The organism is Streptomyces sp. NPDC037389, assembly GCF_040636475.1.
Lineage (GTDB): Bacteria > Actinomycetota > Actinomycetes > Streptomycetales > Streptomycetaceae > Streptomyces > Streptomyces hesseae.
Window position 1 is genome coordinate 414,809 of the sequence record NZ_JBEZUS010000004.1, and the last position, 57,671, is coordinate 472,479.

Genomic DNA, 57,671 nt, shown 5'->3' on the forward strand with positions numbered 1-57,671 from the left:
GACCGGGTCGGGACGGTCGCCCTCGTACGCCTTGAGCAGCTGGGGGAGCGCCTGGCCGGCGTCGGCCAGGAACAGCCGGAGGTGGTCGATGAGTTCGCCTCCCCAGGCCTGCGGGTCGTCGCCCGCCGGCAGCGTGGACGTGTAGATCCTGGGCTCGGCGCCGGTGGCGGCGACGGTCCCGGCGAAGGAGCCGGGGACGGCGTAGGTGACGCGGTGGCCGCGGGCGGCGAGCTCGCGGATCACCTCGATGCTCGGATTGACGTGCCCGTGGGCCCCGACGCCGAACATGGCGATGAACAGCGTCCACGGCACGGCCACGGCCAAGTCCCTCGTCGTGCGCAACGCGATCGGCGGCCTCCTGGCGGCCGGCGGAGCCGCCGCGGCCGCGAGCGCCTCCAGCGAGTCCACGCTGGGCCTGGGCGCCTTCCTGCTGGTCGTCGGCGTGTTCGTGCTCACCCCGCTGCTGTCCCGGCCGCTGATCGCCGCCGTGGGCCCCGTACTGCGCGCCTTCGGCATGCCGGGCCGGCTGGCCCAGCAGAACGCGGTCCGCAACCCCCGCCGCACCGCCGCCACCGCCTCCGCGCTGATGGTCGGCCTCACCCTGATCACCGCCATCACCGTGATCGCCGGAAGCGTGCAGAAGGCCATCGACAAGATGGCCGCGGACGCCATCAAGGCCGACTACGTGGTCGTCATGGCCAATATGAACGCCCTCTCGCCCGACGTCGCCGGCAAGCTCGCCGCCCATCCCCGGGTGACGTCCAGCAGCCCCCTGCGCGAGGCCCCGGTCCGTATCGACGGCGAGGACGACTCCCTGACCGGCGTCGACGGCCGGACCGTCGGCGGGCTCGTCAAAGTCGGCTTCAGCGCCGGCTCTTTCGCCGGACTGAGCGGCGACAAGGCCGTGGTCGACGAGAAGACGGCCAAGAGCCACGGCTGGAAGAACGGTTCCTCGTTCGCCGTCGCCTACCCGGACGGCACCGACGGCCGGCTGACCGTCGCCGGCGTCTACAGGGGGAACCAGATGTTCCAGGGGATCATGGTCGACAACGCCACGGTCACCCCGCACATGCCCCAGGTCGACGACCGTCAGGTCATGGTGAAGGTCAAGGGCGGCGCCACCGCCGCGAACAAGGAGTCGTTGCGCAAGGCCCTGGGCGACAACCCCGCCATCCAGGTGCAGAGCAAGGACGACATCTCCCGCGAGATCGCCAAGGTCGTCAGCCTGATGCTGAACATCCTCTACGGCCTGCTCGCCATGGCCGTGCTCGTCGCGGTGCTCGGGGTCGTCAACACCCTCGCCATGTCGGTCGCCGAGCGTCGCCGGGAGATCGGCATGCTGCGGGCCATCGGTCTGGACCGCGGCGAGATCAAGCGGATGGTGCGGCTGGAGTCGCTGGTCATCTCGCTCTTCGGCGGAGTGCTGGGCGTCGGACTGGGCGTCTTCTTCGGCTCGGCCGCGGGCGAGCTGATCGGCGCGAGCATGGCCACCTACGAACTGGTCCTGCCCTGGGGCAGCCTGGCCGTCTTCCTGCTGCTGTCCGGTCTGGTCGGCGTGCTCGCCGCGCTGTGGCCCGCCCGCCGGGCGGCGAGCACCAACATGCTCGAAGCCATCAAGGCCGACTGAGCCGGGAGCCGGGCCGGTATACGAAGAACCGCCCCCGATCCGGTGATCCGGATCGGGGGCGGTTCCCAAGAGCGGTAGCGGTGGGATTTGAACCCACGGTGGAGTTGCCCCCACACACGCTTTCGAGGCGTGCTCCTTAGGCCGCTCGGACACGCTACCGAGAGAGAGCTTAGCGGACGGTGGGCCGTGCCCTGAAATCGGTTCCGGGGTGCGGGGGTGTGGTCCTGGTCACCGGTCGCGGAAGAAGCGGGTGAGCAGCTCGGCGCACTCGTCGGCGAGGACCCCGGAAATCACCTCGGGGCGGTGGTTGAGACGGCGGTCGCGGACCACGTCCCAGAGGGAGCCGGCCGCACCGGCCTTCTCGTCGGCGGCGCCGTAGACGACGCGGTCCACCCGGGAGAGCACGATCGCTCCCGCGCACATCGTGCAGGGCTCCAGGGTGACGACGAGCGTGCAGCCCGACAGCCGCCACTCACCGACGGCCCGCGCGGCCTCGCGGATCGCGAGGACCTCCGCGTGGCCGGTGGGGTCGCCGGTGGCCTCGCGCTCGTTGCGGCCGCGGCCGATGACGGAGCCGTCCCGGTCCAGCACGACGGCGCCCACCGGCACGTCGCCCGTGGCGGGGGCCGCCGCGGCCTCCGCCAGGGCGGCCCGCATGGGGACGAGCCAGGGGTCGCGCACCGGGTCGTGGACCGGGACGGCTGAGTCGTGGACGGCTTCGTTCATGGCACCAGTGTGAGCGCACCCGTCCGGGCGGACGTCAGCGGACGGCCTCCAGGACGTCGGTGCAGCCGAGGGCCTCGGCGATCGTGCCGAGGGCGTCCCCGTCCAGGGCCAGGAGCTCCTTCTCGCTCACCCCCAGGTCCTCCAGCAGCCTGCCGTCGCCCAGCGGGCCGCTGGGCGCGACGGAGGCTGCCGCCCCGCCGTCGCCCTCGTCGTCCTCCCCGGCCTCGGGTTCGCCGTCCTCGGTGCCGTCGAGGTCGAGGGTGTCCAGATCATCGCCCTCGTCGTCCTCGTGTCCAAGGAGCTCGTCGACGAGCATCGCCCCGTACGAGCTGCGGTTGGCGACGGCGGCGTTCGAGAGGAAGACCCGGGGGTCGTCCTCGCCGTCCACCCGGACGACGCCGAACCAGGCGTCCTCCTGCTCGATGAGCACCAGGACCGTGTCGTCGTCCTCCGAGGCCTCGCGGGCGATGTCGGCGATGTCGGACAGGGTCTCCACGTTGTCGAGTTCTGTGTCGCTCGCTACCCACCCGTCTTCGGTGCGCGCGAGCATTGCGGCGAAGTACACCGTGACTCTCCCACTGGTCATAGGCGGTGCCGGGTCGGACGGGGACCACCCCGCCCACTCGGAATCGTGGCAGAAACCTGGGCGTTGCGAGAGGTCTTCCGCGCTGCGTCGTGCAGCAGTCCGAGAGATGTCGCTCACGTGGGGCCCGTGAGGGCGCCGTACGGACGTGGCGCGGGCAGGTTCGCCGGTCACCAGCGGAAGGTGCGCATCCGCATCTGTTGACGCATCCGGGCCGCCCGGGCCCTGCGTGGCTGTACGCGGTCGCGCAGCTCCTTGGCCTCGTTCAGCTCACGGAGGAACTGGGCCCGTCGTCGTCTGCGGTCCTCGGAGCTCTCCGTCCCGTCTTCCGGGGCGGGGCCGACGGCCTCCCGGGACCGCCTGGGGTCCCTCCGCTCGCCGGGCGTCCGGCGCGCCGGGTCTATGGAGTCCGGTTTCCGGGGGTCCGTTTCCGTCGCCTCCCGGGGCGTCCGGGCAGCCGACCCGGATCCCCGCCTGTCACGGCCAGCCATGGGCAGCACCACCTCGTGCCGAGGTCCTCGCCCGGCGGCAGACCGGGCGTACGTGCCCACTTTCCCCCTAAGTGGTGGTTTGATGCCAGGGCTGCGACAGACCGTGGAAGGCCCCTCGTGGCCCCGCTGTGGCGCCCGGGCGGGCGCTCGGGCATTAAAGCTCGGTTAATGTCGATGTCATGCGGATCCACGTCGTCGACCACCCCCTGGTGGCCCACAAGCTCACCACCCTGCGCGACAAGCGCACCGATTCCCCCACCTTCCGGCGCCTCTGCGACGAGCTGGTCACCCTGCTCGCGTACGAGGCCACGCGCGACGTGCGCACCGAGCAGGTCAGCATCGAGTCCCCCGTGACGGCCACCACCGGCGTCCGGCTCTCCCACCCGCGCCCGCTGGTGGTGCCGATCCTCCGGGCCGGCCTGGGCATGCTCGACGGCATGGTCCGGCTGCTGCCGACGGCCGAGGTCGGCTTCCTCGGCATGATCCGCAATGAGGAGACCCTCAAGGCGGAGACGTACGCGACGCGGATGCCCGAGGACCTCTCCGGCCGCCAGGTCTACGTCCTGGACCCGATGCTCGCCACCGGCGGCACGCTGGTCGCCGCGATCAACGAGCTGATCGCCCGTGGCGCGGACGACGTCACCGCGATCTGCCTGCTGGCCGCGCCGGAGGGCGTCGAGGTCATGGAGCGCGAGCTCGAGGGCGCCCCGGTGACCGTCGTCACCGCCTCCGTGGACGAGCGCCTCAACGAGCACGGCTACATCGTCCCGGGCCTCGGCGACGCGGGCGACCGAATGTACGGCACGGCAGGCTGACGGACCACCGGGCCGCACGGGCCAGTCCACCTCGGCACCCCGCCGGCCAAGGGCGTCAGCACTTGGCCGGCGGGCTGGCCTTCGGGGCAGCCGGGGCGGCCGGAGCCGCCGAGGACGGCGCCTGTGAAGGCGCCGAAGGCGAAGGCGGCACCTCACCCCGCTCCAGCGCCGCCAGCCCCTTCTCGGCTTCCTCCTGCGGCGTCAGCCCTTGATAGGCCGCCCCCAGCACAAGGTCGACGTCCTGCCCCTCGCGCTGGTCGCCCTTGGCCTCCGCCCCGGCGAGCTGGGTACCCAGCACCCGGAGCGCGCCCTCCAGGGAATCCCTGGACCCCAGCAGCACTCCGGTGCCGTTCACCTTTTTGTCGTAGTCCTCCTGGGCATTGCCCACCTTGCCGATCCTGAAGCCGCGCCGTTCCAGCTCATCCGCCGTGATCTTGGCGAGCCCGCCGCGCGGCGTGGCGTTGTAGACGTTGACGGTGATGTCACCGGGCCGGGGCAGATCCCGGGGCAGCGTCCGTCCGGCGGCTCCGGCCGCTTCGGAGCCGCTCTTGCAGTCGCCGTTGCGTTTCGCCGGGGCCGCCGCCCGTGTCGTGGTGGGCTCGCCCGAGAAGACGTCGACGAGCTGGACCGTTCCCCACCCGGCCAGCCCCAGCACGACGGCCGTGGCGGTGCCGGCGAGCACGATCCTTCGGCGGTTGCGGGCGCGGCGCATATGCGGGAACCGATGGCCCGTGATGCGGTACTTACCACCCATGCCAGGAGGGGTGAGCATGCTCATGAGCGCAGCGTAGTGCCGGGCGGAGCCGCTGCCTACTAGATGATCAACGGTTTGCCCGGACCCCTACCCAAAAGGGCCAATAGCCGCCCATGCGACCGTTTTCGAAACTCACCCGACTCGAATGCGAGTGCGGAGTTCGATATGAATTTCGACGGGGTCAGTCGAGCTCGAGTACGCGCGCGTGGAGCACCTGGCGCTGCTGAAGGGCGGCCCGAACCGCCCGGTGCAGCCCGTCCTCCAGGTAGAGGTCGCCACGCCACTTCACGACGTGCGCGAAGAGGTCGCCGTAGAACGTCGAGTCCTCCGCGAGCAGCGTCTCGAGGTCGAGTTGCTGCTTGGTGGTCACCAACTGGTCCAGGCGTACCGGGCGAGGGGCGACGTCCGCCCACTGGCGGGTGCTTTCCCTGCCGTGGTCGGGGTACGGCCGCCCGTTGCCGATGCGCTTGAAGATCACACGGAAAGCCTACCGGGCGAGCGGCTCCCGGCGCAGCCATGGCGCGGGAGTGTGATGGCGACAATCAGCCGCATACCGGGAGTGATGCATGGAACTCCTGAGCGAGAATTCTTTCCCCGGGAGTCCGCATTCCGGACTCCCGGCTACGGAATCCGATCTCCCGGCCGTTCCGGGCGACCGCGATCACCGGCTGGTCACCGGCTCACTCGGCAATCTCGGTCCGCTCCCACCACTCGAAGACGCGTAGCCGGCCCTCCGCGGTGTCCTGATGCCGCGTGGTGGCCTTGAAGTGCTCGTAACCACCCTTGAACTGGACCTTCAGCTCGACCCCGGGAGGGGTGATCGGCACGACCCGCTCCGGCAGATCGTCCGGGCCGCCTTCGAGGAATGCTTTGGCGCTGCTCATGGGGACAGTCTTCCGGCGCTCGCCGCCCGACGCGCGTCGCGACGCGCCGCAGGCCCGAGGGGGCGATCTCACGCCTTCTTGACCGCTGCCTTCTTGGCGGCTCGTTTCATTTCCTGTTTGTAGGCCCGGACCTTGTCCAGGGACTCCGGCCCGGTGATGTCGGCGACCGAGCGGTACGACCCCGCCTCCCCGTAGTTCCCGGCCGCCTCCCGCCAGCCCTCCGGCGTCACCTCCAGCCGTTTGCCCAGCAGCGCCAGGAAGATCTGCGCCTTCTGCCGGCCGAACCCCGGCAGCGCCTGGAGCCGCTCCAGCAGCTCGCGCCCCGATCCCGCCCCGGTCCACACCGCGCTCGCGTCCCCGTCGTAGTGCTCGACCAGGTACCGGCACAGCTGCTGCACCCGCCCCGCCATCGACCCCGGATACCGGTGCACGGCCGGCTTCTCGGCGCACAGCGCCGCGAACGCCTCCGGGTCGTACGCCGCGATCTCGTGCGCGTCCAGATCGTCGCGCCCGAGCCGCCGGGCGATGGTGTACGGGCCGGTGAAGGCCCATTCCATGGGGATCTGCTGGTCCAGCAGCATGCCGACGAGGGCGGCGAGCGGGCTGCGCGAGAGCAGCGCGTCGGCGTCCTCCTGCTGCGCCAGCCGGAGGGGACGGCCAGGGTCACGGTCCATGGGGCGATGGTCCCCCCGTAGGGCGCGGGACGCACGCGGTGCGGCCGTCAGCCGACCCGTACCGCGAGGGCGGCGATGTCGTCGTTGAGGCCCCCGTCGCTGTAGCTGAGGAGATCGCGGTGGAGGCTGTCGAGGAGTTCGCGGGGGTGGGTGGCGTCCTGCCGCCGCATCCAGTCCGCCAGGGGGAAGAACGCGCCGTCGTGGCCGCGGGCCTCGGTGACGCCGTCCGTGTAGAGGAGCAGTTGGCCGCCGGCGGCGATGTCGAAGGTGTCGACGGTGTACCGGCCGCCGATGAGCTCCGCGAGGTTGAGCAGCGGCGAGGGGTCGCTGGGCTGGAGGGTGCGGAGCTCCCCGTGGTCGAGGAGGAGCGGCGGGGGATGGCCGCAATTGAGGACTCTGAGGCTGTCCATCTCGTGCGGGATCTCGACGAGCAGGGCGGTGGTGAAGCGCTCCACCAGGTCCTCCGGGGGGAACGCGGCGCTGTAGCGGGTGCTGCTGGCCTCCAGGCGGCGCGCGACGCCGCTCAGGTCCGGCTCGTCGTGGGCCGCCTCCCGGAAGGAGTTGACCACCGCCGCGGCCGCCCCCACCGCCGGCAGGCCCTTGCCCCGTACGTCGCCGATGAGCAGCCGGACCCCGTACGGGGTGTCGGCCGCCTCGTAGAAGTCGCCGCCGATGCGGGCCTCCGCCGCGGCCGCGAGATACAGCGAGTCGATCTGGATGCCCCCGAAGCGGCGTGGCATGGCCCCCAGGACCACCGTCTGGGCCGCGTCGGCGACGAGCCGCACCTGGAAAAGGGTCCGTTCCCGCTGGAGCCGGACGTGGCTGCCGTACGCGGCCGCCACGGTGACCGCGACGATCCCGCCCGCCGTCCACCACGTCCCCAGCCCGGGGAACACGATGCTGAGGCCGATCATGAGAAACAGGCAGACCGTGCCCAGCAGGACGGTGGGGAGCACCGGCCACATGGCGGCGGCGAGGGCGGGCGCGGCGGGCAGGAGGCGGCTGAAGGCCATGCGCCTGGGCGTGTTGTACGCCAAGGCGGCGATGACCACGGTGAGGATCACCGGGGAGAGCTGGACAGGGGACCATCCGCCGTGGGGGGAACGACGGAACAGCGGCCGACCTGGCTGGCTCATAGTCCATAGAATATCCGCACAATACGGACATAGGGCTGGGTCGAGGCAGGCTCCACCCCATCCGGGATCCGACCGTCAGTTCGAGTGCGGGGTCCAGCGGGGGCCGGAGGGGGTGTCCTCGATGGCGAGGCCGGACTGCTGGAGCCGGTCGCGGATGGCGTCGGCGGCCGCGTAGTCCTTGCGGCCCCGGGCGCCCTCGCGCTGCTCCAGGACCAGCCTGACCAGGGAGTCCACCACGCCGTGGAGATCGTCCCCGCGACGGGTGCCGGTGCCGGCCCAGTGTTCGTCCAGCGGGTCCAGGCCCAGGACGCCGAGCATGGCGCGGACCTCGGCCAGTCGGGCGACGGCGGTCTCCTTGTCGCCGGTGGTCAGGGCGGAGTTGCCCTGCCGGACGGTGGTGTGGACGATCGCGAGCGCCTGCGGCACCCCGAAATCGTCGTCCATCGCCTCCGCGAACGCCGACGGCACCTCCGTGGCGGGCTCGACGGGTCCGGCGAGCTCCACGACGCGCTGCATGAAGCCCTCGATGCGGGCGAACGCCGCCTCGGCCTCGTGCAGGGCCTCCGGGCTGTACTCGATCATCGACCGGTAGTGCGGGGTGCCCAGGTAGTAGCGCAGCACGATCGGGCGCCACTGCTTGACCATCTCCGAGACCAGCACCGAGTTGCCCAGCGACTTCGCCATCTTCTCGCCACTGATGGTGACCCAGGCGTTGTGCAGCCAGTACGCGGCGAAGTCGTCGCCGAAGGCCTTGGCCTGGGCGATCTCGTTCTCGTGGTGCGGGAAGATCAGGTCGAGGCCGCCGCCATGGATGTCGAACGCGTCGCCCAGATATTTGTGGGCCATGGCCGAGCACTCCAGGTGCCACCCGGGGCGGCCCCGCCCCCACGGCGTCTCCCAGCTCGGCTCGCCCTCCTTCTTCGCCGCCTTCCACATGGCGAAGTCGCGCGGATCCCGCTTGCCGGTCTCACCTTCGCCCGACGGCTGGAGCAGATGGTCCAGGTCCTGGTTGGAAAGCTCCAGATACCCGGGGAAGGACCGCACGTCGAAATAGACGTTGCCGTCCGCGGCATAGGCGTGACCGCGCTCGATCAGCCCGCGCATCATCTCGACCATCTCGGTGACATGCCCGGTCGCCCGTGGCTCCACCGTCGGCGGCAGGCAGCCCAGGGCGGCGTAGCCGTCGTTGAACGCGCGCTCATTGGCGTAGCCGATCGCCCACCAGGGGCATCCCTGATCGGCGGCCTTCGCCAGGATCTTGTCGTCGATGTCCGTGACGTTGCGTACGAACGTCACGTCGTAGCCGCGGTAGGCGAACCAGCGGCGCATGATGTCGAAGTTCAGGCCCGAGCGGATGTGCCCGATGTGCGGTGCGGCCTGTACGGTCGCCCCGCACAGGTAGATCGAGACGCGGCCCGGGATCAGCGGGGAGAAGTCACGGATCTGCCGGGCGCCGGTGTCGTACAGGTGGATACTCACAGTAGGTGATTCCGGGGCGAGTTGGCGGCCTCCATGCGAAGAGCCGGGTGCTCCCGTGTGTAACAGGAGCACCCGGACTAGTCTCGCCTGAAGCGGACTTGCGGGCGCGCCGGTGTTCAACCGCAGTGAAGCTCAGTCGAACACCCCGCACCTATGTGCTTACTTGCTGATGTGGCAGCCCTGGGTGCAGACGCTCGTGGTGCAGCCGGCGGCCGAGGGGCAGCCGGGGGTGCACAGCGAGATGCTGGTGATCATCGGGCCGTTGGCAGCCTGCTCGTCGTTCAGAACCTTGGCGTCGAGGTCGAAGTCAGACATCTTCGTGTCCTTTCGTGGGGTACCCGTACCGGGTCGGTGCGAACGGCCGGTCCGTTCGCCGAGACACAATCTGCCAGGGGGAATTCACGCCTCGATCACACGGCTTTCACGGGGGTGGGGTTGGCCGAAAAGGGGTCCTGAATGCACCGCAAATGGGGTGATGTTCGCCCGGTTCGTGAATGAACGTGCCACGTACACACAGTTGTCGGTCGATGTCTCGGTGTGACGTGGGCGATACCCCGTTGACCCAAGAAGCGCCGTGTGAATAGCGTGTAACGTGCATGTGACCGCCCCATTTGATCAGGTCTGGTCGATTTTGGTGCACCGGCTGCTCTAAGGGGTGTTCTGTCGCAACATAAACGGGGTTTGGGGGACGAGTGCCAGATTTGGCATCGGATTACAAAGCGCCATGGAAAGAATCTGAGACCTCCGCATCCACGGCCTTGCCGCACTTCGATCTGGATGCGCAATTAACGGTGGACATTCCGGCCCGGCTGCGGGTCAGCGTCCTGGGCCGCTACGAAGTGGACGGCCGGCCGGTCACCAGCAGCAGGGCGATGGAATTCATCACGGCGCTGGCCGTGGCGGGCGGCTCGATGAGCCGTGACGGACTGCACCATCGCATCTACGAACGGGACGTCTCCGCGTCGACGCTGCCCACCCTGGCTTACCGGGCCCGGAAGCTCGGGGTCGACGTGCGCTACGAGGCGCTGGGGCGCCGCTACGTCCTGGCCGGGCCCGTCATGGTCGACGCGCTCCTGGTGCTCGGCCTGCTCAAGGCGGGCCGGGTGAGGGGCGCGCTGACGCTGTATCACGGGCCGTGCCTTCCGGAGTGCGACAGTCCGTTCGCGGTCTCGTTGCGGCAGACGCTGGAGGACCGATTGGTCCGGTGCGTCCTCGACTCCGGCGACCAGGAGCTGATCAAGGCCGCGAGCCGGCTGATCGACCGGTGGGAGCTGGCGGAGCCGACCGCCACCGGTGACGACCCGTTCTGCGCGGTGCTGTCCGGCTCCTACCTCCGGAGCATCGGCCTGGCCTCGGTGGACCGGTGATGAGACTTTCACTGCTGATCCCCACCGTGCCCGCCACCGCCGAGCAGGCGGTGCCGTTCGCGCGCTACGTGGCCCACGACTCCCAGCTCTCCCGGCTGTGGCAGGGCCAGAGTTACGGGCTCGAGCCCGCCGCGACCTTCGCCTATCTCGCCGGCGCCGGATATCCGGTCCCGGCCGGGACCTGCGTCCTGGTCACCCCGCTGCGCCATCCGGCCCAGGCCGCGCTGGAGGCGCGCACCGTGGCGGCGGTCACCGGGCAGCCGGCCGTCATGGGATACGGGCCGGGCAGCCGGGCGACGCAGGTGGCGCGGCTCGGCGCCGCCTACGACAGGCCCGTCGACGCGGCCGCCGAGTTCATCCGCGCCACCCGGAGCTGTCTCGCGCAGCGCTGGGACCCCCCGGCCGGGGGCCCAGGCCGGGGCGGGGAACGGCCGGCGGCCTCGCCCGGGTATTTCCACCCGGGCGAGGCGCTGCCGCCGGTGCCCCATCCACGGGTGCGGCTGGGGCTGGGCGTGCTGCGGCCCGCGATGGCCCGGGTGGCGGGCGAGGTCGCCGACGCCGCGATCACCTGGCTGGCGCCGGCCGGCTACATCCGGGACACCGTGCTGCCGGCGGTGGACAAGGGCGCGGAGTCCGCGGGCCGGCCCCGCCCCTCCGTCGTCGCGGCCGTACCGGTGGCCGTGGCGCGGCGCGGGCGCAACCCCGTCGAGCTGGCCCATCTGTCCGCGGGCGGGCATCTGGTCCTGCCGCACTACGCCGACATGCTGGCGCGGGCCGGGGTGGACGTACCGGCGAACGATCCGGTCTCCGCCGCGCGGGCCCTGATCTCCGGGGGCGGATTCCTCTACGGAAGTCCGTCCGACATCGCCGCCGGGCTGGCCGGCTATGCGGCGGCCGGGGTGGACGAAGTGATTCTCAATCTGACCGGCGTGCATTCCTGGTACGGCACGGACGAAACACTGCTGGACCTCAACGACATTCTGGCCGCGACGGTCTCGGCGCATTGGTGACGGGGTACTCATTCATGGCAAGTTCTGAATATCGGGTGTCGGATCGTGTGCTGATCCGTGCCCCCATTCGCTCCACCGGTTTCTATCCGGACCGGCCCGCTGACGAAAACCCGCTCGATGGAATTCGCGCGCTCTGGGCGGACGATGTTTTCCGGGAATCCGTCCGGGTGGCCAGTTCGGTGCTGGCCGATCAGGTGGACGCGCTGCTTTCCGCCGCCGACGGCCCCGGGGGCACCGACCGGAAGGAGCCGGGCGGAGAAGGCCGAAAAGAGGCGGACAAAAAGGCCCGGTCGATTCACCGGGCCCTGCTGAAGTACGCGATCCGCATCGCCACGCGCACCACGCCGTTCGGTGTCTTCGGCGGCAGCGCGCTCGCCGGGTTCGGGGACGAGCCGCTGGTCCTGGGCCGGCCCGGCGAGCACCGCAAACACGCGCGCGTCGGATTCCCCTGGCTCAAACAGCTCACCGATCGCGCCGTCGCCGAACTCGGCGGCCGGATGCGGGTGGTGGCCAACCCGACCGTGTATCTGGCCGGGGACCGGATCGCGGTCATGGTGAACCCCCAGGCGGCGGACGGGAAGGTGCACGAGACGTCCAACGTCCGGTACACGCCCCCGGTGCGCCACGTCATGGGGATGGCGGGGCGGCCCGTGACGCTCACGGCGATCCGGGAGAGCCTCGGCGAGGCGTTCCCGGACGCCCCCGGCGACGTCCTGCTCCGCTTCGTCGGCGAGCTCGTCGAACGCGGCATCCTGATCCGGGAGTTGACCCCCTCGGCGTTCGACATAGATCCCGCCGCCCGCTGGAACCGCGCCGGCCTGGACGAGGACGGCGAGGTGGCCGGGCGGCTGCGCACCGCGCGGGAGGCCGTCGCCGGCTACCGGGCCACTCGCGTCGGTGAGGGAATCGACGAACTGAACGCCGCGTACGCGGCATTGCGCACCGATGCCAACGCCACGCAGGAGCAGCTCCAGGTCGATCTGACCCTGTCGGTGTCCGGACAGGTACCCGCCGGGGTGGCGACCGAGGTGGAGGCCGCCGTGAGTGCGATGATCCGCATGTCGCTGCTGTCGGCGCGCTTCCCGGAGCTCCAGCGCCACACCGACCGGTTCGCCGAGGCGTTCGGCCAGACCCTCGTCCCGCTGCACCGCGTGTTCGACCCCGTGCGGGGCATCGGCGCCCCGGCCGGATACCCGGGCTCGTCGCACCGGATGAGCGAGAGCTCGTACGGGGAGGACGAGGTGTTCCTCTTCGGCCGCCGGCTGCGGGCCGAGCTGATCGACCGTGCCCGCCGCACGGGGGAACACACGGTGCGGATCACCGAGGACGACCTTGCCGCGTTCCCGCCCGCCCCCGGGACGCCGCCGACGAGCTACGACGTGTTCTTCCAGCTCGACGAGGGCGAGGAGGACAAGGGGGACGTCCGCATCACCCTCTCCCCGATCGGCGTGGCCATCCCGGCGGGCAAGGCGAGCGGCAGGTTCGCGTACGGCGACCCCTCCGTCGACGCCCACGTCCGCGATCTGACCGCCGCCGAGAAAGCGGCCCACCCCGACGCGATCCTGTGCGAGCTGGACTACGTCAGCAACCGGTCGCGGGTGAACAACGTGGTCGTCGCGCCCAGCGTGTACGACTTCCAGCTCAAGGTCACGACGGGCGTGTTCGGCGGTGAATCCTCGCGCGGTGAATCCTCGCGCGGTGAATCCTCGTGCGGTGAATCCTCGCGCGGTGAATCCTCGTGCGGTGAATCCTCGTGCGGTGAATCCTCGGCTCCCGAGCAGATCGCGTTCGCGGATCTGCTGGTCGGTGCCGACGGTGGCCGGTTCCATCTGGTGCACGCGCCCACCGGGAAGCCCGTGGCCATCCGCACGGCCAACCTCGTCAACCCGGAGATCGCCACCGGGGTCATCCGGTTCCTCCAGGAGCTCGCCCTCGACGGTTCCGTCCGGCCGGCCTGGACCTGGGGCGAGATGGAACCCCTGGTGGACTTCCTGCCCGGGGTGGAGTTCGGCGGGGTGACCCTGTCGCTGCCGACGTGGCGCGTCCCGCCGCTGTCCGGGACGCCCGACGAGCAGGACGAACGGCTGCGGTGCTGGGCCGGGGAGGCGGGACTGCCGCAGTACGTGTACATCGGCATGCTGGACAACCGCCTCCTGCTGAACCTGTCCGACCGGATCCACCGTGACCTGCTGCGGCGGGAGGTCGCCGACGGGCACGAGAGCGTCACGCAGGCGCCCGTCCCCGACCGGATGGGCATCGTCCGCGACCGCGACGGTCAGCGCTACGCCAGCGAAGGGGTGTTCTCGGCCGTCGCCCGGCGCCCCGTGCCCGTACCGGCGCCCCCGCCCGCGCCGCGCTTCGACGTCACGGCCGACGCCGTGCGCACCCTGCCGCCGGGCACCGAGTGGTGGTACCTGCGCGTGTACGGGGACCGGGAGCGGCAGCAGGAGGTCCTGACCCGGCTGGCGGCGGCCTTCGCGGACGTCCCCGACCAGTGGTTCCACATCCGCTACGCGGATCCGGACGACCATCTGCGCATCCGGGTGCGTTCCGCGACGGTGCCGCTCGACCGGGTGCGCGAGGTGATCGGCGGCTGCGTCCGCGACGGTCTGGCGCATCGTTTCTCCGTCGACACCTACGTCCGGGAGCTGGAGCGGTACGGCGGCGTCGACGCGATGCCGGTGGCCGAGCGGATCTTCTGTACCGAATCCCGTTTCCTCGCCGCCCACCCGGGGCTGTGCATGGCACCGGAGGCGATGCCGGCGGCGTACCGGCTGGAGGAGGACGAGAAGCTCGACGGCACGCTGGGCCGGATCCTCCGGGACGCCGCCCATCTGATGGACCACTACCTCGCGGCCCTGGAGCTCACCGACGAGGAGACCGCCGACCTGCTGGACATCGTCGCGGGCGGCTACCGGTCCGAGTTCGCCTCGGCGGACCCGGGACTCCGCAAGGCGGTACGACCTCTGGTACGACAGCGGCCGTCCGAGGCGGCGGTCGCGGCGGGCCCGTCGCTGCGCGACGCGCTGTCGGCGGACACCCGGGCGCTGAACCGGCTGCTCGCCAAGGACGACAGGCCGTGGCGGCTGCGGGCGATGACCCTGCAAAGCCTTCTGCACATGTTCGCCAACCGGATGGGCCTTCCCCGGAACCGCGAATACCAGGCGTTGTTCCTGCTCAGCGCCCTCAGACGATCCCAGGCCCACAGGGAAGGAGCCCGGCCGTGAACGACCAAGCAACGGTGACCCTCTCACCGCCCCCCTCACCCACCCTCTCGCCGATCGGCGACACCCTTTCGCCGATCGGTGAAAGGGCCAGGAGCGCCGCCGCGGACACCGGCTGGGAGATCCTCCACCGGATGCGCGACCACACCGGCGACTGGACCGAGCTGACCGTCCCCGACCCGTTCACGGCGGAGCCCCTCAAGGCGTGGCACCCGCTCGGCACGGACCCGGGCGACCTCGGCATGGCCCTGGCCTACTCCGCCGCCGACGAGCTGCGCCCGGACGACGGCTGGGACAGGCTGGCCTTCGCGCACGCCAAGCGCCTGATCGAGGCCTACACCCACGCGGTGGACCTCGGAGTGGGGTTGTTCAACGGCACGGCGGGCGTGGCGTACGCGCTGCGCGCCCTCTCGCGCGGCGGTGAGCGCTACCGGCGCGCCCTGCACGACGTGGAAGCCACCCTGATCACCCGCGTCGACGAGCAGCTCGCCGCGCTGCCGCCCTCCGGGGGGCTGGCCAGCGACGCCTACGACGTGATCTCGGGGCTGTCCGGGGCCGCGATGTATCTGCTGGCCGCCGGGGACGCCGACGAGCGGCGGCGGGACGCCGCCGACCGGATAGTGGAGCAGTTCTGCCGCCTCGTCGTCGTGCCCCCGCCGCTGGGGCTGTGGACGCCCCCGGCCAGGATCACGGAGATCGAGCGGAACCGCTCCCCGCATCTCCACGACGGCTACCTCAACCTGGGGTTCGCCCACGGAGTCCCGGGCGTCGCCTCCGTCCTGGGCGTGGCGGCGGCGCGCGGCTCGGCCGTACCCGGGCTGACCGAGGCGGTGAGCGCCCTGGGCGAGCTGATCACGGACTGTCTGGTGGAGACCGACTACGGCCCCGACCTGCCCTATTTCAAGCTGCCCCCGGAGCGGCAGGGCGAACAGCGGGGGCTGGCGCGTTCGGCGTGGTGCTACGGGAACCTCGGCGGGGCGGTCGCGCTGGCCAACTGCGCGAGCGTGGACCCGCGTTTCCTCGACACCGCGATCCGGCTGCTGGAATCCGTCGAGCGGCGGCCGGTCGAGCTGCGGCACATCGACAACCCCTCCCTGTGCCACGGCATAGCCGGCCAGATCACCGTCCAGCGCTACATCGCCGCGGTGGCCGCCAAGCACGGCCGGCGGTGGGCGGGACCGGACGAGGAGACGCTGGAACGGCTGCTGGCCATGGCCGACCCGGCCGCCGCCTTCGGGATGCGGAACGACAACGTTCCGGGCGCGCGGACGGACTCGCCCGGCTTCCTGACCGGTTCCGGCGGCACGGCGGTGGCCCTGGTGTCCCTGGGCGCCGGACGGATCACCGGCGCGGAGTACATGCTGTGCGGAGGTGTCCCGTGTTGACCGTCACCGGTATGTCGATGTCCTACCGCAAAACCACCACTCCGGTGTTCAGCGAGGTGGACTTCACCGTTCCCGCCGGCCGTCTCGTGCCCCTGCTCGGGTCGAACGGCGCCGGCAAGACCACGCTCCTGAAGATCCTGTGCGGGCTGATCACGCCCGGCGCGGGCTCGGTGACCGTCCAGGGCGAGGACATCGTGCGCCGTCCGGTGGCCGCGCGGGCGCATCTGGGGGTCTCCCTCTACCCGGAGCGCAGCTTCTACTTCCGGCTGACCTGTACGCAGAACCTGCGGTACTACGCGTCGCTGCGCAACCTCTACGGCGCGCGGGCCAAGCAGGAGATCGCCGGGCTGCTGGAGCGGGTGGGGCTCGCGGAGTACGCCGACACGCAGTTCATGCGGCTCTCGCTGGGCCAGCGCAAACGCCTCGGGCTGGCACGGGCGTTGCTCGGGAGCCCGTCCCTGCTCCTGCTCGACGAGCCGACGGCGAACCTCGACACCGAGAACGTCGCCCGGTTCCACGGGATCATCGCGGAACACGCCGAGGGCGGTGGCTCGGTGCTGTTCTCCACGCACACCGAGGGGGATCTGGAAAAGGCCACCGATCAGTTCCTGCGGATCGCGGAGAGCCGCGTCCTGTCGCTGCCGAAACCGGAGCCGAAACCAGAGCCGGAAGCGGAGTCCGAGTCCGGGCCCGTGGCGGAACCGAAGACCCTTCAGGAGGCGCAGTGAGCGCAGTGAACACCGTGCGGCAGTTCGGGGTCCACGTACTCCAGATCTATTGGGAGCGCCGCTCGTACAGGACCGCCATCGCCCTGGGCACCGTCACGTCCTTGATCTCCTTCGTGCAGTTCCTCCTCATGGGCAAGTTCCTCCAGGACGGCAACACGTTCGCCGGAATTCAGGGATACGGCGGCAACATCATCAGTTTCCTGATGTCGGGGTCGGTGTTCACCGGCTTCGTCGCGGTCAGTCTCGGCTCGTTCAGCAACCACCTCCAGACGGAGCAGCGGACGGGGACGCTGGAATCCGTGGTGGTGATGCCGGTGCCGCTGGCGAGGGTCATGCTGTACTCCGGCGTCGTGGGGCTGATCGGCACCACGGTGGGTTCCGTGGTCATGTTCGGTGTGTTCGGGGCCGTCTTCGACATCCCGGTCTCGGTGAACCTGCTCGCCACGATCGCCGTTCTGGCGCTGCTGGTCGTCACGTTGGGCAGTTTCGGGCTGGCGGGATGCGGGGTCCTGCTCATCACCAAGCGCGGTGATCCGGTGCGTTGGGGCATCACCACGCTGACGACGCTGCTGTCGGGCGTCATGTACCCGATCTCGATCCTCCCCGGGTGGCTCCAGTCCGTGGCATGGGCGCTGCCCACCACGCAGGCGCTGGACGGGATCCGCAAGTCGCTCCTGGTGGACGCGGATCTGTCGCAGGTGGCGCCGTCGCTGCTGCACATGGCGATCTGGTCGGCGGTGATGCTGCCCATCGGGCTGGTCACCTTCTCGGTGGGCATGTCCCGTGCCAGACAGGCGGGTTCGATCGGCGAATACTGATCGCCTACGCGTGCCATGAACTGCTATGGTGCGTAGCATGTCAGCGTGGAGAGGTTCTCGGGGCCAGGGCCTGGCAGGGCACTTCGGGCCGCTTGAGCTGGCGATCCTGGATGTCATGTGGTCGTCGGGCGAGCTGGACGTGAGCGCCTGCGCCCGGCGGCTCGACGGCGGCCAGGCGTACACCACCGTCAAGACGGTGATGGAGCGCCTGGTGGTCAAGGAACTGCTGTCCCGCCGCAAGGAAGGCCGCCAGTACGTGTACTGGCCGAGCTCCTCCCGGCGCGAGGTCGAGCAGCGCGTGGCGGCCGAGCAGGTGCGCCAGGTGGTCGACGGCTTCGGGGACCTCGCCGTGGCGAACTTCGTCCGGACGGTGAGCGGTGATGCCGATCAGCTCGCGCAGGTACGCGCGCTGCTGGCCGGCATCGCCGATCCGTCCGGAACCGGTGCCGGCAAGGACGAATCAGAAGGCACGGCGGGGGTAACCGCGTGAATATGAGCTGGCTGGGATATCCACAGGTGTTGCTCGCCTGGTGGTGCCCCCTGGTCGCCGTCGGCCTGTGGCACGCGCTGCGGCGGCTGTCGGTGCGGTTACCGGCCCGGGAGCGTTTCGCCCTCGCGGTGGGGCTCGCGGTGACGCCCCTGCTGGCGACGGCCGTTCCCTATATGCCGCACAGCCCGCTGCGCGACGCGCTGCCGTGGCGGGCGCCGATGGCCTGGGGCATCAGCAACGGCATCACGGGCATCGACGGACAGCATGTGCTGCAAGCCCTGGGGGCGCAGCTGATGCTCGCCGCGTCGGTCGTGCCGCTGGCCTCGATCGCCGTGTCGTTCGTCGCCGGAGCGATCCAGGTGGCGCGCACGGGACGTACGGTCGCGTTGCTCGCGCCGCAGCAGTGCGGCGACGTATGGATCGTGCACGGCGAGGGCCGGGCCGAGCAGGGCCTGGCGAGCACGGTCGGCCTGGTACGGCCCCGGATCATCCTCGGCTCCGCGGTGGCGGACTCCCCGGACGCCTCCGCGATCATCGAGCACGAGCGCGCCCACGCGGGTGCGTACCACCCCCTGTGGATCTTCCTGGCCACCTGCGCCCTGCGGTCGTGGTGGTGGATCCCCGGCCGGAAGGCGGTCCTCGCCGAAGTGCGGCTCACCGCCGAGCTGTGGGCCGACCAGAGCGCCCGTGAGGCCGACGGCGCCGCTGCCGTGGCGAAGGCGCTGTGCGCGCAGATAGAGGCCAAGGCCCGGCCGGGCCGCCCGGACCTCTCGGCCACGGGGGCCGGCACCGGTTTCCTCGACCCCGGGATCGAACTCGCCCACCGTGCGCGGGCGCTGGCGGCGCCGCCGCGGGTGATGCCGGCGTGGCAGGCGTGGCCGGTGCGGATAGCGACGGGGGCGCTGGTGAGCGCAGTGAGCATCCTGCTGTGACAGCGATCGTGACGGCGTTTTCCTCCGAAGGCTTGAGCATGTCCGAAGACTTGAGCTTGTCGTAAAGAAACCACCTGTGTGGCGGGGCATCCCCACACCCATAAGTGCTACGCCATGTAGCAGAAGGGAGAGATCATGTACTCGGCGGCGATTCCGGAGATGCCCACCGGGGGCACCCCGGTGATCGAGACCAGGGGTCTGTCCAAGACGTTCCGGCGCTCGACAGCGGTCGACTCCGTCGACCTCACCGTGCGGCCGGGCCGGATCTACGGTCTGCTCGGCCCCAATGGAGCCGGCAAGTCCACCACCCTGAAGATGATCCTGGGCCTGTTACCCCCCAGTGCCGGGGAAGTGCGGCTGTTCGGCCAGTCGTGGAACCGGCCCGCGCTGTCCCGGGTCGGGGCGAGCATCAACGGCCCCAGCTTCTACGGCCATCTGTCCGCCCGGCAGAACCTCATGGTCCATGGCCACCTCCTCGGCGTCCCGGAGGCCGAGGTCGACCGGGTGCTGGCCTCGGTCGAGCTGAACGCCTCGGACCGGAAGAAGGCCAAGAGCTTCTCCACCGGCATGAAGGGCCGCCTCGCCCTGGCCATCGCCATGCTGGGCAACCCGGACGTCCTCATCCTGGACGAACCGCAGAACGGCCTCGACCCGGAAGGCATCGCCGCGCTGCGCACGACGCTGCGCCGCTTCACCGACACCGGCCGCACCATCGTGCTCTCCAGTCATCTGCTGGGCGAGGTCGCCTCCGTCGCCGACGACATCGGCCTCATCGCCCAGGGCCGCCTCCGCTACCAGGGCCCGCTCGCCGACCTGGCGCCCGACGGCGACCTGGAGCGCGCCTACTTCACCCTGACCGGCGCCGGGCACGGGGCAGGGGCGATGACGTCATGACCACCGCCCTGCCCCTGTCCCCCGTACCGGGCCTGCCCGCCACGCTCCGCGCGGAGTTCGCCATCTGGCGGCGCAGCGCCGTGACGTATCTGCCCCTGGGCGGGCTGGCGTTCGGGCTGGTGAACACCGCGTTGTACGTCTCGACCGGGTCCGCCCAGGCCGGGACGGGAAAGACCTGGCACGACGTCCTCGGCTACCAGAACCTGTGGGCGATGTTCGTCGGCCCCATGCTCACCGCGCTGCTGGTGGCCACCGCCACCCGCGTCGACGACACCGCCCGGGGCGGATCCACCTGGTACCGGCCCGTGAACCCGCTCTACCGGCACGTGAGCCGGTTCGGCGTCCTGGCCCTGCGGTCGCTCCTGCTCAACGTGCTGGGCGGCGCCACCCCGCTGCTGATCGTCGGGCTGATGAACTCCGCGCAACGGGTCCCGGCGGACCGCGCGGTCGAGGCCGTCGTGGTGCCCTGGCTGTCGCAACTCGGAATGCTGGCACTGCTCTTGTGGGTGGCCCGGCAGACGCCGTGGTCGGTCGTGCTCGGCGTCGGCTTCGCCTGGACGATGCTGGCCGTCGTGAACGCCGAGTCCGCGTCCTGGGCGGCCCTGCCGTTCACCTGGCTGGACCGCGGCGCGCTGCCGCTGATCGGCACCCATGCCAACGGCGTGGCCCTGGAGGCCCACTCCGCGCTCGCCGAAGCCTCCCCGTGGCCGCCCACGATCCTGGGCGCGCTGCTGGCCGTGCCGTTCCTCCTGCTGCCGCGGCTGCACCTGCCTCGTACCACTGCGCAGACCGCCAAGCACCGTACGACGCCTGCGCGGACTGCTGCCGCGGCACCGTCCGTGGCTGCCGCCCCGGACATCCGCCCGGGTACTCCCCGTGTCCTGCCGGCCGTGGCCGGCATGCTGCGCGGCACGTCGCTGACGTGGATGTGCCCGGCCGCGGTCGGCCTGATCGCCCTGTGGCTGTCCTGGCACGACCCGAACGTGAGCATCCAGCTGTTCACGCTGCTGATCCTGCCCATCGGCACGCTGGTGCTGGGCCTGGTGGCGTGGAGCGCGGTCGGCCAGGGGTGGCGGGCGGTCGCCGCCCGCTCCACCGGCGCGGCCAGGCCGGCCCTCGCGCTCACGGGCATAACGATCGGCATCGCGGTCGTGATGTCCCTGGTCATCGCCCTCGTCTATCTGGTGGCGGGCATCCCGGCCGGCCACGCCTGGCCCCTCGCGGTCACCGGCGCGGCGGTCGGCGGCATGCTCACCGCGTTCAGCCTGTGGCTGGCCATCCGTACGTCGCAGGCGGTGGCCGTGGTGGTCGGGATCATCGGGATCCTCATCGGCGTGCTGGTCGGCGGCACCACCATGCAGCAGACGCTGTGGCCGGTGATCCCCTACTCCTGGGCGAACTACCTCGATCTGCACCGCATGTCGGTCACCGTCCCCGTCAGCGTCGCGGCCATCGCTCTCCTCACCTTCGGCATCACTCACGCGGCACGAAAGGCGGCGGGAAACTCATGATCACTCGTACTCGCGGGACGAGGGTCCGCGCGCTGGGCCTGGCGGCCGCGGTGCTGACCGGCGCCGTACTCGTCACGGGCTGCTCCGAGGAGCGCGACGCCGTCCTGAAGTGGCCGGGCGCCGAGAGCAACCCGCAGGCGGTCACCGCCGACCAGTTCGGCGCCGCGTGGCCGCTCAAGCCCGACAAGGGGAAGGTGGCCTGCAACACGACGCCGTACAGCGGCTTCGCCATCACCTTCACGGCGCCCGACGGCAAGGTCTACGCCCTCAACAACGTCGCCCACGACGAGAAGGGCTACCCGAGCGTCGACGAGATCAAGGGCACGTCGGGAAAGATGTGGCGGCTCCGCTCCTTCGGCATGCAGATCTGCTCCCTGGAACGCGCCCGCAACATGCGCTCGACCCCACCGGCGACCCCGCCGCAGACGCACGCCCCGACCCAGCCCGCTACGACGAACCCCTGATCACAAACTCCTGATCACAAACCCCTGATCCACAAACCCCTGATCCACAAACCCCTGATCCACCACCCCAGGCGGTGACCCCGGAGAGAGCCCACTGATGACCGGGCACCCCCGTCTCTCCGGCCACTGCCCGTGGAAGCCCCCTCCGCCCCGCTGCACCGCGGGCGGAGGGGGCTTCCTGGCACGTGCGACCCGGTCAGTAGTCCAGCCCCGCGTACCAGTCCCCCCGCCCGCCCGGCGTCAGGTCGAGGAGGTGCCAGACGGGACTGAGGAGGTCGATGCCGCGCTCTTGGATGTCCTCCGCCAGGCGAGGGTGGGCGGAGTAGACGTGGCGGACCGTGCCGTCGGCGTCCCGGGTGAAGACGGAGACGGTGGAGTCCTGCTCACCCTCCGCGTCCTCGCTCCCGAGGTCGTACTTGAAGCCGCTGTCCCCGCAGCTCAGCAGGCGCAGCCGGGCCCAGCCCCGCTGACGGGCGTACTGCCGCAGCGTGGGCGGGTCGGCGGCCGCCGCGACGACGAAGTCGGCGTTCCGGGCGATGTGGTGGGCGACGCCGTTGTAGCCGTCGATCCACATGGTGCACATCGGGCACGGCTCGGTCTGCCGCTTGCCGTACATGAAGTGGTAGACGATCAACGGCCGGTCCGGCGCGGTGAACAGCCCGCTCAGGGCGACCTCCCGAACGGGCGCGTCGCCCGCCCCGAGATCGGCGGGGCCCTCGACGAAGACGTAGTCGTCGACCGGCGTCCCCCGGGGCAGCGCCCGCCGCCTGGCCGCGACCTCCTCGCGGTGCCGCATGAGCTCGATCTCGGCCAGACGGAGTTCTTCCCGGGCGGCGAGATACTCCGCCGACTCGCCGGACAGCCGGGTGTGCCGCAACATCGCGTCCTCCTGGGTGGAACCGTGGAAGCCCCGGGCCCCAAAATTACCGGCATGTGACGCGTGCCACATCTCTGGATCTCCGGCGGCGGGCGGAAGAATCGCGGCCGGGGAACGCCGAAGGCCCCGGCCGGTTTCCCGGTCGGGGCCTTCGGTTAGTGCCCGGTGAGGCACTGGCGGAGGATACGAGATTCGAACTCGTGAGGGGTTGCCCCCAACACGCTTTCCAAGCGTGCGCCCTAGGCCACTAGGCGAATCCTCCGCCGCAAACAATACAAGACTCCGAGGGGTGCTCGCGAACACGTGCTCTCGGGAGGGGGTGGGAGGGGGTGGGGAAGGTCGAGGGGTGGCCGAGCACCCCCGGCGATCCGCTACGCTGGGGGCAAGCCCCTCACGTGGCGCTATCTCACCCAACTCCCCCAGGGCCGGAAGGCAGCAAGGGTAAGTGGGCTCTGGCGGGTGCGTGAGGGGCCCTTGTGTTTTCCGGGGTCCGGCGGGGCCGGCGCGGGCCGGGGTGCGGGCCGGGAATCTGTGACGGAGGCCACTTGTCGGTGGGGCCCGATATCGTCGTAGGTGTGTCGTCCCTCGCGCTCTACCGCCGCTACCGCCCCGAGTCCTTCGCCGAGGTCATCGGGCAGGAGCATGTCACCACCCCGTTGCAGCAGGCCCTGCGGAACAACAGGGTCAACCACGCGTACCTGTTCAGCGGCCCGCGCGGCTGCGGCAAGACGACCAGCGCGCGCATCCTCGCCCGCTGCCTGAACTGCGAGCAGGGCCCCACGCCCACGCCGTGCGGGGAGTGCCACTCCTGCGTCGACCTCGCCCGCAACGGGCGCGGGTCGATCGACGTCATCGAGATCGACGCCGCCTCGCACGGCGGTGTGGACGACGCCCGTGAGCTGCGCGAAAAGGCCTTCTTCGGCCCCGCCGCCAGCCGCTACAAGATCTACATCATCGACGAGGCCCACATGGTCACCTCAGCGGGCTTCAACGCCCTGCTGAAGGTCGTCGAGGAGCCCCCGGAGCATCTGAAGTTCATCTTCGCGACGACCGAGCCCGAGAAGGTCATCGGCACGATCCGTTCGCGTACCCACCACTACCCGTTCCGGCTCGTCCCGCCCGGCACCCTCCGTGAGTACCTGGGCGAGGTCTGCGAGCAGGAGAAGATCCCCGTCGCGGACGGCGTCCTGCCGCTGGTCGTCCGCGCCGGCGCGGGCTCCGTGCGTGACTCGATGTCCGTCATGGACCAGCTTCTCGCCGGCGCCACCGACGACGGTGTGACGTATGCCATGGCCACGTCCCTCCTCGGCTACACCGACGGCTCCCTCCTCGACGCCGTCGTGGACGCCTTCGCGGCCGGCGACGGCGCCGCGGCCTTCGAGGTCGTCGACCGCGTCATCGAGGGCGGCAACGACCCCCGCCGCTTCGTCGCCGACCTGCTGGAGCGGTTGCGCGACCTGGTGATCCTCGCCGCCGTCCCGGACGCGGCCGAGAAGGGCCTCATCGACGCCCCGGTCGATGTCATCGAGCGCATGCAGGCCCAGGCCTCCGTCTTCGGCGCCGGCGAGCTCAGCCGCGCCGCCGACCTGGTCAACGAGGGCCTCACCGAGATGCGCGGCGCCACCTCCCCGCGCCTCCAGCTCGAGCTCATCTGCGCACGCGTGCTGCTGCCCGCCGCCTTCGAGGACGAGCGGTCCGTACGGGCCCGTCTCGACCGCCTGGAGCGCGGCGCCGCGACCGCGGCGGCGGCGTTCACGCCCGCACCGCCCGGCACGGCTGTGGGCTACGTCCCGGGGCCGGACGCCCACGCGCACGCCCCTGCCCCCGTTCCCGCTCCTGCTGCCGGGCTGTCCGGCCCGGCAGCGGCACGTGCGGCCGTGACCGGGGGCGGCACTGGAGCGGGCGCCGCGCCTGCCGACCAGGGTCAGGCCCCGGCAGCTGCGGCCGCCCAGGGACCGGCCGCTACCGGGCCGGACGCCCCGGCCGGTGCCTGGCCGACGGCTGCCGCTCCCGCCGCGCAGGGGGCCGGTCAGGACCAGGGCCCGGCCGCAGGTGCCCCGCAGGCCGGTGCCTGGCCGACGGCGGCGGCTCCCGCTGCCCAGGGACAGGCCCCGGCCGCCCCCGCCGCACAGCCCGGCGCATGGCCCACGGCCGCCGCCCAGGGACAGGGCCAGGGACAGGGCCAGGTACAAGCGGGCTCCGGGTCCGGGGCCTGGCCCACGGCCTCCACGCCCGGCTCGGGCCCGTCGGCGGCCGCCCCGCAAACCGGTGCCTGGCCCACGGGCGCCACGCCCGGTGCGCCCGCCGCTCCCGCGGCCCCCGCCGCGCCCGCAGGCGCGCCTACGGGCGCCCCGCAGGGCGACGCGAGCCAGGCGCGCCAGCTCTGGCCCAACATCCTGGAGACGGTCAAGAACCGCCGCCGCTTCACCTGGATCCTGCTCAGCCAGAACGCCCAGGTCGCCGGCTGCGACGGCATCACGCTCCAGGTCGGCTTCTCCAACGCCGGAGCGCGCGACAGCTTCGCCAACAGCGGCAGCGAGGACGTCCTGCGGCAGGCCCTCGGCGACCTCGGCCTCCAGTGGAAGACCGAACTGATCGTCGACCCCTCCGGCGGCGCCACCCCGCCCGGCAGCGGCTCCGGCGGCTTCGGTGGTTCCAGCGGTGGCTTCGGCGGTGGTGGCGGCTATGGTGGCGCCCCCGCGGCCGCCCCGGCCCCTGCCTACACCCGCCCGCAGGCCCCCGCCCCGGCCGCTCCCACCCCCACCCCGCAGCCCGCCGCGCCCGCCCCGGAGGCCCGTCCGGCCCCCTCGGCGGCCCCGGCCTCCGGCCCGGCACAGCGGTACGGCGGCGGGGAGCCCGAGGCCCCGCCCGTCGCCCCCGAGGACGACATCCCCGCCGAGGACGACCCGGACCTCGACGACACCGCCCTGACCGGCCACGATCTGATTGTGCGCGAGCTCGGAGCGACCGTCATCGAGGAAATCGCCAACGAATAGGCGATGAACAGGCCACGGGAAACCGGCGGAAAGTTGCTCACCGGCGCGATAAATCCGCAGGTCAGGAGCGCGCGCAGCGCAAAACGCACCCACGCGCCCGTTCTCCTTCCTGCGGCGTAGGGCGTACCGCCCGGTGAGCACGTAGGCTCGGGCTACCGAAGCAATCGGAAGCATTGAGTCGTCGAGAGCAGGAGCAAAACCGTGTTCCCCGGTGGTCAGCCCAACATGCAGCAGCTGCTCCAGCAGGCCCAGAAGATGCAGCAGGACCTCGCCAAGGCCCAGGAGGAGCTGGCCCGCACCCTCGTGGACGGCACGGCCGGCGGCGGCCTGGTCAAGGCCACCGTCACCGGTGCCGGCGAGCTCCAGAACCTGGTCATCGACCCCAAGGCCGTCGACCCGGAGGACACCGAGACCCTCGCGGACCTCATCGTGGCCGCCGTGCGCGACGCCAACGACACCGCCCAGAAGATGCAGCAGCAGAAGCTCGGCCCCCTCGCCGAGGGCCTGGGCGGCGGCGGCATCCCGGGCCTCCCGTTCTGACAACCGCAGACTGAAGACGCCCGCAAACTGACGGCGAAGACGAAGAAGGAGAACCCGATCCGTGTATGAAGGCGTGGTCCAGGACCTCATCGACGAGCTGGGCAGGCTGCCCGGCGTCGGTCCCAAGAGCGCGCAGCGGATCGCCTTCCACATCCTTCAGGCCGAGCCCGCCGACGTCCGCCGGCTCGCCCACGCCCTGACCGAGGTGAAGGCCAAGGTCCGCTTCTGCGCGGTCTGCGGCAACGTCGCGCAGGAGGAGCGCTGCCGGGTCTGCCAGGACCCGCGCCGCGACCTCTCGGTCATCTGTGTCGTGGAGGAGCCCAAGGACGTCGTCGCCATCGAGCGGACGCGCGAGTTCCGCGGCCGCTACCACGTGCTCGGCGGGGCGATCAGCCCCATCGAGGGCGTCGGCCCGGACGACCTGCGGATCCGCGAGCTGCTGACGCGGCTCGCGGACGGCACGGTCACCGAGCTGATCCTGGCCACCGACCCCAACCTCGAGGGCGAGGCCACCGCCACGTACCTCGCGCGCATGGTGAAGCCCATGGGGCTGAAGGTCACCCGTCTGGCCAGCGGTCTGCCCGTGGGCGGGGATCTTGAATACGCCGACGAGGTCACGCTCGGCCGTGCCTTCGAAGGGAGAAGACTTCTCGATGTCTGACGCAACGCTGCACGACGCCAAACGCGATCCGGACGACTTCGCCGTCTCGCTCGCGGACTCGATCGAGAGTTTCATCGTGGCCGTCACCGAGGTCTCCCGAGGCGACGAACCCGACAGCGCCGTGCCCTTCCTGCTCCTGGAGATCTCCCAGCTCCTCCTCACCGGCGGTCGCCTCGGCGCGCACGAGGACTTCGTCCCCGACGAGCGCTACGAGCCCGACGTCGGCCCCGAGCCGGACGTGGACGAACTCCGCGAGCGGTTCGCCACCATGCTCGACCCCGTGGACATCTACTCCGAGGTCTTCGACCCCTACGTCCCGCGCACGGCGCCCGTCGCCTCCCGGATCTCCGACGACCTCGCCGACATCATCACCGACCTCCGCCACGGCATGGCCCACTACCGTGACGGCCGCGTCAGCGAGGCCCTGTGGTGGTGGCAGTTCTCCTACCTCTCCAACTGGGGCCCCACCGCCTCCGCCTGTCTGCGCGCTCTCCAGTCGCTCGTCGCGCACGTCCGCCTCGACCAGCCGCTCGCCGAGCTCGACGGCCTCGACACGGACGTCATGGCCCCGGAGGAACAGCTCGCCGAGGAAGCCGGCCGCGTCATGGCCGCCGAGATCGGCGGCCCGATGCGGATGCGGGCCGCGGGTTCCTGAGGCGCCTGAGACACATCAAGGCCTGAGAAGCCCGGGCCCGCCACTGCCCGCCGCTAGGCCCCTACGCCTCTACGTCCCTACGCCCGGCAGTTGGCCACCGTCCCGCCGAAGCGGTTGTCGGTGTGGCAGGTGTTCAGGCCCGCGCCGCCGTCGACGGTTCCGCGCGGGCCGACGACGAGGGCCGTGCCGCCCGGGCCACGGATGACGTCGTCGCCCTCACCGCCTGTGATGGTGGCGGGATCGACCTGCCCGATTTCCGGCACCTCGATGACGTCGGCGCCCGGACCCCCGTCGATGCTTCCGGTGTTCGTCTCGGAGCTGCCGAAGGCGCCGGTGCGAATGGTGTCGTCGCCCTCGCCGCCGCGGATGTGAAGCTGGTGGCCGTACCCGCCGCCCTCCACCCTGTCGACGGTGATCCAGTCGTTGCCCTTGCCGCCGTCCACGTCGCCGTCCGCGCTTTCGATGGCGATGATGTCGGCGCCGTCACCTCCGTCGACGACGGAGCGGTCGAACCGCCCGCTCTTGTCGAGCTCGGTGACACGAATCCTGTCGTTGCCCGCGCCGCCGCTGATCGTGCTGTTGACGGCGACCGTTCCGGTCTCGATGACGTCCTCGCCGTCACCGCCGCTGACCGTTCCCAGGACGACGCCGCCGGTGGCGATGGTGTCATCGCCCGGCCCGCCGTCGACGCTGCCTCTGACGTTCTCGTCGCCGAACTGGTCGCCCTTACCGGTGACGGTGATCTCGTCGTCGCCGTCACCGCCGTTCACGCTGCCGGACAGGACCTGGTGGACGATGATGATGTCGTCGCCGCCCAGGCCGTTGACCGTGCCGCGGACGATGCCGTTGAGGGTGATGTCGATGATGTCGGCCCGGTCGGTGCCGTTGAGAGTCGCGCCGGCGGGGATCCCCTGCGTGCAGACGATGCGTTCGCCGCCGCCGGAGAGCGGATAGCGGACGCAACCGGGCGGATCGGCCGGGGCCGCGGGCGCCGCGGTCGCCGCGGTCGCGGCCGGAGCAACCCCGGCGACGAGTGCGAGGCCCGCTACGAGCGAACCGACGGCTCTACGAACATGTCTGAGAGGCATGGGGCAACAGCGTTCCCGCGCGCCCCGGACCTCACAAGCGCGGAATCGGCCCGGCCGGATCCATGACGTTGTGCAGCGTCTTCGGGTCCACGAAGGGGGCTGCCCGCGTCGGCCGCGAGTACCAGAGCAACGGCCATGTGTTGCCCGTCAGCGCGGGCACGCCGATGTACGCGACGGTGCGCTTTCCACTGAACCACTGGACGCCCACGGGCCACGGGTACTGCCTCGCCGTGCCCGGCGGCAGCAGGAAGTACGTCCAGCGGAACCCCTTCGCCTCGCACACCACCGGCCCCGGATCGGGCGCGGCGCGTTCGATGAGCTGAAGGGCGAACTGTTCCCCGAGCACGCCCTGGGCACGCACCGCGTCGAAGTGCACGCCGCAGTGCCAGAGATGGTGTCCTGACAGCGGAATCCACTCTGGACGGAAGGCAATTGTTGAGGTTGGCAGGTGAGTTTCGTCTTTCACGCCGAACACGATGGGTGATCGTGCCTAGCCTGGCCAGTGACTGGGGGTCGACCCCCGGGTTCAGTACGCGGCTGTCGGGGAAGGCCGGGAGGAGAAGCATGTCGGACGGCAGGCAAGCGCGGTCCAAGTCAGCGACGATGCGGATGTTCGGCGCGGTGCTGCAAGCGGTACGCAGGCGCGCGGGTGTGAGCAGGGAACAACTCGCCGAAGCGGCGAAGTACTCGGTGGACATGATCTGCTCGGTGGAGCAGGGACGGCGCCAGCCGTCGATCAAGCTCATCGACGCGGCGGAGGAGCTGTGCGATGGGGGAGGGCTGCTGCGGGAGGCGGCGAAGCACGTCGTGCAGAACAAGTTCCCGGACTGGTTCGAGGCGTATGCGAGCTACGAGGCAGAGTGCGCGACGCTGGGGATCTACCAGAACCATGTGATTCCCGGGTTGTTCCAGACCGAGGAATACGCGATGGCCGTGTTCCGCAGTGGACGGCCAGTGCTCGACGACGAGGAGATCGAGCAGCGATCCGCCGCCCGCATGGAACGTCAGCGACTGCTGACCCGTACGCCGTCTGCGACGATCAGTGCGGTCCTCGAACAGGTCATTCTGGAACGGTGGATCGGCGGCAGGGAGGTCATGCGAGGCCAGCTGCGTCACCTGCTTGACCTCACCAAGCTCCACAACGTCGACATCCAGGTCATGCCGACCAAGAGGGAAACCCATGCCGGGCTCGCCGGGCCCATGTACGTATTGGAGACCGGGGACCGGCAGCGACTCGTGTACTTCGAAGGGCAGAAGGGAAGCGTGATGCTCTCCGAGACCAAGGACGTGTCTGACCTGAACATCCGCTATGCCATGCTGCGATCGCAGGCGCTCACCCCCGAGGACTCGGTGAGTTTGATGGAGAAGATGCTGGGAGAGCTGTGAATATCGAGCCCCGAATATCGGGTCATGACGGTCTGGACTGGTTCAAGTCCAGCTACAGCGAGGAAGGCGGCGAAGCGTGCGTCGAAGTCGCCTTCGCCTGGCGGAAGTCCAGCTACAGCGGCGACGATGGAGGCGCCTGCGTCGAGGTGGCAACCTGCCCCGACACCATCCACGTCCGGGACTCGAAGCTTGAGCTCCGAGCTCCGAGACTCGACGTGACCCCCGCCGCATGGGCGGCATTCACGGGTTTTGTCGCCCGGGTTTGAGACCCGAGCTCCGAGCTCCGAGACCCGAGCTCTGCTTTAGAGGAATGGGTGGTGGGGGATATCTCCCACCCACCCTCCCAAGTCGCCCATACCACAAGTGTGGTGACTTGACGTGATCCGCTTGCGACGCGGAGTGCGGACGCTCTAGCGTGCAACAACAGACGACCCCGGCCGGTGCTGGAACACCGATCCGGGGCCTGACCTGCTAGATCGAATAAAACCCAAGGATTCGATCCATGGCTGTTGCCAACTCTAGTGCCGTCCTGCCAACTCCCGCACACCCGATGGCCAATCCGGGCTACGGGAAGCGCGTTGCGCCCGACGAGGCGCCGCGCACGGCGAAGGACTTCGCACATCTGCCCAGGCGCGAGGCGTCGATCGCCGCGTTCATCGACCGGCTGCCCGAAGGGGCGGCGATGGACGCGAAGACTCTCGCCAAGGCCCTGCCGGACTACGGCCAGCAGGCCTGCCGCTCGGCGCTGCGGTACCTGCGCGAGGTCGGACACGTGTTCATGCGTCCCCTGCCCAAGGTGACGAAGACCGGGGTGCGCCGGGTGACGCGTACGTTCTTCTCACGTACCGCGCGCCCCAAGGCGTGGTGGGAGCGGCTGCTGCGCGGCGACGTACCGTCCGTGGAGCAACCCGAACCGGAACCGGCGCGCGCGCCGGAACCGGAGCCCGAGCCCGAGCGGGTGCCGGAAGAACCCCGTCGCTCCCGCGCGTACCGCGCCCTCGCTTCTCTCGGTCGCGTCGACCCCAGACTGACGCTTTCCGCTGACGACTGCGCGGCCCTCGAACCCCTCGCCGCGAAGTGGCTGGCGCTCGACACGACCCCCGAGCAGATGACGACGGCGTTGACGGCCGGCCTGCCATCGGTGGTCCACCACGCGGCCGTACTCGTTCGCTACCGACTGGAGACGAAAATGCCGACTGTGCCCCTGCGGTTCGTACGGGCCTACGACGACCGCTCCGCGCCGAGTTCCGAATACGTGGATTCAGGCATCAGCGTGTGCGTCTGCTGTGGCATGGCGGACATCCGCACTGCCCTGGGGGAGGGGGCATGCCTGGAGTGCGAGCGGCTCCCGGACGTCCCGGATGCGTTCGCGGGCAGCAACCTCCCCGATGAGGCAGACGCGGAGGCGTTCTGGAACGGTCCCTCGCCCGAGAAGGTCCGACGCCACGTCGACGTCCTCCGCGCCGCTGCCGGCATCGCCCGTAGGGGCGGCGTATGACCGCGCCGCCCTTGGTGAGGGCACCATGGGAAGGAGGAGGCGACGCCATGACCCGTAGCACCGGTATGACCCCCCGGCCCCAGATGCCCGTCGAGGACTTCGAAGAGCTCGCTCGTACCGCGCCGGAGACCGTCCGGCTTGAGTTCATCAACGGAAAGGTAAAGGTCAAGCCGGTGCCGGACGGTGACCACGACGAGATCGTCATGTGGCTGCTGGAGCAATGCATGCAACAGCGCCCGGAGCTTCGCCTCTACCCCGAGCGGGGGCTGAAGGTGGAGGGCTACCGGGAGGGCCGGGCTCGCCCGGATGGTTCCCTCGCGCCCCGCAGGCGCTTCGCCGGCCAGGGGGAGTGGGCCGACCCTGAGGGCGTGCTGATGACGGTCGAGGTCACCTCACACGACTCCGATACCGACCGTCGTGACCGCGTGGAGAAGCGCGACGGCTACGCGGCCACGGACATTCCCGTGTACCTCCTCGTCGACCGCGAGCGGTGCGTGGTCACCGTGCACACGGAGCCGGAGAAGGGCGAGTACCGCAGCATCGTCACGCGTTCGTTCGGCGCCCGCGTCGAGATCCCCGCCCCCGTCGGCATCACGCTGGAGACCGAAGAGCTGAAGGAATTCGCGGACTGACGCCCCACGGCCGAAAATCTCACCATGTGGGACCCCCGTGGCCGATTCCGACCTCTCGTTAGACTCGGACCCGACCGCATTACGAATAGCTGCGAGGAGCGCACGTGGGCCTTGTCGTGCAGAAGTACGGAGGCTCATCCGTTGCCGATGCCGAAGGCATCAAGCGGGTCGCCAAGCGAATCGTGGAAGCCAAGAAGAACGGCCACCAGGTGGTCGTCGTGGTTTCCGCGATGGGCGACACGACGGACGAGTTGATCGATCTCGCCGGGCAGGTGTCGCCGATGCCCGCCGGGCGGGAGTTCGACATGCTGCTGACCGCTGGAGAGCGCATCTCCATGGCGCTGCTGGCGATGGCGATCAAAAACCTCGGCCATGAGGCGCAGTCCTTCACGGGCAGCCAGGCCGGTGTGATCACGGACGGGGCCCACAACAAAGCGCGCATCATCGATGTCACGCCGGGCCGGATCCAGCAGTCCGTCGACGCGGGCAACATCGCGATCGTGGCCGGCTTCCAGGGTGTGTCCGCGGACAAGAAGGACATCACCACCCTGGGCCGTGGCGGCAGCGACACGACGGCCGTCGCGCTGGCGGCCGCGCTGGACGCCGAGGTGTGCGAGATCTACACGGACGTCGACGGTGTGTTCACCGCCGACCCGCGGGTGGTGAAGAAGGCCCGCAAGATCGACTGGATCTCGTTCGAGGACATGCTGGAGCTGGCGAGCTCCGGCTCCAAGGTGCTGCTGCACCGCTGCGTCGAGTACGCACGTCGTTACAACATCCCGATCCACGTCCGGTCGTCCTTCTCGGGGCTGCCCGGCACCTGGGTCAGCAACGAACCGCAAGGGGACCAGCCGATGGAGCAGGCGATCATCTCGGGCGTCGCACACGACACCTCCGAGGCGAAGGTCACGGTCGTCGGGGTGCCGGACAAGCCGGGCGAGGCCGCGACGATCTTCCGCGCGATCGCGGACGCCGACATCAACATCGACATGGTCGTGCAGAACGTCTCCGCCGCGACGACGGGTCTGACCGACATCTCCTTCACCCTCCCGAAGACCGAGGGCCGCAAGGCGATCGCGGCGCTGGAGAAGACGAAGCCCGGCGTGGGCTTCGACTCGCTGCGCTACGACGACCAGATCGCGAAGATCTCGCTGGTCGGCGCGGGGATGAAGACGAACCCGGGGGTCACGGCGACGTTCTTCGAGGCCCTGTCCAACGCCGGGGTGAACATCGAGCTGATCTCGACGTCGGAGATCCGCATCTCGGTCGTCACGCGCGCCGACGATGTGCAGGACGCCGTGCGCGCCGTGCACACCGCGTTCGGCCTGGACAGCGAGACCGACGAGGCCGTCGTCTACGGAGGCACCGGCCGATGACGGCCGCCGCCGCTCCCGGTGCCGCCATGGGCGGTGCCGGGGCCGGCCGGGCCGGGCGGCCCACGCTCGCGGTCGTCGGCGCCACGGGCGCCGTCGGCGGGGTGATGCTGGAGATCCTTTCGCGGCACGCGGACATCTGGGGCGAGATCCGGCTGATCGCGTCCCCGCGTTCGGCCGGCCGGAAGCTGATCGTCCGGGGCGAGGAGACCGAGGTCGTCGCGCTGAGCGAGGAGGCGTTCGAGGACGTCGCCGTCGCGATGTTCGACGTCCCCGACGAGGTCTCGGCGCGCTGGGCGCCGATCGCGGTGTCCAAGGGCGCGGTCGTCGTGGACAACTCCGCCGCTTTCCGGATGGACCCGGACGTACCGCTGGTGGTACCCGAGGTGAACGCGCACGCCGCCCGGGTGCGGCCGCGCGGGATCATCGCCAATCCCGGCTGCGCCACGCTGACGATGATCGTCGCGGTGGGCGCGCTGCACTCCGCGTTCGGGCTGAGCGAGCTGATCGTCTCCACCTATGAGGCGGCCTCCGGCGCGGGCCGGGCCGGGGTGGACGCGCTCCGGGCGCAGCTCACGGCCGTGGCCGGTACGGAGCTGGGGACGCACCCCGGTGACCTGCGGCGCGCGGTGGGGGACGGCACGGGCCCGTTCCCGGCGCCGGTGGCGCTGAACGTGGTGCCGTGGGCGGGTTCGTACGCACCGACGGGGGATGCCCCGGACGGCGAGGACCGTGCCGGCTGGTCCTCCGCCGAGCTGGCGATACGCGACCAGAGCCGCAAGATCCTGGGGCTGCAGGGGCTGCGGGTGAGCGCGACCTGCGTACGGGTCCCCGTGATCACGACCCACTCGCTGAGCGTCCACGCGCGCTTCGAGAACGAGGTGACCGTGGAGCGGGCGCACGAGGTGCTGGCCAACGCTCCGGGCGTGGTGCTGTGCGATGACCCCGCCGAAGGGGAGTACCCCACTCCGGCGGACGCGGTCGGCACGGATCCGGCGTGGGTCGGGAGGGTACGGCGGTCGCTGGACGATCCCAGGGCGCTCGAGTTCTTCGTGTGCGCGGACAATCTGCGCAAGGGCTCGGCCCTGAACATGGCGCAGATCGCGGAATGCGTGGCGGCCGAGCTTACTGCTCCGTAATACTTGGCGGACGGGCTGGGGAATGTGTGAAGGTCCTGTGATCAACTCGTTGGTCCAGACCTCTTGAACTGGGCGAACGATCTGTTCGACGATGCGCTCCCCGCCCGCCGCAACCGCGCCCTGGGCGGGGAACGTCTTTGTCGCCGTCCTTAGCGACGGTGCCGAGGCACGGGGGACAGGCCGGGGCATTGAGGAAGAGCTGGTACGCATGAGGGCATATGGCGCTTCTTCATGCGGCGCGTCATCCGGCGCGCCCCATGGCGCTTCGTCGATCGCGATGCCTGGCGCGTACAACCCTGACGGGGGGAAGCGTGTCCAACAGGCGTGGCAGAGGTCATCAGCATCGCAACGGTACCGAGGCGCGGCAGCGCTTCGGTGCGTCCGCGTTCCGGCGCACCGGGCGGTATGCCGGTGATCGCTCCCTGGTCGGCCGCCCGCCCCGGGCAGCTTCCGCCGCAGGTCCCCGCACAGCCCTCAGCGACGTCCGCGCAGTCCGCCCCGGTCGCGCAGCTCGCACCGATCACGCCGATTTCCTCGGCGCTCGCCCCGCAGACGTCCTCACAGCCGTCCCCACAGCCGTCCCCGCGGCCGGGGGACGCTGACGAGGCGATGGCTGAGGGCACCACAGTCGACCATCTCACCGAGACCTACCGCGCCCACTACCGGTCGCTGCTCGGCCTCGCCGCCCTGCTCCTCGACGACACCGCCTCCTGCGAGGACGTGGTGCAGGAAGCCTTCATCCGGGTGCACTCGGCGCGCAATCGCGTCCGCGACCCGGAGAAGACCCTCGCCTACCTGCGGCAGACTGTCGTCAATCTTTCCCGTTCCGCGCTCCGGCGCCGCATTCTCGGGCTGAAGCTGCTGTCCAAGCCGATGCCCGACATGGCGAGCGCGGAGGAGGGCGCGTACGAACAACTGGAGCGGGACCAATTGATCAAAGCGATGCGAGGACTTCAGCGCCGCCAGCGCGAGGTACTCGTCCTGCGCTACTTCGCCGACATGACCGAGGCCCAGGTCGCCGAGACCCTCGGGCTCTCCCTGGGCTCGGTCAAGGCGTACGGCTCGCGCGGCATCGCGGCACTCCGGATCGCCATGGAGGCACCGGTATGAGCCACCAGCACTTCCCGCACTCCCCGGAAGGGCGTGATAAGCCGGAATCCTCCGGCCCGCGCGCGCACGACATGACAGACGAAACGAACGGCGCCGGCGTGAACGGCGTGAACCACTCCGCCGACGCGAACCGGCCCCCGGAGACCGGCCCACTCGGCTCGCTGGACTCCCTCCACTCGCTGGACTCCCTCCACTCGCTGGACTCACGCGGCTCCCTCGACTCACGCGGCTCCCTCGACTCGCTGGACGAGCAGGCGCTGAGCCGTCTGCTGCACGGCGCCGTCGGTGACCTGGAGCCCTCACCCGACGCGCTGGAGCACCTGCGCCGTGCCGTGCCCGCCCGGCGCACCCGGCGCCGGCAGGCCGTCGTCGGCGCCGCCGCGGCGGTGATCCTCGGCGCGACGGCACTGCCCGCCCTCATCCACGTCGCCACGACCGCCGGCACCGCGGACGACCGCGCCGCCAACGCGGCCAGCAGCCGCCAGCGCACCCATGAGCTCACGGGCGGACAGCACGGCGCCGACGGCGACGAGAGCGAGCCGGAGCGGAGCCACGGCAGCGCCCTCCCGGAAGAGCGGAAGAAGGACGAGGAGAAGAAGCGGGAGGAGGAGCGGAAGAAGGACGACGGCAGTGCCACCGGCCCGGCCGGCTCCATCGCCGGCACCGCCCCCGCCACCGGGGGGCCCACCCTCATCGCCGCCTCGCCCACCTGCGACCGCGACCAGCTCGGCAAGGGCACCAGCACCGTCGGCGCCGCCGACAAGGACGGCAAGATCTACGGCGCGTTCCGCGTGGTCAACGTCTCCGGCACCGTCTGCTCCGTGGCCGGCTCCGGCGCCGTCGCCGCACACGCCCAGGGCAGCGCGGACAGCACACGGGTCACCGTCGTCGACCACACGTCGGGCGACGCCGCGCCGGCGCTGCCCGACCCCTCGGTCCAGCCCAGCCAGGTGATCCTCCAGCCGGGACAGGCCTACGAGATCAAGTTCGCATGGGTCCCCGCGGCCGACGGCGGCCCCAACGGCTGCGCCCGCCCGACGGCCCCCACGGCCAGCCCGCAGTCCACCACCACCGCGGCCCCCGGCGCGACGAAGACGGAGGAGAAGGTCCAGCCCCAGGACCCGGACCGGTCCAAGCCCCCCGCCACGGTCGTCCTCAGCCACACCCCCGACGTAGGCGAACCCAAAGCCGCCGACGCCACCCTCCCCGACGCCTGCGCAGGCACGGTCTACCGCACAGGCCCCCTGGCGGCACCGCCCCCACCGTCCGCCTGAAGCACTCCTCATGGGTCCCCCTGGGGGGAAACGGGCCAGGAGACGGGATAACGTCTGCCACGCCTGCTGAAGGCCTGCCCGCCTACTGTCGGCCCGAAGGCCGATGCCGCCGCTGGACTGGCCGCGTGCCTGTGCTGCCACCGGCTGACATGAGCGGGGAGCGGGCGAACTTCGAGATCTTCCCCCCCCGGAGCGGGTCTGAGAGGACGACGGGCAGGACGCCCACATCGTCCGGGGCGGGCCCAACGGCCGACTGAGTCCGGCGCAGGCCCGGCCGGACCCGGCCGAGTGGACCCGCTGGACAAGGGACTCTCCCCACCCCCTCCCCGCGCCCCCGGCAGGGGATGGCGCGGCCCCGGCGGATCGGTGCCGGGGCGGTGCCCGTACCGTGGTGGTGTGTATCGGTTCCTGCTGACTCCCCGCTGGTGGGGGATCAACGTCTTCGCCGTGCTGGCCATCCCCGTGTGCCTGTTCATGGGCAGCTGGCAGCTCAGCCGCTTCGAGACGCGTGTCGACTCGCACCACGAGCAGCAGACCCAGGCCGACGACGCCAGGGCGGCGGCCTCCGCGCCCCTGGGTGAACTGCTGCCCGTGAGCACCGAGACCTCCGGACGCCAGGCCACCGCCACCGGCCGTTACGACGCCGGGCACCAGTTGCTCGTCCCCGACCGGGACCTCGACGAGCGCAAGGGCTTCTACGTCCTGACCCTGCTGCGCACCGACGCCGGGAAGGCCCTGCCGGTCGTTCGGGGCTGGCTGCCCGGCGACGCCGGCGCGTCCGCCGATGCCGCCAAGGTGCCCGCCCCGCCGTCCGGCGAGGTCACCGTGACCGGTGCGCTCCAGTCCTCCGAGAGCCCGACGTCCAAGGGCGTCCATTCCTCCGGAGGGCTGCCCCAGGGCCAGGTCGGCGTGATCAGCGCCGCCTCGCTGGTGAACCTGGTGCCGTACGGGGTGTACGACGCGTGGATCACCCTGCGCGAGGCGCCCGCCCCCCTGACCGCCGTGCCCCCGGCCGCCCCCCCGAACAGCGGCCTGGACCTCAAGGCCTTCCAGAACCTCGGCTACACCGGTGAGTGGTTCGTCTTCGCCGGCTTCGTCGCCTTCATGTGGTTCCGGCTCCTCCGCCGCGAGGCCGAGGCCGCCCGCGACCTGGCGCTGGGCATCACCCCCGAGGACCCGAACGGTCCGAAGCCGAACGGTCCGAAGCCGGGCGGTCCGAAGCTGGGCGGTCCGACTCCGGATGGTCAGAACCCGGACGATCAGAAGCCGGACGGCCCAGATGACGCTCCGCAAAAGCGATCTCCAGCCGAAGCTGCTTGATCCGCTCCTCCGTCACCAGCGAGCCGTGCCCCGCGTCGTAGCGGTAGACCTCGTGCGGGTGGCCGCGCAGCTTCAGCCGCTCGACGTAGTTCTCCACCTGACGTATCGGGCAACGGGGATCGTTCGTCCCGGCCGAGATGTAGACCGGGGCGCGCACCTCGTCGACGTACGTCAGCGGTGACGACGCGGCGTAGCGCTCCGGCACCTCCTCGGGCGTACCGCCGAGCAGGGTGCGGTCCAGGGCCTTCAGCGCCTCCATCTCGTCGTGGTAGGCCGTCACATAGTCCGCGACCGGTACCGCGGCCAGGCCCAGCGCCCAGGATCCGGGCTGGGTGCCCAGGCCCAGCAGCGTCAGATAGCCGCCCCAGGACCCGCCGGCCAGCACCAGCCGCTCGGGGTCGGCGAGCCCCGAGGCCACGGCCCACTCGCGGACGGCGGCGATGTCCTCCAGCTCTATCAGCCCGACGCGGTGCTTGAGGGCGTCCGTCCAGGCCCGCCCGTATCCCGTGGAACCCCGGTAGTTGACGCGGACGACCGCGAAACCGTGGTCCACCCAGGCGGCGGGCGCGGCCGCGAAGGCGTCGCTGTCGTGCCAGGTGGGGCCGCCGTGGATGTCGAAGACCGTCGGGAACGGGCCCTCGCCCGCGGGCCGCTGCACCAGCGCGTGGATCGTGCCGCCCGGCCCCTCCACCCATGCGTCGGTGACCGCCACCGAGTCCGGGGCGTGGGTGACGCCGTGCGCCGCCGTCGGCGGCTCCAGCACGACATGCCCGGCCGTGGACCGCACGACCGGCGGCTTGGCGGCCGAGGACCACAGGAACTCGACCGTCCCGTCCGGGCGCGGCAGCGCCCCGGACACCGTGCCCGGAGGGGTGTCGAGACGCGTCAGCTCGCCGCTGCCCAGGTCGTACCGCAACAGCTCGCTGCGCGCCTGGTAGCCGTGGACGACGAGCAGCGCGGAGCCGTCGGGGTACCAGGCGGCGTCCAGGTCGCCCGGCAGGTCGATGGTGAGCGGGGTCTCCTCGCCCGTGACCGCGTCCCACAGCATGGGCTCCCAGCGGCCGCGCCGCTGGTGGCCGACGAGCAGCCGCGAATCCCCGTCGACGGGCGCGAAGCCCATCACGGACAGGCCCAGCTCCTCGGTGCCGCCTCGGGTGTCGTCGAGCTCGCCGACGGTCGTACCGTCGGCCCGCACGACGCGGACGGCGGAGTGCATGGCGTCACCGTGCTCGGTGTGCTCGATGGCGATGAGCGTGCCGTCGTGGGACAGATCGCCGACGCCCGCGGACTGCTGGTGCCGGTAGATCTCCACGGCCTCGCGGCCGGGCCTTATGACGTGGACGGACGAGCCCGCCTTGTCCGTGGAACGGCCGATGACGGCTGTGCCGTCCCGGCCGAGCGCCAGCCCGTCCGGGTACGAGGGCTCCAGGCCCGGCGCGGCGGGCTCGTCGGGCCCGCCGTGGAACGGCTGGCGGACCCAGGCACCGAACTCGTCGCCGTCGGTGTCGGAGAACCACCAGATCCACTCCCCGTCCGGGGACAGCACTCCGCCCGTCGTCCCGTTGGGCCGGTCCGTGACCTGGCGCTGCGTTCCCGTGGACCGGTCCCAGGCGTACAGCTCGAAGGTCCCCGTGGCGCTGGAGGTGAACAGCGACCTGTCCGGGGCGTCCTCAGCCCACCTCGGCAGCCCCGTGCGCGGAGCTCGGAAGCGCTTCTCCCAGTCCGGCATGGCGGCGATGGAGGCGGTGGGCATCTCGGCCGCGCCGCCTCGCAGGGACCCGTTGCTCTCAGTCATGCCCCCCATTCTGCGCTGCCGGGCCGACAACGCGGCGGGGAGCGGCCGAGCCTGTGGACGACGGGGCGATTGTGGATAACTCGCTCACTCGTTTGAGTTGAGAGTCACGCCTGGCAGGTCAGGTCCTCGGCCGGGAGCTTGCCCGTGGTCAGGTACGCCGTGGCGGCCTTGTCCGCACAGGAGTTGCTGCCGGACGCGTAGAGGACGCCGTGGCCCTCCCCGCCGGCGACGGTGAGCATCCGGGAGCCGCGCAGGGCGCGGTGCATGGTCTGGGCAGCGAAGAGGGGCGTCTGGGAATCCCACTCGTTCTGCGTCATCAGCGCACCGACCTTGTTGTCTATCTTGGTCTGCGGCTCACTGCGCTGCTTCCAGAAAGCGCACGGCGCGATGTTGGCCGCGAAGTCGCCGTACAGCGGATACCGGGCCTTGTCGCGGATCGCCTCGCGGCGGTACTGCTCCGGGTCACGCGACCAGGTTCGGGTGTCGGCGCACATGAAGGACCAGGCGACGGAGGCGTAGTTGTCGTCAGGCTCCTCAGCCTGACCGGTCGTGCCGGACGGGTTTGGATCCTGACCCTCGGCCGCGTTCTTCAGCCCGACGACCAATTCGGCGGCTTTCCGGACGTGGAAGAACGTGCCGTTGTCGGCCCGGATGGTGTCACCGGTGAGGGCCCGCCCCCCGAATTGGATGGGCTTGCGGTTCGCCTCCGCGATCAGGTCCCAGTAGGTCTTGCGGACCTCGGCCGGGGTTTTGCCCAGCCCGTACGTCGTGTGTCGCGCGGCGGCCCACTCGCTCCAACGCGTGAAAGCCTGCTCGGCGCCCTTCGCCATGTCCTGGAACATTCCCCGGTAGACCCGCGTGGGGTCGGCCGAGCTGTCCAGTACGAACCGGTCGGCCCGCTGGGGGAACATCTGCGTGTAGACGGCGCCGAGGTAGGTGCCGTAGGAGACTCCCAGGTAAGAAATCCTCTTCTCGCCCAGCGCGGCACGGATGACATCCATGTCGCGAGCGGCGTTGCGGGTGGTGAGGTGCGGCAGCTTGTCACCGGCCTTGGCCTGGCACTTCTCGGCGATCGTACGAGCCCGGTCCACGTCCTTCGCGAAGGTCTCGGGCTTGTACGGGTTGTCGCTCTGCTCGTCCGCCGTCAGACCGCAGCTGACGGGAGAGCTCTGCCCGGCGCCCCTCAGGTCGAAGCCGATGAGGTCGTACTGCCGTTTCACTTCCCCGGGGAACTTCATCAGCGGGTCGAGAGGCAGACGCAGACCAGGAGCGCCGGGGCCGCCGGGGTTGAGCAGTAGAACTCCGTGACGTTCCTTCGAGCTGCTCGCCTTGAGTCGCGAGATCGCGATGTCGATCGTCTTGCCGCCGGGATCGCCGTAGTCCAGCGGCACCTTGAGCGTCGCGCACTGAAATGCGGCGGGGTCGTTCGCGTCGCAGTGCTTCCACTGGAGCTTCTGCTGTGTAAACGACCGCAGAGGATCCTTGCCGGCAGCGCCTTCCGACGCGCCAAATGCCGTCACGGGCGCCAGCGCCGAAAAGGAAGCCGCCGCGATGCCGACAGCAAGGAGGGGCGCTATTCGACCCACTATTCGTCTGTTTCGCACGATGATGCTCGTCCTTACCGAGGAGAGTGGCCAGCCGGCCAGTTTCCGATGAGGTGCAGGCGCAGGTGCAGGCGCGGGCAGACGCACTGAGCGGTCATCAGCCCTCCTCCCGTCAACTGGTCAGGTCGATCCTGGCTCGCGAGGCATTGGATGCGCATCGCGGGAAGGCGGGAAAAGATGCTCCCCCGATCGAGGGAGGTCGCCGGCAAACCACCCGGGCATACTGGCCGATCATGATCAGGAGAATTCGGTCACTATTGCGCGGCAACACGTATTCGGGCGCGCTCTTCGGCTTTTGCGGCGCGTTGGCGAGCCTTCCGCTGTTGCCGTTCGCGGCACTGCCGGCGCTGGCATGGCCGTCCGCTTCCTACGTGGTGCGGGCCGTGCTGACCGTGCTGGTCTGGGCGGTGCTGATCGGCCTGATCGGACTGGCCCGCCCCACGCGCCGGCTGCTGATCGCATGCGCCCGGCGGCTGCTGAAGGTGCCGTTGCCTGACCTCGTGGCCGTATGCCGCCCCGCGAGCTCACCCGACAGCGGGCCGGCCCCCACCGTGCGGACCGGCGCCGACCGCTGGCGGACTCCGGTCTGGCTGCTGCTGCACGTGGCACTGGGGTGGACGGCGGCGCTGGTCTGCGGTTCGCTGATCCTTGCGGGCCTGACCATCCTGCTCGTCCCGGTGGGTGGCCTCCAGGCCGAAGCGGGAATCTCCCTGTTCGGCTGGACGGCTCGGGCGGACGGCGGCTGGGCGAGCCGGGCGGTCGCGCTCGGCTTCGTGCTCCTGGGGATGGCCGGATGCGCGGTGCTGACGGGAACCCTGCGATGGCTGGCGCCGAGGCTGCTGGGCCCGTCCTCGGCCGAGCGCCTCGCGCTGGCGGCCGAGCGTGAGACGGCACTGGCCGAACGCAACCGGCTCGCCCACGAGTTGCACGACTCGATCGGCCACACGCTGACGGCGGCAACGATCCAGGCGGCAGTGGCGGGCGAGGTGCTCTCCGCCGACCCGGCGGCGGCGCGGGCCGCTATGCGCAGCATCGAGGAGTCGACCCGGGCCGCGCTGGAGGACCTGGACTACGTCCTGGGCGCACTGCGCGAGGAAACGGCGGGCACAGCACCGACCCGCACCCTGGCCGACCTGCCCGAACTGCTCGACCGGCTGCGGCACGCGGGCGGGGAGGTGGAGCCGGAGCTGTCGGGCGAGTTGGCGCAGGTGCAGGGAACGCTCTCCCGGGCGGCGTACCGGATCCTCCAGGAGGGGCTGACGAACGCGCTGCGGCACGGAACGGGCGGCCCGATCAAGGTCCGGGTGGCGGCCGCTTCGGACGGACTGGAGCTCGGCGTGGTCAACCGGACGGGGGCGAGGACGGCCTCGCGCGCCTTCCCGACGTCCGGGCACGGCCTGCCCGGGCTGACCGAGCGCGTGCGGCTGCTGCACGGTGAGATCGAGGTCGGCCCGGACGGTCCGGAGCACTGGCGGCTGGCGGTCCGGCTGCCAGTACGGTTGTCGGCATGATCGGCTCCGACGCGAGCGCCGCCGTCACGACCAGCCCCGACGCGAGCACCCCCATCACACTCCTGATCGCGGACGACGACGAGGTGACCCGCAGCGGCCTGCGCACGCTGCTCGCCGCACAGCCGGGGATCGCGGTGGTGGGGGAGGCCGCCGACGGCGTCGAGGCGGTCGAGCAGGCGCGGCGGCTGCGACCGGACGTGGTCCTGATGGATGTGCGGATGCCACGCCGCAACGGCATCGAAGCCACCCGGCAACTGCTGGCCGAGCCGGCCGAACCGCCCAAGGTCGTGGTGATCACCACCTTCGAGACCGACGACTACGTCACCGCCGCGCTCGGCGCGGGGGCCAGCGGCTTCCTGCTCAAGCGCCTTCCGGTCCGGCAGATCGCGGAGGCAGTGCGCGTGGTGGCCGCGGGAGAGGCGATCCTCTTCCCGACAGCCCTCCGCCGCATGGTCGCCACCCGCCCTCTGGCCTCCGCCGAAGCGCTGCCGAAGGCGGCACTGACGGGCCGGGAGGAAGAAGTGCTGCGGCTGATGGCCACCGGCCTGTCCAACCCGGAGATAGCGGACTCGCTCACGGTGAGCCTGGAGACCGTGAAGACCCACGTCGGCAACGTACTGACCAAACTCGGCGCGCAGAACCGGACCCACGCCGTGGTGATCGCCTACGAGTCCGGCCTGGTCGTACCGGGCTTCCCCGGCTGACGCCGAGACCACCCGCCGGAAAGCGCCGCCGCCCACCCGGCAGGCGATGTGTCACGCATCACCTGCCGGGTGGGGCCCTCGGCGCGCTGCCGAGCGTGCTCCAGCAAACGACTCAGGCCCGGTCTTCTCTGCGAGAAGACCGGGCCTGAGCTGGTTATTCACCTGTCGGGGTGGCGGGATTTGAACCCACGACCTCTTCGTCCCGAATGAGGTCCACCCAAGATCCCCACCAGCACGAACGACGTTTCCCCTGGTCAGCGCCTTGGTCTCAGACGGTCTGGGGGAGTCTCAAAGGGCCTCGGGGAGCAGACCGGCTCCCCGCTGGCTCCCAGCAGCCGAGGTGGTCCCACACGTGATCACTCTCGATCCACCCGGATGACCAGGGTGTAGACGGTGAGGCGGCAACTACCCCCTCGTTCAGCATCCGGGCATAGATCGGGCACGCCCTGTGCCGTGCCGAACCTACGCCCTATTGGCCCGGGCGGTCGCGGCATACAGCAGTGAAATCGCACGTGCTGCACGTGTCGCACCACGTGGACTTGCGGGGTAGGTTATTGATCCGGAGGGCATTGCCGGCTGCCGCCACCTTCCCAGTGATGTGCGACAGCAGGTCGTCGCTGACCTCCTCCCTCTTGCTTCCGCTCCCCTCGTCAAGGTTGAGCACTTCCACAAGGTCTGCGCGTGTCCCGCTCAGCTCCTCGTAGCCGACCACATAGATGTGAAGCTGATCCCTCGTGACGTCTTCTGCCTGCGCCCGCTCGGTCGACTTGAAGTCGACGATAGACACCTCGCCCGTGTCCAGCCTTCGGATCAAGTCGATCCGGCCCTTCACCGTGACGCCGGACGTGACGTGCACCTCGATGGGCTGCTCGGAGTGCTCCGTCAGCTCAAGCCGGGCTCCGTTGTCCCGCAGATACCGGCCAACTGCCCGAACTGCCGCGGTGCGAAGCTGATCCTTGAGTGGGGCTGGCGCAAACGGGGCGTGAAGATGCCGGTCAACGAGATCCTCCACCTCTGCACCAGTCACAATGTCGCCCTTGACGGCTCGCTTGTGCACTTCGGCCATGACGTCGTGCAGCGACTTGCCGTAGCCCAATTCCTTCTGCAGCGGCGAATCGAAGCCGTACAGGAAGCGCAACTTGAACTGGTATGGACACTCGAAGAGGTACTTGAGTTCGCTGAAGCTGAGGACCACATCGGGCGTCTTGTTCCTCGAACTTGGCCGCAGCCGACCGATGCCGCCCTCCTGCGGCCGGGCCGACTCCTTGGTCAGGACGTAGGTGTTCCGCGTCACCTCGGCGAAGAAGCGCGACTCCTTCTTGTACAGCCTTTTCTCAGTGGGCGAGAACGTCATGGCGAGGTACTTCTGCGCGCGCGTGATCGCCACGTAGAACAGACGACGCTCGTCCTCCTCCGTGCCCCGGTACCTTGCGGCGCCCTTGACGGCCGTCTCGGGAATCACGTGGAAGACGTTCAGCCCTCCCTGCCGCTTGCCTGGGAAGCGGTTGCTCCTCAGGCAGGGGACGAAGACGGCCGGCCACTCCATCCCCTTCGACTGGTGGACCGTGGCGATCGTGACGGCGTTGGGCCGGGCGTACCCGGCGTCCGCGTCGCTCTCCTCGTAGTAGTCGGCGGCCTGGTACTCCAGCCACTTCGCGAATGTCGCGAATCGGTCGGGCGGACTGCTGAGGAAGTGGATGCGCTCGTAGTCGCCGATGGCCGTGCTGAACCTGCCGAGGTTGTAGAAGACCAGCTCTCCGCGCTCGGGGCCCACGGTCTCGCTGACGCCTTCCTCCCGCAGCCCGAGCTCCTCCAGGAAGCGGAGGTATACACCCTGGATCGTGAAGGAGTCCCACGGCATGTCCGGCGTCCATGTGCGCGCCTCGTCCAGCACGGTGATGCCGCGCTGGATGTCGTCCGGAGTGAATCCGAGCCGGGCGTCAAGCCAGGCGGTCACGACCTCGTCCTGCTTCACCTCCCCGACAACGTAGGAGAAGCAGGACTTCGCCGCCTTGATCTCCGGGGTTTCGAAGAGCCGGCTGAGGCCCTTGATGACGTAAGGGATGTCGCGCCGCCTCAGCTCCGCTACCAGCGGGCCTGCGTCCCCGGAGACGCTCCGGTAGAGGACGGCGAAGTCCGACCAGTCCAGACCACGCGCTTCGCCACCGGGCCGGTCGGTGAAGGGCAATCCCCGCATCCACTGCATCCGGTCGCAGATCCACGCAGCCTCGTCGGACGGCGAGGAGAACTTCAGGGCAAGGAGATCACCGCGCTCGTACTCCTGGTGCCCGGAAGCGACCATGCTCTTCTGGAGGCGCTCCGTGCTTGGGATCCCTTCGGCAATTGTCCGGCCGAGGTCCACGATGGCCCGGCTGGAGCGGTAGTTGTCGTTGAGCGTGACCGTCTCGACGTCCTCATACCGGTCGGCGAAGGTCAGGATGTTGGCCACGGCGCTGCCGCGCCACTGGTAGATCGTCTGGTCGTCGTCCCCGACCACGCAGAGGTTCGCGCCGAACTGGATCAGGCCGCGGATCAGCTGCTCCTGAACGGGATTGGTGTCCTGATACTCATCTACCACGACGTAGCGGACGGTGTCGCGCACGTGATTGCGAAGGCTGATAACCGGATCCTGCCCCACCGGACCATCGCTGGCTGAGGGATCGAGGAGATCGGCGGCCTGCCGCAGGATCTCGCTGTAGTCGAAGTAGTGGTGCCGCCCGAGCAGGCTCCGGTAGCTGGCCAGCCCTTCGCGGGTGTCGTCGAACAGCTGGCTCTCGTCGACGTCGTCCTCGCGCAGAAGGCTGAGAACCTGCTGGTAGAGCCGCGATTCCGTGTAGCGCTTCAGCTCGCGGGGCGGCTTGCCCGTTACTCGGACGAACGTGTCCGTGAGCCCGCTGTTGCGACTGTTCCGGTCGATGAGGACGCGGGCCTGTACATCGCTGAGCACCGTGAACTTGAACGCTTCCGGAGCGTGGGAGTGGAGCAGGTCCAGCGCGTACCCGTGCATCGTGCCGACGAAGAGCTCGGCAAGCCCGTGGACCTCACCGAGTTCTTCCCGGACCCGCGCGTTGATCCGCTCCTTCAGCTCGCCGGCGGCCTTGTCTGTGAAGGTGAAGGCCACGACGTTGCGAGGGTGTACACCGGGCTGCTTCAGTAGCTCGACAACCCGACGTGAGATCACCTCAGTCTTGCCCGAACCAGCGCACGCGACGATGAGCAAGTTCCGCTGGATCGTGTCAATAGCAGCAAGTTGAGACGTCGTCAGTTTCACTGTGGAGACTCCTTGTTGATCCACAAGCCGACGACGAAGGGGCAGCCCTTCATCGTGCCTCTTGGTGTAGCAGGAGCCACTGACAGTGGTGACCTTCTCGAGAGTTATCCCAGCTCAGGGTTACGAGGCCCTGTAAGATCATCCGGCCAGGTGCCGGACCGTGCCATAGAGTCCCGATTCCCCTGACCAGAGGATTGCGGCCTTGATCAGGATGACGCCTGGTCGGCCTTCGTGCCGCCCAGTCCGCTCACGCAAGTCGAGCGGCATGAGGTCAGATCCGGCTGAGGTCGACCTCCACTGAGAAGGGCGCCGAAACCTTGTCGACGCCGGTGAACACGCCCCCGTTTCGGCAGCCCCGGTCGCAGGGGCGTAGAGTAAAGTCCATGGTGCCAAGCCCGAACCATCGCGTTCGTGCCAATCATGGAGTCCCCCTCCAGGTGCACCTTCTCCAGAGAGCCACTCTCGAGGCTGCTGCCGATCGAAGTCAGCGCCGTTACCCTCAGCGGGAACTCGCTGCTCTCAGTCCCATCGTGACTACGCAGTGCAGGGACCCGCTTGACGTGCAGGCTCCGAGGCAAGCAACCTGAGTCGCTGATGAGGCGTGGGCGTACCCCTCGCCACCGTCCCAGCACGGCCGCCAGCCGCCGACAGGAGCACAGTGACCGCTCTGCACGCCCAACAGCTCGAACACGCCCTCGATGAGCAGTTCACTGGGATCGTCGCCGTTGACGATCTATCCAAGTTTGAGCAGCGAATCCAGCGGAGCTCATTTCTCTCCCGTTCCCTTGCTGCCCTGGCGATCCGCGAGTTCACCGGCTATCCGCTGCAGCGCTGCGCCGACTTCGTCATCGACTCGTTCAGCGACCAAGGCATCGACGCCGTGGCTGTGGATCTCGCCTCGGAAGAGCCCCAGGTCTGGGTGGTGCAGGCGAAGTGGAGTAGCGACGGTGCGGCCACCTTCTCCAAGAGCGCTGCCCTCGACCTGAAGAACGGTCTGGAACTACTGATCGCACGGGAATACCAGTGCTTCAACGCTAAGTTGACGCCACACATCCCCGATCTTGAACGGGCACTCAGCAATCCGCGGGTACAGATCACCCTGCTACCGGCCTGGGCGGGTACCCAGCCGATGGGGGCCGAGGCCAAGGAGGTGCTCGACCGGTTCTGCACGGAGTACGAAGACTCCGTGCGCCTGCGCGCCCTTCGGCTGCCGGACTTCATCCGCATCCTGCGCTCCGGAATCGCCGAACCCCAGATCAAGCTGAAGGCATCAGCCTCGGCCGTCGATGTCAGTCCGATCAAGGAGCCCATCCTGGCCTACCACGGCACGATCGGAGGTGCGGAGGTCGCCCGCTGGTATGAGGACAACCACCACCGGCTTTTCCAGCGAAACATCCGTAATCCTCTCGGTGTCACCGCGGTCAATCGCACCCTTGTGGAAACCCTTCGCAGAAAGCCCGAGCACTTCTGGTATTTCAACAACGGGATCACGGTCCTGTGCGACAAAGTGATCATGGGCCCTCGGGGGGACCTGGAAATGGAGGGAGCGAGCATTGTCAACGGTGCCCAGACGGTCGCCTCCGTCCACGAGGCGCACCAGCAAACCCCGGATGTCGTCACACGCGCACGGATCGGCGTCCGCATCATCTCTTTGACGGACTGCCCGGAGGGCTTCGACCACGACGTCACCCGAACGACCAACACCCAGAACAGGGTAGAGCCCCAGGACTTCATCGCCCTGGAAAAGGTGCAGCAGCAGCTCCGCGACGACTTCCTACTTCGTCTGCGGAAGACCTACGTCCTACGCCGTGGCGAGGAGCCACCACAGTTCAAGGATGACGGTTGCACCCTCAGGGAGGCCGCAACCGCGCTCGCCTGCGCTCACGTCTCTCCGGAACTGTCCTTCCAGGCCAACGTGGACATCGACCTTCTTTGGGATCCGAAGCAGCACCACCAGCTTTTTCCGCTGCACCGTACCGACGCGGTGAAGACCTGGCGCACCATCCTCGTGCTTCGGGAGGTCGAGCGGCAGATCGACGTACAACGCCCGCAGTGGGAGGGGCGCGCCGGCACACTCGCCGACCTTGGGCGACTGCTCATCGCTCACGTGACCTTTCAGCGCCTGCCCCAAGGTTGGCAGAAGATTCCGGAGTCCGATTGGCCGACGGTACTGGCGTGCGTCGCCCCACTCGTTGACGCCTCCGTAGCCACCTTGATCCACTGGATCGACACGGGGTATGGACCCAAGAGCCAGGTGAGCAGCATCTTCCGCAACGCCGAGCGATATTCCGGCGTCGCCGGTTCAGCGCTGGCGACCCTACAGGGCGATATTCAGCCCCCGCCCCTCTCAGCGGAGTACCGCGCTTCCGAGCGTGAAGGGCACGCACGGAAGGCCAAGGCAGTCACCGTGATCTTCGAGAACAACGCGCTGGAGGAAGGGACGCTCCTTGAGTTCCGCCCAGTCCCCGGCCGCGAACAGCAACAGCTCACGCCCTGGCTCACGGCGGATCCGCGCCGGGCGCGTGCAACCTGGACCCGGAGCCGCCGTGATTGCCTGGTGTGGGCGGTGGACGGTATCGCCTACTCACCGACCGGCCTGGCTCAGAAGATGCTCGTGGAGGCCGGTCATCAGAGCAAACCGCTTCAGGGCACGCGGCGCTGGTTCGTTCCGCAGCGCGGCTCCCTAGTGGACATCGCCGACCGGTTGCGTCAGGAAGCAGACGAGGAAGAAGAATGATCTCGTGGTCTAACCTCGCAGGACGTGACGCCAGCTGAGCGCGTCCGCACTGTCAGCCGAACTACGACGACCCGGGCCGCTCAGGGCGGTCCGGGCCTGCCCGTATTCGTCAATCGACGAGGTAGTGAGCCTCGATGTAGGCGACGGTGGCGTCGTACGGCTCTCCTACCGGCTTCAGTGCGTAACGGCGGAAGACCGCGGCCGTGGCGCGGCGGGCGCCTCGGTTGCGGGCGTCGGCGTTGTCCCATGCCCGAGCAAGGGTGCGGGTGACTACCTGGTCAATTTCCTCGGCCAGGTACCTCTCCGTGATTGTGAGGCCGGCAGGTGCGTGGTCGTGGATTATCCGGGACAGGACTCCGATGTGGTCGTCGTCCAGCACTACGACGGCTTCGTCGGGGTGCTTCTCGGCGTTGACGATGGCCCGGGCCACCCGAAGTGCTTCGGACAGGAAGTCCAGTGCGTCCTGGGCATTCTGGATGATCCGGTCCCGCAGCTGCTTGATCCGCTCCGCGAGGGCGGTGTATTTCGCGGACCCGGGCTCGATGCCCTTGTCGAGGGCAGCCTTGATGTGGTCCAGAATCTCCGACGCTGACGGCGGAGACGTGTCCTTGCCACCATCTTTGTCAGCCTTGGGACGGACGAGCGCCAGCAGCTCCTTGAGGATGGTGATGCCCTGGGCGTCGAGGATAAGAGCTTCCTCCTGAGAGGCGACCACGGAGAAGGAGTGGACGTGGGCATTGATGATCTCCAGGACCATCGGCCCCAGCTCAGCCAGCCGCTCCTTCCTCTCCTCGTCAGAGGACTTCTTGAACAGGGTCGTGTACACGGACCCGAACAGTCCGAAGCCGTCGCTGTACTTGGCGACCCGCTTGTCAGTGTTGATGAACGGGTACAGGCGGGCCAGGAGTCGGTAGTCCTTGCTGAACACCTCGGCGGCGTCGGGGTTGGCGTCCAGGAAGATGTTGATGGCTCGGACGGACTGGTATCCGTGGACCGTGAGGTCCACGCCATCCACGTCCGCGAGGAGGTCTTCGATGCGGGCGAATGCGAGTCGGAATTCGGCGACCAGTTCGGACAGGTCGGTGACGAATCCGCCGCCCTTGCTGTGCCCAGCTGCAGCGGGGTCGACGACGGCCCGCTGGACTTCTTCGGCCAGGCCGATGTAGTCCACGACCACGCCGGAGGTCTTCACGAACCCGGTCGGTGACACCCAGGTGCGGTTCGGGCGAGTGATCGTCTGGAACAGGTTGTGGGCCTTCAGCGGCTTGTCCAGATAGAGGACTCCCTCGTTGGGAGCGTCGAACCCGGTCATCAGCTTTGCGGTCACCACCAGGAAGCACAGGGGGTCGTCCGGGCTGAGGAACCGCCGCTTTTGCTCCTCTTCCTCGGTCTCCGAGAGCTGGTAGGGCTTCATGTCGACGTCTTCGGTCTTGGAGTCCGAGACGGAGATGTTCACCTCTGCAGTGATCCGTTGATGCTTCCCGACCTCGCCGAGCACCTGGGATGCCTCGAAGCCGGCCAGTAGCTCGTTGATCTTGTCCGTGTACGCCACGGCCAGTTCACGGTTGTAAGCGACGACCTGCGCCTTGAGGCCGTTGCGGTAGGCGCCGGCCAGGTAGTGGTCGACGATGTGCTGGCAGACCGTGTGGATACGGTCGGGGTTGGCGAACACCGAGGTAAGGCGTCCGAACTTACGGGAGAGGGCCTCGCGGTCGGGGTCATCAAGGTCGAAGTCGTCGGCGAACTCGTCGAACTCGGCCTGCAACGCCTGGTCGTCCATCTCGAAGGAGACCGGGTGCGGGTGCAGTATGACCGGGACGGTCGCCTCGTCCAGCAGAGATCGGGACACCGAGTACCGGTGCAGCACCCTGCCCGGATCGGCCTCCTCTCCGAAGAGGTCGAAGGTGTCGGTGGCGAGGTTCCTGATAGGGGTGCCGGTCATGCCGAAGAACCTTGCATTGGGCAGCGCTGCGCGCATCTGACCGGCCAGGGACTCTTCATCGGAGGACTGGGTGCGGTGTGCCTCGTCGACGAGCACGATGATGTTGCTCCGGACCGACAGGTTCTTGCCAGCCTCGGCGAACTTGTGGACGGTCGTGGAGATGACACCACGCACGTCGTTGGCCAGCAGGGCCCGCAGCTTTTGGCTGTTCGAAGGCTTGTGGAAGTACGCGTCTCCCATCGCCGAGGTGAAAACCCCGGAGGTCTGCCGGACGAGGTGATTTCGGTCCGAGAGCAGGATGATCGTGGGCGACTCGGTACGGGTATCGGCCAGTAGCAGCGCGGCGGCGAAAACCATCAGCAGGGTCTTCCCGGAGCCCTGGTGGTGCCAGACCAGGCCCTTCGAGCCACCCTGCAGGACTCGCTCGTGGATCAGGTGCGCAGCTTCCATCTGTGGGTAGCGCGGTAGGTACTTCTTGTCGGTCCCGCCCCCGGCTGTGTCGAAGAGGGCGAAGTTGGCGAGCATGTCCAGGACCGTGGCCGGGTTCATCAACAACTCGACGGAGCGCTTGACGTCGGCGTGCCCGGATAGGTTCTCGTCGTCGTCGGTCGACCGGAACGGTTGCCACAGGTTCGTGGGAGCGCCAGCGGCACCGAACCGCAGCTTCAGCCCGTCCGTGGCGACGGCGAAGACGTTAGGCGTGAAGAACCACGGGTACTCAGTGGCGTACACGTCGTTGATCTCGCGGGCTGCGTCCGCCCACGCGGACTTCGTGGTCGGGGACTTGACCTCGACCACGACCAGGGGCAGGCCGTTGATCCAGTAGACGAGGTCGAACCGCCGGGAGGTCTTGCCCGGCACGCTGATGGTCACCTCGTCCGAGACGACCAACGTGTTGGCGGTCAGTGTCTCGTAGTCGATCAACTTCAACGTGTGCCACACACCGTCGTTGTCCCGGAACTCCTTCCGCCCGCGCAGCAGACGCAGCACCTGCTCGTTGGCCCGGACCAGTCCGCCTTCGACGGCGGTGACCGTGGCCACGACTTCCTCGACCACCACGTCGAGGTCAAACTCGTTGATCACCCCGGGGTTCAGTCTGACGATGGCGTCACGCAAGTGGGAGACGACCACCGTCTGGATGGTCTCCCGGGGCAGCGCCCGCCCCGCGGTGTACTCCCAGCCCATCGGCAAGGACCACTGGATCATCTGGTTTTGGAACTCGCGCTCCCGAATACCCTTCGCCACGCCTTAGACCCCCTAGTCGGACTAAACGTCGATGGTGATGCTCTGGTCCAGCAGTCCCCCGAGCAGCCCCGCCCGCACTTCTCGGAGACGAGCGGCCTCAGCGCGTGTCGCCTCCAACGCAGACTCCATGGCGCCAAGTTCCGAGGCCATCTCGCGTTGGCGGTCGAGTGACGGTACGCGCACAGCCATACCCTTCGACCGTTTGGCGCTGATGTGCTTGATGTTGGTGCCACCCGCGACGTCGAGGAAGGCCCTGGACTCGTAGGCCCACATGCTCCAGTGGAAGACGAACTCAGGGATGCAGACCCCTTCCAGCGCCCGGAGACGGATCAGGGTCATCTGGGTGCAGACGGGCGCTGGCAGCTCGTCTCGCCACATGGCGGGCATCCCGACCGCATTCGCGCTTGCGCTGCCCTCGGAGACCAAGACGTCGCCGTACTGGAGACCGAACTTCTTGCGCTCCGCTGGGTCGTAGTTCATCTCGAGCACATCGGACAGGTCGAGCGTCCCGTAGCCGACGTTCGCGGAACGGAGGTAGGGCGTCATATAGGGGCCGGCGGCCCTGTCAGGTGTCCGGCGCACGCCGGTGGAGAAGTCGAAGGCGTTTTCGGCCCGCACAGCTTCAATCGAGTCGTCGGTGATGAGGTCGGCTCGTCGGCGACGTAGAACCGCTGTCAGCGTCCCCGCCTCGACGCCGAGCGCGGTGATCTGGTCGTCCACCGCGCTGATGACCTCGACGATGCGCTCCTGGGTCGACAATGGAGGCAAAGCGAGCGGGATGGCACGGAACGCAGCGTCAGAGATGGTCTTACGGCGCAAGACAGTCCCCGAGGCGCGGTTCTGCATCTCGTCCCAGAACGCTGGCGTTTGGAAGTACAGCCCCAGGAACTCCGGGAGAGTTCTTTGGTCAACTTCATAGGTGATGAACACACCAGAGACGTGGGTGCCGTCATGCTCTGCCCGTGCGACGCCTGCAGGGGCTTCGAACGCCGTGATCGTGCGGAGCACGACGTCATTCTCTCGTACCGTGTTCAGCGTCGTGTATTTCGAGATACCACCGACGAATGGATCCTTCTCGCCGAGGCCACGTCCGTGCATCTGGACACTGACTGCGGGGTAGGTGACGCCATTCTCCACGGCCACCTTGCGGCGCACGCGGGTCAGTGGGTCACCGAGCTTGATCTGCTGCCAGTCACTCATCGAAGCCCTCGATCCCGGCAGCCGAAAGGAGGGCGAGCATGCGCTGCTCGGTCTTTTGGCGCTCTGCTCGGGCGATGTTGTAGGCGTCGATGAGGGTGCCGAGGTCTTCCTGCTCGGTGGCGGCCTGCTTGATGTAACGGCCGATGTTGAGGTCGTGCCCGTTCGCCACAATCTCCGTGGTGGGGACGAATCGCGCCAGGAGTCCACCTTCTCCTTCGGGGTCCACCGGGTTGCCGGCGGCGTCGAACTTCGAGTTGTAGGCGGTCACGACGTCGGCAATGTCGGCGGCGGTGAGGATGTTGCGGTTCTTGGCCTTGGTGAACCGCTTGGAGGCGTCGATGAACAGCACGCCTTCCTGCCGCTCTGGGGCCTTGGTGCCGGCTGCACGGAACACCAGGATCGCCGTGGGGATGCTGGTGTTGTAGAAGAGGTTGGCAGGCAGACCGATGACCGCTTCGAGCAGTTTATCGTCCAGGACGCGCTGGCGGATGGCGGCTTCCTGACCGCCTCGGAAGAGGACGCCGTGGGGCAGGACGACGCCAGCGCGCCCCTTCTCCGGTCCCATGCTGGCGATCATGTGCTGCACGAACGCCCAGTCCGCTGACGATTGCGGCGCGACACCGCCGATGGCGCGCGGATCGTTCGTCCAAGGCTTCCACTTCAGGCTGTAGGGAGGGTTGGCGAGAATCACGTCGAACTGCGCGACCGAGCCGTCTGGTTTCTTGAACCGGGGGTCCTTCAGAGTGTCGCCAACCTCGACCTGGAACTGGGTCAGGTTGTGCATGAAGAGGTTCATGCGGGCCACGCCCGCGGTGTCCGGGACGGCCTCCTGCCCGTGCAGCTTGAGTGTGTAGCCACGCCTACTGTGGGCCTTCAGAAGGTTCGCGGAGGCGATGAGCATGCCGCCCGACCCGCAGGTCGGGTCATAGACTGACTCGAAGCCCTTGGGGTCGAGGAGCTCGACGATCAGCTCGACGACCTCGCGCGGTGTGAAGAACTGGCCGGCGCGGGTCCCAGACCCGTCGGAGAACCGCTTCAGCAGGTACTCGTACGCTCCACCGAGCACGTCGTGGGACATGTTGCCCTCGTGCATCTTCGGAGTGCGGTCCATCGCCTGCATGACTGCCGCCAAGACCTCCCCCGACAGGACCTCTTCGGAGGTCCAGGTCATGGACCCGAACAGGCGGGAGAACTTGTCAGGGTTGGCCGTCTCGATGGCCTGCAGGGAGGCGCGGACCCGCTGGCCGAGGCCGGGGTGGGCGATTGTGGCGAGGATGGACGACCAGGAGGCCCGACGCTGCTGGACTGTGCCGGGCTGGATGAACGGGATCTCGAACGACTGGTAGTCGCGGTACTCGATCTCGTGCGCTTCCTCCGCGGAGAGGTTGTCCAGGCCCTCGTTCTCGGCCAGGAACTCCTGGTGGTGGTGCTCCCAGGTGTCCGACAGGTACTTCCAGAACATCAGCGGGAAGACGACCGAGGAGTACTGCGCTTCGGGCATCGCCACGCGCAGCTCGTCGGCGGCGTCCCACAACCGGTTCTCGATCTCCTGCTGGGTCACTGCCATCAGTCGGGTTGTCCTTGCTCGTCAAAGGGCGGCGACCCGAAGGCCGTGGTGTTCCTACTGGTCAGCCTATTTCCGGCACGCCCCGCATGGACACGCCGGTGGTGCTTCGTCGAGGAGCAGGCGCGGGCGCCGTATTCCTTGTACGGGCGACGCACCAAAGATATCCCTCCGCAGGACCGCGAAATATGGCAAACAGCCCACCCAAACGACGTGACCAGCCGCGGACGCCCAGCCCGCTGTCGGCACTGTGTGCCCAGCAACCTGAGGGGTCGGCTTCTAGAGCCGGTCCTTCCAGTTACGGATAGCCTGGTCGAGCTTGGAGCGGAGCCGGTCGGATGCCGCCGTACCAGGAAGCACCTGTGGGTACGCCTCGCTGTCCTTCTTGGCGATCAGCGCGCCAAGAGTGGCGGAGCTCGGCGACGGGAAGACCAGTGAGCACTTCTTCCCGCCCAGCTCCTGGGCCAGCCCCAGGAAGGCACGGCCGATCCCGAGGCCGGGTGAGGCGCCGTAGCACTTTGCCTCGATCGCGGCTTCGAGTCCCCTGCTCCGGGGGTGGACCATGGCTCGGCGGCTTCGCTCGGCCTCCCGGTGATCCAGGATGGCGACATCGCATTCATGTGCCACCTTCGAGGTGGTGGCCGCGACGAACACACCCAGGTGGATCTCCAGCCTCTTCTGCGTGCCCGGGAAGCTCACCAGGACGTAGGTGAAGTCACCCGACCACAGGTTTCCGGGGGACCTGCGGAAACGCAGGGCAGTAGCCGGATTCCGGCCGTCCTGGGTCAGCAGTGCCGTGCCGCCGGCCGCCCGTGCGGCTTCGAGGCACACGACAAGCAGAGATGCCTCGTACAGGTCGGACTCGTCAGCGTTGCCGCGATACACAGGCTGCAGAGCGCCGATGGCCTGCTCGATGGCGAGCACCAGATCGTCCCTGCTCATTGGATGCTCCCCATGGCCACGTCGGAGTCTTCGGACAGCAGCTCTCGCACGGTGGTCAGGGCGACCCGGGCACGCTCTGCCTCCGCTTTGAGGTCGATGTAGGAGAGCTCCTCCAGTTCCGGATCGCCAAACTCGATCGTCAGGTCCATCTCTCGCTTCGAGGCGATGTCCAGTGCCGCCTTGCGTGACGCGTACATGGTCTCGGCAAGGGTGAGCAGCGCTGAGCGTACGAGCTCCAAGCGCTCGTCGTCGGTGTAGGGGAGTACGGCGATGTCAGCCTTGCCGAGGGGCGGGAGCTCGGCCTCCGCCAGTCGGCTGGCGCGAGCCTCGTACTCGCCCTCCTGCTTGAGCCGCTGCTCGGAAGCTACTCGGCCATGCCGGACTTCCTGCTTCAGCTGGTCGGCGAGATTCGGCAACTCTTCTGCGAGTTGCGTCATGATGTGCGCGAAATGATCACTGCCGTCGACAGGCACGCTGTCCTCCCTCATCTCCGGGTCAGGACTCTAACCACTCGGTCTGACAGTCGCGGGGGTGATCGACATCTGGAGATCCACCCGGCATTCCTGGGGAGTTCGCTGAGGCGCGGCCTCGCCGGTTAATAGCCGCCAGCCAACG

The 57,671-nt window shown here is 69.3% G+C and carries 49 protein-coding genes, 2 tRNA genes, 1 other RNA gene and 2 pseudogenes (1 of these 54 cut by a window edge); 30 read left to right on the forward strand and 24 right to left on the reverse strand.

The features are described 5' to 3' along the window. Nucleotides 1–288, reverse strand: partial view of a macrolide family glycosyltransferase gene (locus AB0E98_RS11535; RefSeq protein ID WP_361701532.1) — the start only. 924 nt of this gene lie to the left of the window's left edge; 288 of the gene's 1,212 nt are visible here — the first part of the coding sequence; its start codon is at nt 286–288; its stop codon lies off the left edge, out of view. Nucleotide 289: 1 nt separating this feature from the next. On the opposite strand from AB0E98_RS11535, the pseudogene AB0E98_RS11540 reads away from it, so the two are divergent. Then, a pseudogene (locus tag AB0E98_RS11540) lies at nt 290–1,627 on the forward strand (ABC transporter permease); the annotation flags it as partial. Between the two features lie 72 nt (nt 1,628–1,699). Here the strand turns inward: AB0E98_RS11540 and AB0E98_RS11545 are convergent. The 4 genes from AB0E98_RS11545 to AB0E98_RS11560 all read right to left on the reverse strand — a co-directional run bounded on the left by AB0E98_RS11545 (nt 1,700) and on the right by AB0E98_RS11560 (nt 3,427). After that, nucleotides 1,700–1,786 (reverse strand) — tRNA-Ser (locus AB0E98_RS11545). Nucleotides 1,787–1,855: 69 nt separating this feature from the next. After that, on the reverse strand, nt 1,856–2,353 hold the full coding sequence (gene tadA, locus AB0E98_RS11550; protein WP_361701306.1) for a tRNA adenosine(34) deaminase TadA: 498 nt from the start codon (nt 2,351–2,353) through the stop codon (nt 1,856–1,858). 34 nt (nt 2,354–2,387) lie between these two features. Then, nucleotides 2,388–2,918, reverse strand: coding sequence for a hypothetical protein (locus tag AB0E98_RS11555; RefSeq protein ID WP_361701307.1), 531 nt, complete (start codon nt 2,916–2,918; stop codon nt 2,388–2,390). A gap of 188 nt (nt 2,919–3,106) precedes the next feature. Beyond that, complete coding sequence (locus AB0E98_RS11560) at nt 3,107–3,427, reverse strand: hypothetical protein (RefSeq protein WP_361701309.1); 321 nt, start codon at nt 3,425–3,427, stop codon at nt 3,107–3,109. A 179-nt stretch (nt 3,428–3,606) separates the two neighbouring features. On the opposite strand from AB0E98_RS11560, the gene upp reads away from it, so the two are divergent. Next, entirely contained in the window at nt 3,607–4,242 is a 636-nt protein-coding gene (upp, locus tag AB0E98_RS11565; RefSeq protein WP_229355688.1) for a uracil phosphoribosyltransferase, read from the forward strand. A gap of 55 nt (nt 4,243–4,297) precedes the next feature. Here the strand turns inward: upp and AB0E98_RS11570 are convergent, their stop codons facing one another. From AB0E98_RS11570 to AB0E98_RS11600, 7 genes are all read right to left on the reverse strand, one after another. Next, nucleotides 4,298–5,020 (reverse strand): LytR C-terminal domain-containing protein, encoded by a 723-nt coding sequence (locus tag AB0E98_RS11570; RefSeq protein WP_361701311.1) that lies wholly within the window; start codon nt 5,018–5,020, stop codon nt 4,298–4,300. 157 nt (nt 5,021–5,177) lie between these two features. After that, the gene (locus tag AB0E98_RS11575; protein ID WP_004929488.1) at nt 5,178–5,474 is read right to left on the reverse strand and encodes a type II toxin-antitoxin system VapB family antitoxin; all 297 of its coding nucleotides are present in this window, start codon (nt 5,472–5,474) and stop codon (nt 5,178–5,180) included. Between the two features lie 202 nt (nt 5,475–5,676). Further along, complete coding sequence (locus AB0E98_RS11580) at nt 5,677–5,880, reverse strand: DUF5988 family protein (protein ID WP_361701314.1); 204 nt, start codon at nt 5,878–5,880, stop codon at nt 5,677–5,679. Between the two features lie 68 nt (nt 5,881–5,948). Then, complete coding sequence (locus tag AB0E98_RS11585; protein WP_361701315.1) at nt 5,949–6,554, reverse strand: HhH-GPD-type base excision DNA repair protein; 606 nt, start codon at nt 6,552–6,554, stop codon at nt 5,949–5,951. Nucleotides 6,555–6,601: 47 nt separating this feature from the next. Continuing rightward, nucleotides 6,602–7,690 carry a PP2C family protein-serine/threonine phosphatase gene (locus tag AB0E98_RS11590; protein ID WP_361701317.1) on the reverse strand — a complete coding sequence of 363 codons (1,089 nt, stop codon included), beginning with the start codon at nt 7,688–7,690 and terminating at the stop codon, nt 6,602–6,604. A 75-nt stretch (nt 7,691–7,765) separates the two neighbouring features. Continuing rightward, nucleotides 7,766–9,169 carry a cysteine--tRNA ligase gene (gene cysS / locus AB0E98_RS11595; RefSeq protein ID WP_361701319.1) on the reverse strand — a complete coding sequence of 468 codons (1,404 nt, stop codon included), beginning with the start codon at nt 9,167–9,169 and terminating at the stop codon, nt 7,766–7,768. Nucleotides 9,170–9,328: 159 nt separating this feature from the next. Beyond that, nucleotides 9,329–9,484 (reverse strand): gallidermin/nisin family lantibiotic, encoded by a 156-nt coding sequence (locus tag AB0E98_RS11600; RefSeq protein ID WP_311615198.1) that lies wholly within the window; start codon nt 9,482–9,484, stop codon nt 9,329–9,331. A 476-nt stretch (nt 9,485–9,960) separates the two neighbouring features. On the opposite strand from AB0E98_RS11600, the gene AB0E98_RS11605 reads away from it, so the two are divergent. From AB0E98_RS11605 to AB0E98_RS11655, 11 genes are all read left to right on the forward strand, one after another. After that, nucleotides 9,961–10,536, forward strand: coding sequence for a hypothetical protein (locus AB0E98_RS11605; RefSeq protein WP_361701321.1), 576 nt, complete (start codon nt 9,961–9,963; stop codon nt 10,534–10,536). Continuing rightward, nucleotides 10,536–11,546 (forward strand): LLM class flavin-dependent oxidoreductase, encoded by a 1,011-nt coding sequence (locus AB0E98_RS11610; RefSeq protein WP_361701323.1) that lies wholly within the window; start codon nt 10,536–10,538, stop codon nt 11,544–11,546. The genes AB0E98_RS11605 and AB0E98_RS11610 overlap by 1 nt, the downstream gene beginning before the upstream one ends. Nucleotides 11,547–11,560: 14 nt before the next feature. Further along, complete coding sequence (locus AB0E98_RS11615; protein ID WP_361701325.1) at nt 11,561–14,773, forward strand: thiopeptide-type bacteriocin biosynthesis protein; 3,213 nt, start codon at nt 11,561–11,563, stop codon at nt 14,771–14,773. Continuing rightward, nucleotides 14,770–16,155, forward strand: coding sequence for a lanthionine synthetase C family protein (locus tag AB0E98_RS11620; RefSeq protein ID WP_361701326.1), 1,386 nt, complete (start codon nt 14,770–14,772; stop codon nt 16,153–16,155). The genes AB0E98_RS11615 and AB0E98_RS11620 overlap by 4 nt, the downstream gene beginning before the upstream one ends. Continuing rightward, the gene (gene ccmA / locus AB0E98_RS11625) at nt 16,152–16,883 is read left to right on the forward strand and encodes a heme ABC exporter ATP-binding protein CcmA (protein WP_361701328.1); all 732 of its coding nucleotides are present in this window, start codon (nt 16,152–16,154) and stop codon (nt 16,881–16,883) included. Before AB0E98_RS11620 ends, ccmA begins: the two co-directional genes overlap by 4 nt. Beyond that, nucleotides 16,880–17,701 carry an ABC transporter permease gene (locus AB0E98_RS11630; RefSeq protein WP_361701330.1) on the forward strand — a complete coding sequence of 274 codons (822 nt, stop codon included), beginning with the start codon at nt 16,880–16,882 and terminating at the stop codon, nt 17,699–17,701. The genes ccmA and AB0E98_RS11630 overlap by 4 nt, the downstream gene beginning before the upstream one ends. Before the next feature lie 37 nt (nt 17,702–17,738). Further along, the gene (locus AB0E98_RS11635; protein ID WP_361701332.1) at nt 17,739–18,191 is read left to right on the forward strand and encodes a BlaI/MecI/CopY family transcriptional regulator; all 453 of its coding nucleotides are present in this window, start codon (nt 17,739–17,741) and stop codon (nt 18,189–18,191) included. A 2-nt stretch (nt 18,192–18,193) separates the two neighbouring features. Beyond that, nucleotides 18,194–19,123 carry a hypothetical protein gene (locus AB0E98_RS11640; protein ID WP_361701334.1) on the forward strand — a complete coding sequence of 310 codons (930 nt, stop codon included), beginning with the start codon at nt 18,194–18,196 and terminating at the stop codon, nt 19,121–19,123. Nucleotides 19,124–19,258: 135 nt separating this feature from the next. Further along, on the forward strand, nt 19,259–20,017 hold the full coding sequence (locus tag AB0E98_RS11645) for an ABC transporter ATP-binding protein (protein ID WP_361701336.1): 759 nt from the start codon (nt 19,259–19,261) through the stop codon (nt 20,015–20,017). Then, nucleotides 20,014–21,528 carry a hypothetical protein gene (locus tag AB0E98_RS11650; RefSeq protein ID WP_361701338.1) on the forward strand — a complete coding sequence of 505 codons (1,515 nt, stop codon included), beginning with the start codon at nt 20,014–20,016 and terminating at the stop codon, nt 21,526–21,528. The genes AB0E98_RS11645 and AB0E98_RS11650 overlap by 4 nt, the downstream gene beginning before the upstream one ends. Beyond that, on the forward strand, nt 21,525–21,992 hold the full coding sequence (locus AB0E98_RS11655) for a hypothetical protein (RefSeq protein WP_361701340.1): 468 nt from the start codon (nt 21,525–21,527) through the stop codon (nt 21,990–21,992). Before AB0E98_RS11650 ends, AB0E98_RS11655 begins: the two co-directional genes overlap by 4 nt. A gap of 196 nt (nt 21,993–22,188) precedes the next feature. Here AB0E98_RS11655 and AB0E98_RS11660 read toward each other — a convergent pair whose 3' ends face one another. Together AB0E98_RS11660 and AB0E98_RS11665 are read right to left on the reverse strand one after the other, a co-directional pair. After that, nucleotides 22,189–22,872, reverse strand: coding sequence for a DUF899 family protein (locus tag AB0E98_RS11660; RefSeq protein WP_361701342.1), 684 nt, complete (start codon nt 22,870–22,872; stop codon nt 22,189–22,191). 171 nt (nt 22,873–23,043) lie between these two features. Next, a tRNA-Ser gene (locus AB0E98_RS11665) sits at nt 23,044–23,131 on the reverse strand. A gap of 121 nt (nt 23,132–23,252) precedes the next feature. Here AB0E98_RS11665 and ffs point away from each other — a divergent pair. The 5 genes from ffs to AB0E98_RS11690 all read left to right on the forward strand — a co-directional run bounded on the left by ffs (nt 23,253) and on the right by AB0E98_RS11690 (nt 27,721). Continuing rightward, nucleotides 23,253–23,347: signal recognition particle sRNA small type (gene ffs / locus AB0E98_RS11670), an RNA gene on the forward strand. A 97-nt stretch (nt 23,348–23,444) separates the two neighbouring features. Continuing rightward, nucleotides 23,445–25,865, forward strand: coding sequence for a DNA polymerase III subunit gamma and tau (locus tag AB0E98_RS11675; protein WP_361701344.1), 2,421 nt, complete (start codon nt 23,445–23,447; stop codon nt 25,863–25,865). Between the two features lie 201 nt (nt 25,866–26,066). Then, entirely contained in the window at nt 26,067–26,405 is a 339-nt protein-coding gene (locus AB0E98_RS11680) for a YbaB/EbfC family nucleoid-associated protein (RefSeq protein WP_311615281.1), read from the forward strand. Nucleotides 26,406–26,466: 61 nt separating this feature from the next. Then, the gene (gene recR / locus AB0E98_RS11685) at nt 26,467–27,066 is read left to right on the forward strand and encodes a recombination mediator RecR (protein WP_361701347.1); all 600 of its coding nucleotides are present in this window, start codon (nt 26,467–26,469) and stop codon (nt 27,064–27,066) included. Beyond that, the gene (locus tag AB0E98_RS11690) at nt 27,059–27,721 is read left to right on the forward strand and encodes a DUF5063 domain-containing protein (protein WP_361701349.1); all 663 of its coding nucleotides are present in this window, start codon (nt 27,059–27,061) and stop codon (nt 27,719–27,721) included. The genes recR and AB0E98_RS11690 overlap by 8 nt, the downstream gene beginning before the upstream one ends. Nucleotides 27,722–27,798: 77 nt before the next feature. Here the strand turns inward: AB0E98_RS11690 and AB0E98_RS11695 are convergent, their stop codons facing one another. Beyond that, nucleotides 27,799–28,809 (reverse strand): hypothetical protein, encoded by a 1,011-nt coding sequence (locus AB0E98_RS11695; RefSeq protein ID WP_361701351.1) that lies wholly within the window; start codon nt 28,807–28,809, stop codon nt 27,799–27,801. A gap of 31 nt (nt 28,810–28,840) precedes the next feature. Next, complete coding sequence (locus AB0E98_RS11700; protein ID WP_361701353.1) at nt 28,841–29,284, reverse strand: hypothetical protein; 444 nt, start codon at nt 29,282–29,284, stop codon at nt 28,841–28,843. Nucleotides 29,285–29,373: 89 nt separating this feature from the next. Here AB0E98_RS11700 and AB0E98_RS11705 point away from each other — a divergent pair, with 89 nt between their 5' ends. From AB0E98_RS11705 to AB0E98_RS11745, 9 genes and pseudogenes are all read left to right on the forward strand, one after another. Then, nucleotides 29,374–30,195 carry a helix-turn-helix transcriptional regulator gene (locus AB0E98_RS11705; protein ID WP_361701355.1) on the forward strand — a complete coding sequence of 274 codons (822 nt, stop codon included), beginning with the start codon at nt 29,374–29,376 and terminating at the stop codon, nt 30,193–30,195. After that, complete coding sequence (locus AB0E98_RS11710; protein WP_361701357.1) at nt 30,192–30,461, forward strand: DUF397 domain-containing protein; 270 nt, start codon at nt 30,192–30,194, stop codon at nt 30,459–30,461. Before AB0E98_RS11705 ends, AB0E98_RS11710 begins: the two co-directional genes overlap by 4 nt. A gap of 236 nt (nt 30,462–30,697) precedes the next feature. Beyond that, nucleotides 30,698–31,693, forward strand: coding sequence for a hypothetical protein (locus AB0E98_RS11715; protein WP_361701359.1), 996 nt, complete (start codon nt 30,698–30,700; stop codon nt 31,691–31,693). 65 nt (nt 31,694–31,758) lie between these two features. Further along, nucleotides 31,759–32,325 carry a Uma2 family endonuclease gene (locus tag AB0E98_RS11720; RefSeq protein WP_361701534.1) on the forward strand — a complete coding sequence of 189 codons (567 nt, stop codon included), beginning with the start codon at nt 31,759–31,761 and terminating at the stop codon, nt 32,323–32,325. A gap of 104 nt (nt 32,326–32,429) precedes the next feature. Beyond that, nucleotides 32,430–33,701 (forward strand): aspartate kinase, encoded by a 1,272-nt coding sequence (locus tag AB0E98_RS11725; RefSeq protein ID WP_361701361.1) that lies wholly within the window; start codon nt 32,430–32,432, stop codon nt 33,699–33,701. After that, nucleotides 33,698–34,837: an aspartate-semialdehyde dehydrogenase gene (locus AB0E98_RS11730; protein WP_361701363.1), complete on the forward strand. Its 1,140-nt coding sequence runs from the start codon at nt 33,698–33,700 to the stop codon at nt 34,835–34,837. Before AB0E98_RS11725 ends, AB0E98_RS11730 begins: the two co-directional genes overlap by 4 nt. Before the next feature lie 519 nt (nt 34,838–35,356). Further along, nucleotides 35,357–35,947 carry a SigE family RNA polymerase sigma factor gene (locus AB0E98_RS11735; protein ID WP_311615307.1) on the forward strand — a complete coding sequence of 197 codons (591 nt, stop codon included), beginning with the start codon at nt 35,357–35,359 and terminating at the stop codon, nt 35,945–35,947. A gap of 71 nt (nt 35,948–36,018) precedes the next feature. After that, nucleotides 36,019–37,221, forward strand: a complete 1,203-nt coding sequence (locus AB0E98_RS11740) for a hypothetical protein (RefSeq protein ID WP_361701365.1) — start codon at nt 36,019–36,021, stop codon at nt 37,219–37,221. Between the two features lie 396 nt (nt 37,222–37,617). After that, nucleotides 37,618–38,397: pseudogene (locus AB0E98_RS11745) on the forward strand (SURF1 family protein); the annotation flags it as partial. On the opposite strand, the gene AB0E98_RS11750 reads toward AB0E98_RS11745, so the two are convergent. Next, complete coding sequence (locus tag AB0E98_RS11750) at nt 38,384–40,270, reverse strand: prolyl oligopeptidase family serine peptidase (RefSeq protein ID WP_361701535.1); 1,887 nt, start codon at nt 40,268–40,270, stop codon at nt 38,384–38,386. The pseudogene AB0E98_RS11745 and the gene AB0E98_RS11750 sit on opposite strands and share 14 nt — an antisense overlap. A gap of 170 nt (nt 40,271–40,440) precedes the next feature. Beyond that, complete coding sequence (locus AB0E98_RS11755; RefSeq protein ID WP_361701367.1) at nt 40,441–41,856, reverse strand: alpha/beta hydrolase; 1,416 nt, start codon at nt 41,854–41,856, stop codon at nt 40,441–40,443. Between the two features lie 317 nt (nt 41,857–42,173). On the opposite strand from AB0E98_RS11755, the gene AB0E98_RS11760 reads away from it, so the two are divergent. After that, entirely contained in the window at nt 42,174–43,451 is a 1,278-nt protein-coding gene (locus tag AB0E98_RS11760) for a histidine kinase (protein WP_361701369.1), read from the forward strand. Next, on the forward strand, nt 43,448–44,155 hold the full coding sequence (locus tag AB0E98_RS11765) for a response regulator transcription factor (RefSeq protein ID WP_361701371.1): 708 nt from the start codon (nt 43,448–43,450) through the stop codon (nt 44,153–44,155). The genes AB0E98_RS11760 and AB0E98_RS11765 overlap by 4 nt, the downstream gene beginning before the upstream one ends. A gap of 469 nt (nt 44,156–44,624) precedes the next feature. Here the strand turns inward: AB0E98_RS11765 and AB0E98_RS11770 are convergent, their stop codons facing one another. Next, a complete protein-coding gene (locus AB0E98_RS11770; protein ID WP_361701373.1) occupies nt 44,625–47,426 on the reverse strand; it encodes an ATP-dependent DNA helicase in 2,802 nt (933 codons plus the stop codon). A 658-nt stretch (nt 47,427–48,084) separates the two neighbouring features. Between AB0E98_RS11770 and AB0E98_RS11775 the strand changes: the two genes are divergently transcribed. Then, a complete protein-coding gene (locus AB0E98_RS11775; RefSeq protein ID WP_361701375.1) occupies nt 48,085–50,163 on the forward strand; it encodes an AIPR family protein in 2,079 nt (692 codons plus the stop codon). A 109-nt stretch (nt 50,164–50,272) separates the two neighbouring features. On the opposite strand, the gene AB0E98_RS11780 is transcribed toward AB0E98_RS11775, so the two are convergent. From AB0E98_RS11780 to AB0E98_RS11800, 5 genes are all read right to left on the reverse strand, one after another. Next, nucleotides 50,273–53,311 (reverse strand): HsdR family type I site-specific deoxyribonuclease, encoded by a 3,039-nt coding sequence (locus tag AB0E98_RS11780; RefSeq protein ID WP_361701536.1) that lies wholly within the window; start codon nt 53,309–53,311, stop codon nt 50,273–50,275. 60 nt (nt 53,312–53,371) lie between these two features. Then, on the reverse strand, nt 53,372–54,550 hold the full coding sequence (locus AB0E98_RS11785) for a restriction endonuclease subunit S (protein WP_361701377.1): 1,179 nt from the start codon (nt 54,548–54,550) through the stop codon (nt 53,372–53,374). Then, complete coding sequence (locus AB0E98_RS11790) at nt 54,543–56,117, reverse strand: class I SAM-dependent DNA methyltransferase (RefSeq protein ID WP_361701378.1); 1,575 nt, start codon at nt 56,115–56,117, stop codon at nt 54,543–54,545. The genes AB0E98_RS11785 and AB0E98_RS11790 overlap by 8 nt, the downstream gene beginning before the upstream one ends. A gap of 276 nt (nt 56,118–56,393) precedes the next feature. Beyond that, the gene (locus AB0E98_RS11795) at nt 56,394–57,056 is read right to left on the reverse strand and encodes a hypothetical protein (RefSeq protein WP_350918621.1); all 663 of its coding nucleotides are present in this window, start codon (nt 57,054–57,056) and stop codon (nt 56,394–56,396) included. Then, entirely contained in the window at nt 57,053–57,529 is a 477-nt protein-coding gene (locus AB0E98_RS11800; protein WP_361701379.1) for a hypothetical protein, read from the reverse strand. Before AB0E98_RS11800 ends, AB0E98_RS11795 begins: the two co-directional genes overlap by 4 nt. Between the last annotated feature and the right edge of the window lie 142 nt (nt 57,530–57,671).

Coding starts and splice junctions, on each gene's coding strand:
- tadA (WP_361701306.1), bottom strand. CDS start 2,353: ATGAACGAAGCCGTCCACGACTCAGCCGTCCCGGTCCACGACCCGGTG.
- AB0E98_RS11560 (WP_361701309.1), bottom strand. CDS start 3,427: ATGGCTGGCCGTGACAGGCGGGGATCCGGGTCGGCTGCCCGGACGCCC.
- upp (WP_229355688.1), top strand. CDS start 3,607: ATGCGGATCCACGTCGTCGACCACCCCCTGGTGGCCCACAAGCTCACC.
- AB0E98_RS11570 (WP_361701311.1), bottom strand. CDS start 5,020: ATGAGCATGCTCACCCCTCCTGGCATGGGTGGTAAGTACCGCATCACG.
- AB0E98_RS11580 (WP_361701314.1), bottom strand. CDS start 5,880: ATGAGCAGCGCCAAAGCATTCCTCGAAGGCGGCCCGGACGATCTGCCG.
- AB0E98_RS11585 (WP_361701315.1), bottom strand. CDS start 6,554: ATGGACCGTGACCCTGGCCGTCCCCTCCGGCTGGCGCAGCAGGAGGAC.
- AB0E98_RS11590 (WP_361701317.1), bottom strand. CDS start 7,690: ATGAGCCAGCCAGGTCGGCCGCTGTTCCGTCGTTCCCCCCACGGCGGA.
- AB0E98_RS11600 (WP_311615198.1), bottom strand. CDS start 9,484: ATGTCTGACTTCGACCTCGACGCCAAGGTTCTGAACGACGAGCAGGCT.
- AB0E98_RS11610 (WP_361701323.1), top strand. CDS start 10,536: ATGAGACTTTCACTGCTGATCCCCACCGTGCCCGCCACCGCCGAGCAG.
- AB0E98_RS11615 (WP_361701325.1), top strand. CDS start 11,561: ATGGCAAGTTCTGAATATCGGGTGTCGGATCGTGTGCTGATCCGTGCC.
- AB0E98_RS11635 (WP_361701332.1), top strand. CDS start 17,739: ATGTCAGCGTGGAGAGGTTCTCGGGGCCAGGGCCTGGCAGGGCACTTC.
- AB0E98_RS11640 (WP_361701334.1), top strand. CDS start 18,194: ATGAGCTGGCTGGGATATCCACAGGTGTTGCTCGCCTGGTGGTGCCCC.
- AB0E98_RS11645 (WP_361701336.1), top strand. CDS start 19,259: ATGTACTCGGCGGCGATTCCGGAGATGCCCACCGGGGGCACCCCGGTG.
- AB0E98_RS11650 (WP_361701338.1), top strand. CDS start 20,014: ATGACCACCGCCCTGCCCCTGTCCCCCGTACCGGGCCTGCCCGCCACG.
- AB0E98_RS11655 (WP_361701340.1), top strand. CDS start 21,525: ATGATCACTCGTACTCGCGGGACGAGGGTCCGCGCGCTGGGCCTGGCG.
- AB0E98_RS11660 (WP_361701342.1), bottom strand. CDS start 22,872: ATGTTGCGGCACACCCGGCTGTCCGGCGAGTCGGCGGAGTATCTCGCC.
- AB0E98_RS11690 (WP_361701349.1), top strand. CDS start 27,059: ATGTCTGACGCAACGCTGCACGACGCCAAACGCGATCCGGACGACTTC.
- AB0E98_RS11695 (WP_361701351.1), bottom strand. CDS start 28,809: ATGCCTCTCAGACATGTTCGTAGAGCCGTCGGTTCGCTCGTAGCGGGC.
- AB0E98_RS11705 (WP_361701355.1), top strand. CDS start 29,374: ATGTCGGACGGCAGGCAAGCGCGGTCCAAGTCAGCGACGATGCGGATG.
- AB0E98_RS11715 (WP_361701359.1), top strand. CDS start 30,698: ATGGCTGTTGCCAACTCTAGTGCCGTCCTGCCAACTCCCGCACACCCG.
- AB0E98_RS11720 (WP_361701534.1), top strand. CDS start 31,759: ATGACCCCCCGGCCCCAGATGCCCGTCGAGGACTTCGAAGAGCTCGCT.
- AB0E98_RS11730 (WP_361701363.1), top strand. CDS start 33,698: ATGACGGCCGCCGCCGCTCCCGGTGCCGCCATGGGCGGTGCCGGGGCC.
- AB0E98_RS11740 (WP_361701365.1), top strand. CDS start 36,019: ATGACAGACGAAACGAACGGCGCCGGCGTGAACGGCGTGAACCACTCC.
- AB0E98_RS11750 (WP_361701535.1), bottom strand. CDS start 40,270: ATGCCGGACTGGGAGAAGCGCTTCCGAGCTCCGCGCACGGGGCTGCCG.
- AB0E98_RS11760 (WP_361701369.1), top strand. CDS start 42,174: ATGATCAGGAGAATTCGGTCACTATTGCGCGGCAACACGTATTCGGGC.
- AB0E98_RS11765 (WP_361701371.1), top strand. CDS start 43,448: ATGATCGGCTCCGACGCGAGCGCCGCCGTCACGACCAGCCCCGACGCG.
- AB0E98_RS11780 (WP_361701536.1), bottom strand. CDS start 53,311: ATGATCCAGTGGTCCTTGCCGATGGGCTGGGAGTACACCGCGGGGCGG.
- AB0E98_RS11785 (WP_361701377.1), bottom strand. CDS start 54,550: ATGAGTGACTGGCAGCAGATCAAGCTCGGTGACCCACTGACCCGCGTG.
- AB0E98_RS11790 (WP_361701378.1), bottom strand. CDS start 56,117: ATGGCAGTGACCCAGCAGGAGATCGAGAACCGGTTGTGGGACGCCGCC.
- AB0E98_RS11795 (WP_350918621.1), bottom strand. CDS start 57,056: ATGAGCAGGGACGATCTGGTGCTCGCCATCGAGCAGGCCATCGGCGCT.